The sequence below is a fragment of the Martelella mangrovi genome, from assembly GCF_040545495.1.
GTDB classification, from domain to species: Bacteria; Pseudomonadota; Alphaproteobacteria; order Rhizobiales; family Rhizobiaceae; genus Martelella; species Martelella mangrovi.
The window spans coordinates 115,344-172,064 of sequence record NZ_JBEPLY010000006.1 but is presented as its reverse complement, the minus strand read 5'-3'; the positions used below and the strand labels follow the sequence as shown (position 1 = coordinate 172,064).

The 56,721-nt window shown below is 59.9% G+C and carries 56 protein-coding genes (2 of these 56 running past the window's edge); 24 read left to right on the top strand and 32 right to left on the bottom strand.

Going from position 1 to position 56,721, the window contains the following annotated elements; all coding sequences use genetic code 11:
• Positions 1-633 carry the 5' portion of a LysR family transcriptional regulator gene (locus tag ABID12_RS10975; protein WP_354434230.1) on the bottom strand. The gene continues 297 nt to the left of window position 1, outside the view, so the window shows 633 of its 930 coding nt (coding positions 1-633); it begins with the start codon at positions 631-633; the stop codon falls past the left edge of the window.
• A 97-nt stretch (positions 634-730) separates the two neighbouring features.
• Between ABID12_RS10975 and ABID12_RS10970 the strand changes: the two genes are divergently transcribed.
• From ABID12_RS10970 to deoA, 10 genes are all read left to right on the top strand, one after another.
• Entirely contained in the window at positions 731-1,561 is an 831-nt protein-coding gene (locus ABID12_RS10970; RefSeq protein WP_354434229.1) for an SDR family oxidoreductase, read from the top strand.
• A gap of 204 nt (positions 1,562-1,765) precedes the next feature.
• Positions 1,766-2,569, top strand: coding sequence for an Ivy family c-type lysozyme inhibitor (locus ABID12_RS10965; RefSeq protein ID WP_354434228.1), 804 nt, complete (start codon positions 1,766-1,768; stop codon positions 2,567-2,569).
• Positions 2,570-2,858: 289 nt separating this feature from the next.
• Positions 2,859-3,848, top strand: coding sequence for a BMP family lipoprotein (locus ABID12_RS10960; protein WP_354434227.1), 990 nt, complete (start codon positions 2,859-2,861; stop codon positions 3,846-3,848).
• A 134-nt stretch (positions 3,849-3,982) separates the two neighbouring features.
• The gene (locus tag ABID12_RS10955) at positions 3,983-5,494 is read left to right on the top strand and encodes an ABC transporter ATP-binding protein (protein WP_354434226.1); all 1,512 of its coding nucleotides are present in this window, start codon (positions 3,983-3,985) and stop codon (positions 5,492-5,494) included.
• 7 nt (positions 5,495-5,501) lie between these two features.
• Positions 5,502-6,611 carry an ABC transporter permease gene (locus tag ABID12_RS10950; protein ID WP_106302928.1) on the top strand — a complete coding sequence of 370 codons (1,110 nt, stop codon included), beginning with the start codon at positions 5,502-5,504 and terminating at the stop codon, positions 6,609-6,611.
• A 3-nt stretch (positions 6,612-6,614) separates the two neighbouring features.
• Positions 6,615-7,586 (top strand): ABC transporter permease, encoded by a 972-nt coding sequence (locus ABID12_RS10945; protein WP_354434225.1) that lies wholly within the window; start codon positions 6,615-6,617, stop codon positions 7,584-7,586.
• Positions 7,587-7,590: 4 nt separating this feature from the next.
• Entirely contained in the window at positions 7,591-7,989 is a 399-nt protein-coding gene (cdd, locus tag ABID12_RS10940; protein ID WP_354434224.1) for a cytidine deaminase, read from the top strand.
• Complete coding sequence (locus ABID12_RS10935; protein ID WP_319517857.1) at positions 7,986-8,780, top strand: purine-nucleoside phosphorylase; 795 nt, start codon at positions 7,986-7,988, stop codon at positions 8,778-8,780. Before cdd ends, ABID12_RS10935 begins: the two co-directional genes overlap by 4 nt.
• A gap of 3 nt (positions 8,781-8,783) precedes the next feature.
• A complete protein-coding gene (gene deoC, locus ABID12_RS10930) occupies positions 8,784-9,557 on the top strand; it encodes a deoxyribose-phosphate aldolase (RefSeq protein WP_354434223.1) in 774 nt (257 codons plus the stop codon).
• 8 nt (positions 9,558-9,565) lie between these two features.
• The gene (deoA, locus tag ABID12_RS10925; RefSeq protein WP_354434222.1) at positions 9,566-10,882 is read left to right on the top strand and encodes a thymidine phosphorylase; all 1,317 of its coding nucleotides are present in this window, start codon (positions 9,566-9,568) and stop codon (positions 10,880-10,882) included.
• Between the two features lie 4 nt (positions 10,883-10,886).
• Here deoA and ABID12_RS10920 read toward each other — a convergent pair whose 3' ends face one another.
• From ABID12_RS10920 to purU, 7 genes are all read right to left on the bottom strand, one after another.
• The gene (locus tag ABID12_RS10920) at positions 10,887-11,159 is read right to left on the bottom strand and encodes an usg protein (RefSeq protein WP_319517860.1); all 273 of its coding nucleotides are present in this window, start codon (positions 11,157-11,159) and stop codon (positions 10,887-10,889) included.
• 137 nt (positions 11,160-11,296) lie between these two features.
• Positions 11,297-12,109 (bottom strand): aldo/keto reductase, encoded by an 813-nt coding sequence (locus tag ABID12_RS10915; protein ID WP_354434221.1) that lies wholly within the window; start codon positions 12,107-12,109, stop codon positions 11,297-11,299.
• A 36-nt stretch (positions 12,110-12,145) separates the two neighbouring features.
• A complete protein-coding gene (locus ABID12_RS10910) occupies positions 12,146-13,162 on the bottom strand; it encodes an aldo/keto reductase (protein WP_354434220.1) in 1,017 nt (338 codons plus the stop codon).
• A 113-nt stretch (positions 13,163-13,275) separates the two neighbouring features.
• A complete protein-coding gene (locus ABID12_RS10905) occupies positions 13,276-13,692 on the bottom strand; it encodes a hypothetical protein (RefSeq protein WP_354434219.1) in 417 nt (138 codons plus the stop codon).
• A gap of 3 nt (positions 13,693-13,695) precedes the next feature.
• Positions 13,696-14,031 carry an ElaB/YgaM/YqjD family protein gene (locus tag ABID12_RS10900; protein WP_106302958.1) on the bottom strand — a complete coding sequence of 112 codons (336 nt, stop codon included), beginning with the start codon at positions 14,029-14,031 and terminating at the stop codon, positions 13,696-13,698.
• 197 nt (positions 14,032-14,228) lie between these two features.
• Positions 14,229-14,441, bottom strand: coding sequence for a hypothetical protein (locus ABID12_RS10895; protein ID WP_354434218.1), 213 nt, complete (start codon positions 14,439-14,441; stop codon positions 14,229-14,231).
• A gap of 457 nt (positions 14,442-14,898) precedes the next feature.
• Positions 14,899-15,783 carry a formyltetrahydrofolate deformylase gene (purU, locus tag ABID12_RS10890; RefSeq protein WP_106302961.1) on the bottom strand — a complete coding sequence of 295 codons (885 nt, stop codon included), beginning with the start codon at positions 15,781-15,783 and terminating at the stop codon, positions 14,899-14,901.
• 311 nt (positions 15,784-16,094) lie between these two features.
• Between purU and cel5A the strand changes: the two genes are divergently transcribed.
• A complete protein-coding gene (cel5A, locus tag ABID12_RS10885) occupies positions 16,095-17,201 on the top strand; it encodes an endoglucanase Cel5A (protein ID WP_354434217.1) in 1,107 nt (368 codons plus the stop codon).
• A 9-nt stretch (positions 17,202-17,210) separates the two neighbouring features.
• On the opposite strand, the gene epmA is transcribed toward cel5A, so the two are convergent.
• The gene (epmA, locus tag ABID12_RS10880) at positions 17,211-18,272 is read right to left on the bottom strand and encodes an EF-P lysine aminoacylase EpmA (RefSeq protein WP_354434216.1); all 1,062 of its coding nucleotides are present in this window, start codon (positions 18,270-18,272) and stop codon (positions 17,211-17,213) included.
• Between the two features lie 141 nt (positions 18,273-18,413).
• Here epmA and efp point away from each other — a divergent pair, with 141 nt between their 5' ends.
• Positions 18,414-18,983 carry an elongation factor P gene (gene efp, locus ABID12_RS10875; RefSeq protein WP_106302970.1) on the top strand — a complete coding sequence of 190 codons (570 nt, stop codon included), beginning with the start codon at positions 18,414-18,416 and terminating at the stop codon, positions 18,981-18,983.
• Positions 18,984-19,275: 292 nt separating this feature from the next.
• Here the strand turns inward: efp and ABID12_RS10870 are convergent, their stop codons facing one another.
• Positions 19,276-20,760, bottom strand: a complete 1,485-nt coding sequence (locus ABID12_RS10870; protein WP_354434215.1) for an NAD-dependent succinate-semialdehyde dehydrogenase — start codon at positions 20,758-20,760, stop codon at positions 19,276-19,278.
• A 275-nt stretch (positions 20,761-21,035) separates the two neighbouring features.
• Here ABID12_RS10870 and ABID12_RS10865 point away from each other — a divergent pair, with 275 nt between their 5' ends.
• Positions 21,036-21,278, top strand: coding sequence for an Lrp/AsnC family transcriptional regulator (locus tag ABID12_RS10865; protein WP_106302975.1), 243 nt, complete (start codon positions 21,036-21,038; stop codon positions 21,276-21,278).
• 13 nt (positions 21,279-21,291) lie between these two features.
• Here the strand turns inward: ABID12_RS10865 and folD are convergent, their stop codons facing one another.
• The 7 genes from folD to ABID12_RS10830 form a co-directional block, all read right to left on the bottom strand.
• Complete coding sequence (gene folD, locus ABID12_RS10860; RefSeq protein ID WP_354434214.1) at positions 21,292-22,191, bottom strand: bifunctional methylenetetrahydrofolate dehydrogenase/methenyltetrahydrofolate cyclohydrolase FolD; 900 nt, start codon at positions 22,189-22,191, stop codon at positions 21,292-21,294.
• 114 nt (positions 22,192-22,305) lie between these two features.
• A complete protein-coding gene (locus ABID12_RS10855) occupies positions 22,306-22,791 on the bottom strand; it encodes a F0F1 ATP synthase subunit B (RefSeq protein ID WP_106302981.1) in 486 nt (161 codons plus the stop codon).
• Between the two features lie 2 nt (positions 22,792-22,793).
• A complete protein-coding gene (locus tag ABID12_RS10850; protein ID WP_319517871.1) occupies positions 22,794-23,375 on the bottom strand; it encodes a F0F1 ATP synthase subunit B in 582 nt (193 codons plus the stop codon).
• A gap of 82 nt (positions 23,376-23,457) precedes the next feature.
• Positions 23,458-23,685, bottom strand: coding sequence for a F0F1 ATP synthase subunit C (locus ABID12_RS10845; protein WP_018063478.1), 228 nt, complete (start codon positions 23,683-23,685; stop codon positions 23,458-23,460).
• Between the two features lie 88 nt (positions 23,686-23,773).
• Positions 23,774-24,526 carry a F0F1 ATP synthase subunit A gene (locus ABID12_RS10840; RefSeq protein ID WP_106302987.1) on the bottom strand — a complete coding sequence of 251 codons (753 nt, stop codon included), beginning with the start codon at positions 24,524-24,526 and terminating at the stop codon, positions 23,774-23,776.
• A 63-nt stretch (positions 24,527-24,589) separates the two neighbouring features.
• Entirely contained in the window at positions 24,590-24,934 is a 345-nt protein-coding gene (locus ABID12_RS10835) for an AtpZ/AtpI family protein (RefSeq protein ID WP_106303292.1), read from the bottom strand.
• 450 nt (positions 24,935-25,384) lie between these two features.
• Positions 25,385-26,362, bottom strand: a complete 978-nt coding sequence (locus ABID12_RS10830; RefSeq protein ID WP_319517872.1) for a magnesium transporter CorA family protein — start codon at positions 26,360-26,362, stop codon at positions 25,385-25,387.
• A gap of 162 nt (positions 26,363-26,524) precedes the next feature.
• Here ABID12_RS10830 and ABID12_RS10825 point away from each other — a divergent pair, with 162 nt between their 5' ends.
• Positions 26,525-27,214 (top strand): phosphoribosyltransferase, encoded by a 690-nt coding sequence (locus ABID12_RS10825; protein ID WP_354434213.1) that lies wholly within the window; start codon positions 26,525-26,527, stop codon positions 27,212-27,214.
• A gap of 71 nt (positions 27,215-27,285) precedes the next feature.
• Here the strand turns inward: ABID12_RS10825 and ABID12_RS10820 are convergent, their stop codons facing one another.
• From ABID12_RS10820 to ABID12_RS10805, 4 genes are all read right to left on the bottom strand, one after another.
• Complete coding sequence (locus ABID12_RS10820; RefSeq protein WP_354434212.1) at positions 27,286-28,593, bottom strand: PRC-barrel domain-containing protein; 1,308 nt, start codon at positions 28,591-28,593, stop codon at positions 27,286-27,288.
• Entirely contained in the window at positions 28,587-30,095 is a 1,509-nt protein-coding gene (locus tag ABID12_RS10815; protein WP_354434211.1) for a sensor histidine kinase, read from the bottom strand. The genes ABID12_RS10820 and ABID12_RS10815 overlap by 7 nt, the downstream gene beginning before the upstream one ends.
• A 244-nt stretch (positions 30,096-30,339) precedes the next feature.
• On the bottom strand, positions 30,340-30,915 hold the full coding sequence (locus ABID12_RS10810; RefSeq protein WP_106303002.1) for an RNA polymerase sigma factor: 576 nt from the start codon (positions 30,913-30,915) through the stop codon (positions 30,340-30,342).
• Positions 30,912-31,070 (bottom strand): NepR family anti-sigma factor, encoded by a 159-nt coding sequence (locus tag ABID12_RS10805; RefSeq protein ID WP_181190682.1) that lies wholly within the window; start codon positions 31,068-31,070, stop codon positions 30,912-30,914. The genes ABID12_RS10810 and ABID12_RS10805 overlap by 4 nt, the downstream gene beginning before the upstream one ends.
• A 204-nt stretch (positions 31,071-31,274) precedes the next feature.
• Here ABID12_RS10805 and ABID12_RS10800 point away from each other — a divergent pair, with 204 nt between their 5' ends.
• The gene (locus ABID12_RS10800) at positions 31,275-32,069 is read left to right on the top strand and encodes a response regulator (RefSeq protein ID WP_106303005.1); all 795 of its coding nucleotides are present in this window, start codon (positions 31,275-31,277) and stop codon (positions 32,067-32,069) included.
• A gap of 125 nt (positions 32,070-32,194) precedes the next feature.
• Positions 32,195-32,359, top strand: a complete 165-nt coding sequence (locus ABID12_RS10795; protein ID WP_024710220.1) for a DUF1328 domain-containing protein — start codon at positions 32,195-32,197, stop codon at positions 32,357-32,359.
• Between the two features lie 142 nt (positions 32,360-32,501).
• Here ABID12_RS10795 and ABID12_RS10790 read toward each other — a convergent pair whose 3' ends face one another.
• Positions 32,502-32,702: a CsbD family protein gene (locus tag ABID12_RS10790; RefSeq protein ID WP_106303008.1), complete on the bottom strand. Its 201-nt coding sequence runs from the start codon at positions 32,700-32,702 to the stop codon at positions 32,502-32,504.
• A 314-nt stretch (positions 32,703-33,016) separates the two neighbouring features.
• On the opposite strand from ABID12_RS10790, the gene ABID12_RS10785 reads away from it, so the two are divergent.
• Positions 33,017-34,744: a CHASE domain-containing protein gene (locus tag ABID12_RS10785; RefSeq protein ID WP_354434210.1), complete on the top strand. Its 1,728-nt coding sequence runs from the start codon at positions 33,017-33,019 to the stop codon at positions 34,742-34,744.
• Between the two features lie 21 nt (positions 34,745-34,765).
• On the opposite strand, the gene ABID12_RS10780 is transcribed toward ABID12_RS10785, so the two are convergent.
• The gene (locus tag ABID12_RS10780; RefSeq protein ID WP_354434209.1) at positions 34,766-35,665 is read right to left on the bottom strand and encodes a LysR family transcriptional regulator; all 900 of its coding nucleotides are present in this window, start codon (positions 35,663-35,665) and stop codon (positions 34,766-34,768) included.
• 70 nt (positions 35,666-35,735) lie between these two features.
• On the opposite strand from ABID12_RS10780, the gene ABID12_RS10775 reads away from it, so the two are divergent.
• Together ABID12_RS10775 and ABID12_RS10770 are read left to right on the top strand one after the other, a co-directional pair.
• Positions 35,736-36,443, top strand: coding sequence for an NADPH-dependent F420 reductase (locus ABID12_RS10775; RefSeq protein ID WP_354434291.1), 708 nt, complete (start codon positions 35,736-35,738; stop codon positions 36,441-36,443).
• 122 nt (positions 36,444-36,565) lie between these two features.
• Positions 36,566-37,540, top strand: a complete 975-nt coding sequence (locus ABID12_RS10770; RefSeq protein ID WP_354434208.1) for a glutathione S-transferase family protein — start codon at positions 36,566-36,568, stop codon at positions 37,538-37,540.
• A 75-nt stretch (positions 37,541-37,615) separates the two neighbouring features.
• Here the strand turns inward: ABID12_RS10770 and uxuA are convergent, their stop codons facing one another.
• From uxuA to ABID12_RS10750, 4 genes are all read right to left on the bottom strand, one after another.
• Positions 37,616-38,773 (bottom strand): mannonate dehydratase, encoded by a 1,158-nt coding sequence (gene uxuA / locus ABID12_RS10765; protein ID WP_354434207.1) that lies wholly within the window; start codon positions 38,771-38,773, stop codon positions 37,616-37,618.
• Positions 38,774-38,890: 117 nt separating this feature from the next.
• Positions 38,891-39,658 (bottom strand): FCD domain-containing protein, encoded by a 768-nt coding sequence (locus ABID12_RS10760; RefSeq protein WP_319517880.1) that lies wholly within the window; start codon positions 39,656-39,658, stop codon positions 38,891-38,893.
• On the bottom strand, positions 39,643-41,451 hold the full coding sequence (locus ABID12_RS10755; protein ID WP_354434206.1) for a glycoside hydrolase family 2 protein: 1,809 nt from the start codon (positions 41,449-41,451) through the stop codon (positions 39,643-39,645). Before ABID12_RS10755 ends, ABID12_RS10760 begins: the two co-directional genes overlap by 16 nt.
• A 77-nt stretch (positions 41,452-41,528) precedes the next feature.
• Positions 41,529-42,521, bottom strand: coding sequence for a TRAP transporter substrate-binding protein (locus ABID12_RS10750; RefSeq protein ID WP_354434205.1), 993 nt, complete (start codon positions 42,519-42,521; stop codon positions 41,529-41,531).
• 221 nt (positions 42,522-42,742) lie between these two features.
• On the opposite strand from ABID12_RS10750, the gene ABID12_RS10745 reads away from it, so the two are divergent.
• From ABID12_RS10745 to ABID12_RS10730, 4 genes are all read left to right on the top strand, one after another.
• The gene (locus ABID12_RS10745) at positions 42,743-43,300 is read left to right on the top strand and encodes a TRAP transporter small permease (protein WP_181190679.1); all 558 of its coding nucleotides are present in this window, start codon (positions 42,743-42,745) and stop codon (positions 43,298-43,300) included.
• A gap of 14 nt (positions 43,301-43,314) precedes the next feature.
• Positions 43,315-44,625, top strand: a complete 1,311-nt coding sequence (locus ABID12_RS10740; RefSeq protein ID WP_227023564.1) for a TRAP transporter large permease — start codon at positions 43,315-43,317, stop codon at positions 44,623-44,625.
• 17 nt (positions 44,626-44,642) lie between these two features.
• On the top strand, positions 44,643-47,018 hold the full coding sequence (locus ABID12_RS10735; protein WP_354434204.1) for a glycoside hydrolase family 31 protein: 2,376 nt from the start codon (positions 44,643-44,645) through the stop codon (positions 47,016-47,018).
• 98 nt (positions 47,019-47,116) lie between these two features.
• Entirely contained in the window at positions 47,117-48,577 is a 1,461-nt protein-coding gene (locus ABID12_RS10730) for a mannitol dehydrogenase family protein (protein ID WP_354434203.1), read from the top strand.
• Between the two features lie 81 nt (positions 48,578-48,658).
• Here the strand turns inward: ABID12_RS10730 and ABID12_RS10725 are convergent, their stop codons facing one another.
• The 5 genes from ABID12_RS10725 to ABID12_RS10705 are packed head-to-tail and all read right to left on the bottom strand — an operon-like array spanning position 48,659 to position 54,797.
• On the bottom strand, positions 48,659-49,771 hold the full coding sequence (locus ABID12_RS10725) for an ABC transporter permease (RefSeq protein WP_354434202.1): 1,113 nt from the start codon (positions 49,769-49,771) through the stop codon (positions 48,659-48,661).
• A gap of 1 nt (position 49,772) precedes the next feature.
• Positions 49,773-52,538, bottom strand: a complete 2,766-nt coding sequence (gene rbbA, locus ABID12_RS10720) for a ribosome-associated ATPase/putative transporter RbbA (RefSeq protein WP_435528212.1) — start codon at positions 52,536-52,538, stop codon at positions 49,773-49,775.
• Positions 52,502-53,566 (bottom strand): HlyD family secretion protein, encoded by a 1,065-nt coding sequence (locus tag ABID12_RS10715; protein WP_354434200.1) that lies wholly within the window; start codon positions 53,564-53,566, stop codon positions 52,502-52,504. Before ABID12_RS10715 ends, rbbA begins: the two co-directional genes overlap by 37 nt.
• A 36-nt stretch (positions 53,567-53,602) precedes the next feature.
• Positions 53,603-54,133 (bottom strand): MarR family winged helix-turn-helix transcriptional regulator, encoded by a 531-nt coding sequence (locus tag ABID12_RS10710; RefSeq protein WP_354434199.1) that lies wholly within the window; start codon positions 54,131-54,133, stop codon positions 53,603-53,605.
• 49 nt (positions 54,134-54,182) lie between these two features.
• Positions 54,183-54,797, bottom strand: coding sequence for a TetR/AcrR family transcriptional regulator (locus ABID12_RS10705; RefSeq protein ID WP_354434198.1), 615 nt, complete (start codon positions 54,795-54,797; stop codon positions 54,183-54,185).
• Positions 54,798-54,975: 178 nt separating this feature from the next.
• Between ABID12_RS10705 and ABID12_RS10700 the strand changes: the two genes are divergently transcribed.
• On the top strand, positions 54,976-56,721 hold the 5' portion of the coding sequence (locus tag ABID12_RS10700; protein ID WP_354434197.1) for an acyl-[ACP]--phospholipid O-acyltransferase. 1,635 nt of this gene lie beyond the right edge of the window; the window shows 1,746 of its 3,381 coding nt (coding positions 1-1,746); it begins with the start codon at positions 54,976-54,978; its stop codon lies off the right edge, out of view.

Sequence of the window (56,721 nt, the reverse complement as noted above, 5' to 3'; positions counted from 1 at the left end):
CCCGCGCTTCTCGAATTCCCATCGATAACGCTTTCCGCTCGGCAGACGCTGGCGGATCGAGCGATGGTTTTGCAGATCATCGGGGACAGCAGGCATGCCGAACCGGTTCACATAGTCTGGCGCGGCAACGGCGAGAAACCGGAAACGATCGCTCAGGCGCACCGCGATCATGTCCTGCGGAACCGCTTCGGCGAGCCGGACGCCCGCATCGAACCCCTGTTCGACAATATCGACAAGCCGCCCGTCGCAGACCAGATCGAGCGCAACATCAGGATATCTTTCCAGATAGGTCGGGATGATCCTGTCCAGAATCATCCGGGCGGCTCCCTTGTCCGCGTTGATGCACAACGTTCCGCTGGGCGTGCCGCGCTCATCGGCGAGCGTGTCGATCGCGGCGTTGAGGTTTTGCAGCACCGGTTCGATCCGTTGCAGCAGCCGCAATCCGGCGCCTGTCGGCGAAACGCTGCGGGTGGTTCGGTTCAAAAGCCGCACCCCCATTTGCTGTTCCAGCTTCTTCATGCGGTGACTGAGCGCGGAACGCGAAACCCCCATCAGATCGGCGGCGCGGCGGAAACTCCGCTCGGCGGCAACCAGTGCAAAGGCCTCCAGATCGGCCAGGGATGGCTTTTCCATTCGTGAATTTCCTTCACCTGTTCATACAGAAATGGCGCTCTTATAGCACCAATAATCCCGGACTACATCATGGCCGTTCTCATGAAAGGAGACTGATATGAGCAAGATATGGTTGATTACCGGCGCATCCTCGGGGCTCGGCCGGGAGATGGCGGCACAATTGCTGGCGCGCGGCGATCGCGTAGTAGCCACGGCGCGACGCCTGGACGCGCTTGACGATCTCGCACGACAGCATGGCGAAAACCTCACCGTCCTCACGATGGATGTAACCGATGTCGTTGGGACGCGCCGCGCGATGGAAGAAGCCTTTGCAGAGGCCGGACGGATCGATGTCGTCGTCAGCAATGCCGCCTACGGGCTGTTCGGCGCCGGGGAAGAACTCACCGACGAACAGATCGAGCATCAGATCGCCACCAATCTGACGGGATCGATCCAGGTCATCCGAGCGGCACTGCCGCATCTGCGGAGTCAAGGCGGCGGACGTATCATTCAGATTTCCTCGGAAGGCGGGCAGATCGCCTATCCCAATTTCAGCCTGTATCACGCCACCAAATGGGGCATCGAAGGCTTCATCGAATCCGTGGCCCAGGAGGTCGCCCCTTTCGGGATCGACTTCATCATCGCCGAGCCCGGCCCGACCGGAACCAGCTTCGCCGCCAATCTGGTGCGCCCGGAACCGATGGCAGTATACGAGGACACCCCGGCCGGGGCGGTGCGGCGCGCGGTCGACAGCGGAGACTTCGAGATCAAGGGCGACGCCGTGCACACGGTGGCGGCCATGATTTCCGCTGCCGACGACAAGGCCCCGGCGCTGCGCCTCACACTGGGCAGCATCGCTTACGAGTCCATCTCCAAAGCGCTGGCCGGGCGGCTTGAGACCGTGCGCTCGCAACGCGATATTGCGCTGTCCGCGGACCGGGATGGCTAGGACTGGCCGTTGCCGTTCTCGAAGGCACATTCACGCAGGTGCAAGCCGCCTGCGTTTATGCTGTTTCGCACAAGATCGTGCCGTGCTGGTTTGAACGCTTCAAACAGGTCGGGCGTACTCCAATGTCGGATAACCGCAGCGATTGCTTCGTCCGCGAAATTTTGCCACCAGTTGTTGAACTGAAATTCGATGCTGGGGAGACGCATGAAAACGACGGTCGCATTTGCTTCATTGCTCACGGTTCTTTTGACGGGAAACGCTTTTGCTGACGACAGCCGCACGGTTGAGTTGCCTGCCGGCGCTATCGAGATCGATCTCGACAGGTCAAACTTCGAGGCAATTATTTCTGACGGTGAAACGCGCGTTCGGCTCGATTCCGCTTATCTGCCGGATGTTGTCGAAACCTACGGGGATTCGGCGCTGCTGTTCATGGCAACGGGTGGAAACGCCTGCGCCGGGTTCTTCTCCTGGGTCACGCTTGATGAAGAGGGTCTCAGGGCAACGGAACCTTTCGGCACCTGCGCCGGCGGCGGGCCAATCGAGATGACCGATGAAGGCCCCATGCTTGTTCTTGCCGCCGGCGGCGGTGACGAAATGGGCTATGTCTTTGATGGCGCTGCCGTGCGGGAGGTGCAGCTTGGGCTCAAGGAAGCCGGCGTGTCCGATCCGACAGATGCCGCGGCCTGGGCCGACAAGCCCGCTTATGAGGTTCTGACATCTGCCGAGATGGAGCCGTTCCTGCTGGAGATCATGTCGTGGGAAGACCTGAAGACGGTGCGGTTTTCGTCCGCCGTTGCCAGCGAGGGCATGACCCCGGATGGAGATTGGTATGCGGCCACCGGCTGCAGACCCCATGCCTGCAACATGGAAACGGCCGGCGTGGCAGTCTCGACGAAGGATGGCCGTGTTATCGCTGCGCACTGGGAAGAGGGAGAAGGAGAGATATTCGGCGAGCCTGACAGTGCACTTCCCAACAAGTTTCGCACGATACTGAAGGGGCAATTTTAGGTCGCGCCGACGAGTGCGGCAGACCTCGGCCAAGGATGACCTTTACATGAAGCGCTGAGCAAGCGCTGCTGCATCAGGCCTTGGCCGGAAATAGCGCTGAACAGGCAGGCCTTTGGACAATGCACGCCATTTTTGCCCATCGGGTAAATTTTGTGATGAAATTTTGTCGAAGCCGTGCAACGATATGCGTCAAACCGGCTTTCTGCAGCCGGTCTTATATCAGGAGGGGGCGTCGAGCCTGCCGCTGAACAGGGTCCATGAGCACACTCACAGGGAACAGAGCTGCGTTATGAAAAAAACTATTTTGAGCCTCATTGCCGTTGCCGCGATGTCGACAACCGCGCTGGCCGATTTCAAGCCCGCACTTGTCTACGGCACGGGCGGAAAGTTCGACAAATCCTTCAACGAGTCGGCCTATAACGGCGCGGAAAAGTTCAAGGCCGATACCGGCGTTGATTATCGCGACTTCGAGCCGACCGGTGATGCGCAGGGCGAACAGGCGATTCTGAACTTCGCCTCCATGGGCTTCAGCCCGGTGGTTGCCCTGTCATTCGCGTGGAAATCGGCTGTCGAAAAGATCGCACCGCAGTTTCCCGACACCGAATTCTACATCGTCGATGACGTGATCGAAGCGCCGAATGTCCAGTCGGTCGTCTTCAAGGAAGAACAGGGCTCCTACCTCGTCGGCCTGCTGGCTGCGATGAAATCGGAAACCGGCGCCGTCGGTTTTGTCGGCGGCATGGATATTCCGCTGATCCACAAATTCGGCTGTGGCTATGCCCAGGGCGCGAAGGCTGCCAATGGCGATGTCACCATCCTGCGCAATTTCGTCGGCACCACCGGTGCTGCCTGGAACGACCCGGTCAAGGCCGGCGAGCTGACCAAGAACCAGATGGACCAGGGCGCCGACGTCATCTACGCGGCAGCCGGCGCGTCCGGTCTCGGTGTGCTGCAGGCTGCTGCCGACGCCGAAAAGTTCTCGATCGGCGTCGACAGCAACCAGAACTATGTGCATCCCGGCTCGGTGCTGACCTCCATGGTCAAGCGCGTCGACAACGCCGTCTATGACGCCTTCAAGGCAAGCCAGGACGGCGATTTCGAAGCCGGCATCAACTCGCTCGGCGTTGCCGACAATGGCGTCAGCTGGGCCTATGACGAATACAACAAGGCGCTGATCACCGAGGATATGCTGGCCGCCGTCGAAAAGGCGAAGGAAGGCATCGTCTCCGGTGAGATCGAGGTGCACGACTACGCCGTCGACAACACCTGCCCCTATTGATCCCGTAACCGGTTCGGGCGGACACGTTTTGCCGTGTCCGCCCGTCCTGCGGCATACCGATCTCCTGCCCCCGGCAGTGCCGTTTGAGCGCAATAGCAATTGCGCGTAATCCCCGTTTCGGAGGTTTTAGGCTCTTGAGCACACCGCCCGCAATCGAACTCGTCGGCATCGACAAGAGTTTCGGGCCCGTCCACGCCAACAAGAATATCAATCTGAAGGTCGAGAAGGGCTCCATTCACGGTATTATCGGCGAAAACGGGGCCGGGAAATCGACCCTGATGTCGATCCTGTACGGCTTCTATCAGGCCGATCGCGGCGAAATTCGCGTCAATGGCAAACAGCTCGAAATCACTGACAGCGACGACGCCATTGCTGCCGGCATCGGCATGGTGCATCAGCATTTCATGCTGGTGGAGGACTTTACCGTTCTCGAAAATGTCATGCTCGGGGCAGAGGGCGGCGCGCTCCTCAGGCAGGGCGTGAGCAAGGCCCGCAAGGAACTGAAACGGCTTGAAAGCGAGTACGGGCTGGAGGTCGATCCCGACGCCATTATCGAGCAATTGCCGGTGGGCCTGCAGCAACGTGTCGAAATCCTCAAGGCGATGTTCCGTGGCGCGGAAATCCTGATCCTGGACGAGCCGACCGGCGTTTTGACCCCGGCGGAGGCCGATCACCTGTTTCGCATTCTCGGCATGCTGCGCGATCAGGGGCATACGGTCATTCTGATTACCCACAAGCTGCGCGAGATCATGGCGATTACCGATGAGGTTTCGGTGATGCGCGGCGGCGAGATGGTGGCGACCCGCAAGACCGCCGAAACCACCGTGGAAGAACTGGCCGAACTGATGGTTGGCCGCCGGGTTCTGCTGCGTGTGGACAAGGGCGAGCCGAACCCCGGCGAGGTTGCCCTTTCGGTGCGCAACCTGACCGTTCATGACAATCGTGGCGTGCCGATGGTCAAGAACGTCTCTTTCGATGTCCGCGCCGGCGAGATTGTCGGCATTGCCGGTGTGGCCGGAAACGGACAGTCGGAGCTGCTGGAAGCGCTTTCCGGCATTCGCAAACCGCATTCGGGCGAGATCTACGTGCACGGCAAGAAGATCGTCAACGCCAATCCCGCCACCTATCGCAAGATCGGCATCGCCCATATTCCCGAAGACCGGCACCATATGGGTCTCATCCTGCCGTTCGAGGAACGGGAAAACAGCATTCTCGGCTATCACCAGCTGGAAAAATACGGCCGGGGCGGCGTCCTCAACCGTCAGGCAATCCTGGATGATGCGCGCGACAAGATCGAGAAATACGATATTCGTCCGCCGAACCCGATGTTGAAGACCGCAAATTTCTCCGGCGGCAATCAGCAGAAGATCGTTGTGGCGCGCGAAATCGAGCGCGACCCGGATATCCTGCTCGTCGGCCAGCCGACACGCGGTGTCGATATCGGCGCGATCGAATTCATCCATCGGCGCATCATCGATATGCGCGACAGCGGCAAGGCCGTGCTGCTGGTCTCCGTCGAACTCGACGAGATCCGCGCCCTTGCCGACCGTATCCTGGTGATGTTCGCCGGCGAGAATGTCGGCGAGGCAACGCCTGATGCCGGCGAACAGCAACTCGGCCTGATGATGGCCGGCATAGCGTCTTGAGGTTGATATGAGCACCGCCAACGCGCCCCTGCCCGGCTGGGTCACATTCATCCTGATGCCGCTCCTCAATCTCGTCACGGCCCTTGCCATTTCCGGGCTGGTGATCTGGATGATCGGCCAGAATCCGCTCGATGCGCTCACCGTGCTGATCAACGGCGCGCTCGGCAATGGCATGGGCATCGGCTTCACGCTCTTCTATGCCACCAACTTCATCTTCACCGGATTGTCGGTGGCGATGGCCTATCACGCCGGCCTGTTCAATATCGGCTCGGAAGGACAGGCCTATATCGGCGGTCTTGGCTGTGCGCTGGTGGCACTGGCGCTCGACCAGTATGTGCCGTGGTATGTGACGATGCCGATTGCCGTTCTCGGTGCGGCGATTTTCGGTGCTGCATGGGCGTTCATCCCCGCCTGGCTACAGGCCAAACGCGGCAGCCATATCGTCATCACCACCATCATGTTCAACTTTATCGCCGCCGCGCTAATGGTCTATCTGCTTGTCCACGTGCTCAAGCCCGCAGGCGCGATGTCGCCCGAAACCCGCGGTTTCCTGCCCGGCGGACAATTGCCGAGCCTCAACTGGCTGATGGCGATTTTCGGTTCCAGACTGGGCCCCGCACCGCTCAACGTCTCGTTCATCATCGCGCTCGTCATGTGTGTCGCCGTCTGGTTCCTGATCTGGCGCACCAAGTTCGGTTATTCGGTGCGCGCGCTTGGCATGAATGCCACGGCAGCCACCTATGCCGGCATTCCCTATGCGCGCACGGTCATCATCGCCATGCTGCTTTCGGGCGGGCTTGCCGGCATGATGGCGCTGAATGTGGTGATGGGCTCGGCCGACCGCCTGCAGGTCGAATTTGCCGGCGGCGCGGGCTTTGTCGGCATCGCCGTTTCCCTGATGGGACGCAGTCACCCGCTCGGCATCGTTTTGGCGGCCATCCTGTTCGGTATTCTTTATCAGGGCGGTGCGCAGGTCTCCTTCATGATGCCGGAGATTACCCGCGACATGATCGTGATGATCCAGGGTCTTGTCATCCTGTTTGCCGGTGCGCTGGAGTTTCTCTATCGTCCTGCACTTGTCAGGCTGTTTTCACGGCGACAGATGTTGGAGGCCTGAACCATGCACAGTATCGATATCATCGTCGGCATGCTCGGTTCGACCGTGCGCCTCTCCATTCCGCTGATTTTCACCGCGCTGGCGGGTCTTTTTTCCGAACGTTCCGGCGTCCTGGATATCGGGCTTGAAGGCAAGATGCTGGCTTCGGCCTTTGCCGCAGCGGTGGTCGCCTATTACACCGGCTCGCCATGGCTCGGCCTTCTCGGCGGCATCCTCATCTCCATTGTCTTCAGCATCATCCACGGCTATGCCTCGATTACCGCGCGCGGCAATCAGATCGTCTCCGGGGTGGCGCTCAACTTTGTCGCCGGCGGACTGGCCGCCGTGCTCGGCAATGCCTGGTTCCGCCAGGGCGGACGCACGCCGCAGCTTGAAAACACCGCCCGTTTCACCGGCATTGAATTTCCCGGTGCGGAAGCAGCAAGCCAGATGGGCTTTTTCGGCAAGTTTTATGCCGGTGTGATTTCCGGCCAGAACATCCTCGTCTATCTCGCCTTCATCACCGTGCCGATTGTCTGGTGGGTGGTCTACAAGACCCGTTTCGGCCTGAGGCTGCGCGCCGTTGGTGAAAATCCGGGTGCGGTCGATACCGCCGGCATCTCGGTCACCTGGCTGCGCTATCGCACCGCGATCATCGCCGGCTTTCTCTGCGGTTTTGCCGGGACCTACCTGTCGATCGCCCAGTCGGCGTCGTTCATCAACAACATGTCCGCCGGCAAGGGCTTTATCGCGCTGGCCGCCCTCATCTTCGCCAAGTGGCGGCCGGTCCCGGTCCTGTTCGCCTGCCTGCTGTTCGGTTTCCTCGATGCGTTTTCGAACTTCATGCAGGGCAAGGCAATACCGCTCGTCGGTGAGGTGCCGGTTCAGTTCTTCCAGGCGCTGCCCTATATTCTCACCTGCGTGCTGCTTGCCGGTTTCATCGGCACGGCCCGCCCGCCGAAAGCCGGTGGCATTCCCTATACCAAGGAGCGGTAGAGAAATGGCAACCGCCGATGACCTTTTCGACAGGGCCCGCACGGCCAGTGAGAAGGCCTATGCGCCCTATTCGAAGTTTCCGGTGGGCGCGGCCCTTCTGACCAAAGACGGCCAGGTCTTTACCGGCGCCAATGTCGAAAACCTCGCCTTTCCCGAAGGCATCTGCGCGGAGGGCGTTGCCATCGGCCATATGGTGATGGGTGGCGCGCTGAAGATCAGGGCTGCAGCCGTCTATGCGCCCCGGCTGGCGCTGTGCCCGCCCTGCGGCGGCTGCCGGCAGAAACTGGCCGAATTCTCCGATCCGGACACGAAGGTCTATCTCTGCGACGACGGCGGCGTGCGTGAAACGGTGACGATTGCGGAATTGCTCCCGCATGCCTTTGCCACCGGTGAAATCGGATGAGCGACGCTGCTCTCCTTCTGCGTGAGGCGCTCGGCGACCTTCGGCCCCGCACCGCGCTGGTGCTCGGCTCTGGCCTCGGCGGCGTGACCGATGCCCTTTCCGACAAACAGTATTTTGCCTTTTCCGAGCTGCCGGGCTTTCCGGTCGGCGGCGTCAGCGGCCACGAGGGCTCCGTCGTCATCGGCAAGCTTGCCGAAAAGCCGGTGATCATGCTTTCCGGCCGGGTGCATTACTATGAGCAGGGCGATGCGGCGGCGATGCGGGTGCCACTCGAAACGCTTGCCGCTCTCGGCATCGAGGAACTGCTGCTGACCAATGCCGCCGGATCGCTGAGACAGGACATGCCGCCGGGCGCGGTGATGCTGATCACCGACCATATCAATTATTCCGGCATGAACCCGCTGATCGGGGAAAAATCCGACCGCCGCTTCACCGGAATGAGCCAGGCCTATGATGCCGGTCTGGCCGATGCGATGCGTGAGGCGTCCCGAGATTTGGATATTGACCTTGCCGAAGGCGTCTATATGTGGTTTTCAGGTCCGAGTTTCGAAACTCCGGCGGAAATCCGCATGGCCCGGATACTGGGTGCCGACGCTGTCGGCATGTCCACAGTGCCCGAGGTCATTCTGGCGCGCTTTCTGGGTCTGAAAGTCGTCGCGGCTTCCGTCATCACCAACTTCGGCGCCGGCATGAGCCAGGGTGAACTCGGCCATGAGGAAACCAAGGAAATGGCGCCGATCGGCGGCCGCAAGCTGGCTGCCATTGTCAAACGCATGATTGGCGGGGGGTAGGCCATGAAACATCACACAGAGCAGCAGGCCGCTTCGGTTTCGCTTTCGCTCCTCGACCTGACGAACCTTTCCGATGACTGCACCGACAAGGACATCGAGGCGCTGATCGCGCGCGCCTATACGCCCTACGGCACGCCGGCGGCGATCTGCATCTGGCCGCGCTTTGTCAGCCTTGCCCGGCAGATGCTCGGCACCGACCACATGATCAAGATCGCGACCGTGGTCAACTTCCCGTCGGGCGACATGTCGATCAGTGCCGTGGAAGAAGAAACGGAACAGGCAATCCGCGACGGCGCTGACGAAATCGACCTCGTCATTCCCTACAACAAGCTGAAAGCCGGCAATGATTGGGCGGTGAGCGAGATGGTCCATGCCATCCGCTTCCTGTGCCGCGAGCCGGTGACCCTCAAGGTCATACTGGAAACCGGCGAACTGGCCGATGCCGCGCTGATCCGCAAGGCTGCGACAATCGCTATTGCCGAAGGGGCCGATTTCATCAAGACCTCGACCGGCAAGGTCAGGGTCAACGCCACGCTCGAGGCTGCCGATATCATGCTCGGCGTTATCCGCGAGGCAGACAGGCGCGTCGGGTTCAAACCGGCAGGCGGGATTTCCTCGGTGCGCGATGCGCAGCTTTACCTGAGCCTTGCCGAAACGGTGATGGGCGAAGGCTGGGTCATGCCGACCACCTTCCGCTTCGGCGCTTCCGGGCTTCTCGACGATATTCAGGGCGTGCTCGCGGGCAAGCAGTCGACCGTTTCCGGCAGCGACTATTAGGGCCGCTCATGCTGGCGCAGGAGACGATCCGGAAGAAACGCGACGGGTTTTCACTCCCGGCCGCAGAAATAGCGGATTTCGTCCGCGCGCTTTCCGACGAAACGCTCTCCGAAGCCCAGGCCGCCGCCTTTGCCATGGCCGTCTATTTTCGCGGCATGGATGAGGCGGAAACCGTTGCGCTGACCCTTGCCATGCGCGACAGCGGCACGCTTCTCGCCTGGCCGGGCATCGACAGACCCATAGCTGACAAACACTCCACCGGCGGCATCGGCGACAATGTCTCGCTGATGCTGGCACCGATTGCAGCGGCTTGCGGGCTTGCCGTGCCGATGATTTCCGGCCGTGGGCTCGGCGCCACCGGCGGCACGCTCGACAAGCTGGAATCGATCCCCGGCTATGATGTCAGCCCCGACGAAGCCCGCCTTCGCCGCACAATCGCACAAACCGGCTGCGCCATTGTCGGCCAGACGGCAACGCTCGCGCCCGCCGACAAGCGGCTTTATGCGATCCGCGATGTGACGGCGACGGTGGAATCCATGCCGCTGATCGTCTCTTCGATCCTCTCGAAAAAGCTCGCGGCCGGGCTTCAGACACTTGTGCTAGACGTCAAGTTCGGCGGCGGCGCGTTCATGCAGGACGCCGACGGTGCAATGGAGCTCGCACGGCTTCTGGTCAAGGTTGCCAATGGGGCGGGCCTGCCGACGGCGGCTCTGGTGACGGATATGAACGAGCCGCTGGCTGATGCCGTCGGCAATGCCGTGGAAGTGGAAAACGCACTTGCTTTTCTCAAAGGCGAGAAGACGGGAACACGGCTTGAAAGGATTGTGCTGGCACTTGCCGCCGAGATGATTTTCGGCGCGGGGCTTGCAAGCGACCGGCGCTCGGCAGAAGCGGCCGCTGCCGATGCCCTTGCAAGCGGACGCGCACTGGAAACCTTCGCCCGGATGATTTCCGCACTCGGAGGCGCCGCCGATTTTGTCGAGAACGCCGATACCCGCCTGCCGCAGGCTCCGATCATCCGACCGGTCGCCGCGCCCGTCTCCGGCTATCTGGCGAAGGCCGACGCCCGCGCCATTGGCATGAGCGTCGTCACGCTTGGCGGCGGGCGAAAAAAGCCGGGCGCGCGCATCGACCACCGTGTCGGTTATTCCGGGCTGCAGCCGCTGGGTACCGCGATCGAGGCGGGCGAACCGCTCGGTTTCGTCCATGCCGCAAACGAGGATGACTGCGCGGCCGCAACCCATGCGCTGCGCAACGCATTCACGATCACCGCCGAGGCTCCGCAGGAGCGCCCGCTTGTCATCGAACGGATCGGCGGGGCCTGACCGGTCAGTGTATGGTGATTTCGCCGGAGACCTGGCGCCATTCATTGGGGCCGATCAACCGCTTGTGGGCATACCGCACCGAATGCAGCGGGCCGTCGAGATTCTGCTTCCAGAAATCCAGGAATTTGTGCATTTGCGGAAAATCGGGCGCGAGGTCGTAGTCCTGCCAGAGATAGGTCTGGAGCAGATTGCCAAAATCAGGGAGACGATAAAGGATATGGGCCGTCGTCAGCCCATAGCCGGCAAGCTGCATTTCGAATTCGGACGCAAATCGCATGTTCCACCTCATTGTCGTTGACAATTTCAGAGGCTGACGTATTTTTGCGACCGCTTCAATCCGAAAATTTGCTTTTTGATATATTTTTCAATGACTTGGCAGCACATCACAGCGAGTGCTGCCAAGCTGGGCGACCCTCAATCCCAGTCCGGCGCCCATTCCGGGTTGATCAGGCGTTCGCCCCTGTCGAGGCTCCTGATACGGCCAATCTCGTCATCGCTGAGCACGATGTCGGCAGCGGCGAGATTGGATTTGACCCGCTCCGGCTTGCTTGAAGTCGGGATCACCACATGGCCTTCAGCCATGAGGAAGGCCAGCGCAATCTCGCCTTCGGACACGCCGTGAGCCTCGCCGATCGCCTTCAGCACCAGATCTCCGGCAATCTTGCCCTGGGCAAGCGGCGAATAGGCGGTGAAGGCGATGCCGTTTTTATCGCAATAGTCTGCAACCAGCCGGTTCTGGTGGAAAACGTGGCACTCCACCTGATTGGCGGCGATCTTCCGGTCACCGAGAAGACCGGCGGCCTTGTCCATCAGCGCGCGGGTAAAATTCGAAACGCCGATCTGCGCTGCAAGGCCCGCATCATGGACCTCTGCCAGCCGACCGATATAATCCTCGAATGCCGGACCTCCGGCGCGCCCCGGCCAGTGCAGCAAAAGAAGGTCGACCTTGTCGCGGCGGAGCTTGTCGAGGCTTTCTTCCACGCTTTTGCGGAAAGTCCCCTCATCGTAATTATCGATCCAGACCTTGGTGGTTACGAAAACATCGCCCGGTTTCAGGCCGGAATCGGCAAGTGCGCGGCCCACCTCCGCCTCATTGTCATAGGCCTGCGCCGTATCGATATGGCGATAGCCCGCCTCAAGGGCCGCAAGAACCGTCCGGTAGGCCTCGTCGCCACGCCGGCGCCAGGTGCCGAAACCGATTTGGGGAATACCGTTGATGGTCTTCATGGTCCTGTCTCCGAAATATACTATTGAATCTTGGTATTATGGTCTGACCGGCCCGCTTCCCGCGCCGGTCTTGCCGATCGCCGAAGCGATGGCATCAAGGTCATCGTCGTCGAGCTCCAGCTTTGATGCGGCAATCCAGCCGTCGATCTGATCGGGCTTGCGCGCCCCGACAATGGCGCCCGTGAGCCCCGGCCAGGCCAGAACCCAGGCAATGGCAACAGCGGCCTGGCTGACACCATGACGCTGCGCCACCGGTTTCAGCGCCTCGGCAAGGGCCAGATTGGCCTCAAGCGCCGCGCCGTTGAAATTCGGGTTCCGCCTGCGCCAGTCGTCTTCGGGAAGGGAGGCAGCGCGTTCTTTCGAAAACCGCCCGGTCAAAAGTCCGGCCTGCATCGGACTGTAGCAGATGACGCCGGTTTTATTCTTTCGCGCCCATGGCAACAGTTCGGCCGCCGTATCACGGCGGATTGCGGAAAATGGTGGCTGCAACGTGTCGACATGGCCGATGGCCTCGGCTGCCTCGAGGTCTTCAAGACCGTGATTGGAAAGGCCGATGGAGCGCACCTTGCCTTCCTTCTTCAGGTCGCACATCGCCCCCCAGTATTCGCCAAGCGGCACATCGTTCGACGGCCAGTGGACCTGGAGCAGATCAATGGCTTCGACACCGAGCCTTTTAAGCGACGCTTCGGTCTGCTTCCTGAGGCTATCCGGATTGCCGATCCTTTGCGGCGTTTCCATCGGCTTGTCGTCGTTCCAGACCATGCCGCATTTGGTAAAGATGAAGGGGCGTTCCGACCGGGCCATACCGGCAATTGCCCGGCCAACCACGTCCTCGGAATGCCCGAGACCATAAACCGCAGCGGTATCGATCCAGTTGATGCCGGCATCAACGGCCCTGTGGATCGCGGCAACGGAATCGCGGTCATCCTGCGCGCCCCAGCCGGCCGCCCAGCCACCGCCGCCAATTGCCCAGGCCCCGAACCCGGTGCGCGTGATTGCGAGATCCGTCACACCAAGCTGGTTTTTGGGTAAATCTGCGGATGAAATTGTCATGAAAATTCCCCGGAAACCGCACCTGAAAAGAAGGCACGTCAGTCTCGTTCCGGCTTGACGCCGGCCGCGTTCCGGCGGGCGACGTCAAGGCCGCAGCCAGCCGGAAGCCGGCTTTACTTTTTCTGGTAGGCCCGCGCCAGAACGAAGGCGAGGCCGGCAACAGCGGCCAGACCGGAAATCGGTTTTTCCCGCATCATCGTCGGAACGACGCCGACAAGCCCCTGCAACATATCCTCGGTCGCGTATTTTGCCGCACGATAGCGCCGGCGCTCGGCGCGGTTCATCAGCAAGGCATAGGCAAGCACGAAGACCGCCAGGGTCAGGGAGGCGATTGCAATGGTCAGTGCCGCGCCAAGCGGACCGAAAATCTCTGCCAGCCAGATCGCAACCGCGATCACCCCGCTCACATAGGCCGACATGAACAGGAACAGAAGAATGACAACAATGATGGAGTTGCGTCTGGCAGACCGCGCCATGACGCGGCCATCGACCGCCATCATGGCCGCCACCAGAGAGACGAAACGATCCATGCCTTAACGCCGCGTCAGAAGCGCCGCAAGAAAACCGACGCCCGCAGCCACCAGAACGGACTGCAGCGGACGGCTGCGGATATGGTCCTCGAAATCCTCTTCGAGAGACAACGCTTCCTCGCGCGCCCGGTCATAGGCTTCCTGGCCTCTCCTGGTCGCATCATCGCGGAATTTCTCGGCTCTCTCCCGGGCTTCGGAAGCCTTCTCGCCACCCAGCGAACCGATCAATTTCGTCAGCCCGGCGATATCATCGCGCAACTGGTCGATCTGGGCCTGAATATCGGCCTCGGTCGTTTTGCCTGCAGAACCCTGTCCGCCGGTGCTTTTGCTTTCTGCCATGTTGGATCTCCCAATGCTTAATCGGTTACTGATCCCATCAACGCATCAGTTCCGCTATTGTTCCAGCCGCCATCCGCTGCGCTTCGGGTTGCGGTTTCGGCCTGCGAACGGCCAAAACGGCTGCTATCAATATCAAGCCTACGCCGGGGAACCATCGCACACAATAGCGAAGAATAATGCAGACGGTTCGGGAAGGATCAGCTCGCAGCCGCGATCTGCTCATCTGGACCGTCGCCGGACCACTGCGCGATATGATCGCGGATTGCGCGGCGCAGTTCCTCCATCGAGCTGTAGAGGCCGCCATCCAGCGCATGAACGTGAAACTTGACGGCAACAAATCTGAGCCGTCCGTTTTCGGGAACAACGATCCCCACCGGCTGGCCGCCGAATTCAACCATCTGCTTTTTCATGATAACCAACTCCGGTCAGAAAACATGACCGGCCAATTTGTTTCAACCCAAGTGTGTGGTCGCGGTGACCATATCGCCCATGTGACAGCAACGCAGCATGCGATACATGCGGCCGGCTTCCGTCAGGACTTTTGTTTTCAGCGTCTCAAAAGACATTGAACGTCTCCCACATTGCCAAGGGTTGGGCACCATGGCTATGGACCCGTTTTACACGAAATCCCGAATCAATACCCAGGTTGCATTTTGTGTATACCGACGAAATTCTTCAAAAACATGTCAAAACATGCCCGATGAAGAAAACTTAATTTTCCGGCCGGTTCACACGTCCCCGCGGGCGCGGGTCCTCCACACACTAGATAGAAAAACAATTCCGACAGACAAGAGGGGCCGCCAACAAATATGGCCGCCCCTCAAAAATACAATCCCTGGATGTAACCAGCTACGAAAAAATCGGGGATCACCCCATGCGTTCGGAGGCGTAGGACCCGGCAGAGGGCGGGAAGACAACCGTGCGGTTGCCATTGATGAAGACGCGGTGGTGAATATGGGCATGGATGGCGCGGGCCAGCACCAGCGCCTCCACATCGCGCCCGAGGGCAACATAGTCATCCGGGCTTTGCGAATGGGTGATGCGCACCGTCTCCTGCTCGATGATCGGCCCTTCATCGAGGTCCGGCGTGACATAATGCGCCGTTGCCCCGATCAGTTTGACGCCGCGCTGATAGGCCTGCTTGTAGGGGTTGGCGCCCTTGAAGCTCGGCAGGAAGGAGTGGTGAATATTGATGACCTGCCCGATCATCTTGCGGCACAGCGCATCGGAAAGCACCTGCATGTAGCGCGCCAGCACCACAAGTTCGGCATCCGTCTGGTCGATCAGCTCGGCCAGACGCGCCTCGGCGGCCGGCTTCGTCTCTTTCGTAACCGGGATATGATAAAATGGGATGTCGTGATTGACGACAAGCTTCTGGTAATCGAGATGGTTCGAGACCACGCCAACGATATCGATCGGAAGCGCGCCGATGCGCCAGCGGTAGAGCAGGTCGTTCAGGCAATGACCGAAACGGGAAACCATGATCACCGTCTTCAGCCGGTAGGAGCCGTCATGGAACTTGTAGTCCATGTCGAAGGGCGCGGCGATCGCGTCGAAGCCTTCACGCAGCGCATCCAGCTTTGCTCCCGTCTCGGGAATGAAGCTGATCCGAATGAAGAAGCGGCCAGTCTCCAGGTCATCGAACTGGGAACTGTCGATGATATTACAGCCTTGTTCCGCCAGATAGCTGGAAATCGCCGCAACGATCCCGCGCGTGGAAGGACATGTCACCGTAAGCACGAAGTCTTTCATGGTCTTTTCCCGTTCGTTGAGCGCTGGTTGCCCTTTTCGAGCAGCCGATCGGTCATAGAGGCTAGCGGACGCGCTTTCAACTGCTCGAAGCGCATCTGACTATGAGGCGCGTCGCGGCGCTGTAACATCCACGACCTAAAGATGCGCATTGCCGCCATAAGCGCTCCGGCATCTGCCTGTAAACGGCCGATGCCATTGCATCGTCAAACGTCTGACTTGACTTGAAAGGGTTCCGCCGCGCTATAGTTTCAATAATTATCACCTGTCATGATGGGGCCGAGCCACCCGCAGGCGGAATGGAGTCACAGTATATGCGTCGTTCTAGGGGATATTCGCGGGACCGGTCATTTTCCGCGAGACTGAAGAGGCCGTTTCATGTTGCCGCGCTTGCAACCGCGTCCCTTTCCATGGTGCTGTCGTCGACGGCAGCTTCTGCGCAGGGCTGTGAAATGACGCTCCACGGCATCAATGTTGCCGGCGCCGAATTCGGCCAGCCGGGCCAGCCCTATGGACAGGGCTATATCTACCCGTCGAAGGAAACGATCGATTCCCTTGCCTCCGACAAGTTCAACGCGATCCGCCTGCCATTCCTCTGGGAACGGCTTCAGCCGTCGCTGAACGGTGTTCTCGATTCGACCGAACTGTCGCGCATACAGGAAACCGTCGAAGACGCCCGCGACAATAATATGGTCGTCATTCTCGACCCGCATAACTATGCGCGGTACCACGGAAAGGTCATCGGAAGCCCCGATGTGCCGGTCGATGCCTTTGCCGATTTCTGGAAGCGGCTTTCCGCGGTCTTCGCCAATGACGAAGACATCATCTTCGGGCTGATGAACGAGCCGCACGACATCGAAGCCCCGGAATGGCTCACCGCCGCCAATGCCGCGATTGCCGCAATCCGCAATATCGGCGCGGGAAACCTGATCTTCGTTCCGGGCACGGCCTGGACCGGCGCCCACAGCTGGGACCAGAATTTTTACGGCCCCTCGAATGCGTCCGTCATGACCGGCGTTGTCGACCCGCAGGACAATTTCGCCTTCGAAGTGCACCAATATGCCGATGCCGACTATTCCGGCAAGGCCGACGACTGCAGCCATATCAAAGGCGCTGTCGACGCGATCAGGAGCTTTACGGACTGGCTGAATGCCAATGACTATCAGGGCTTCCTCGGCGAGTTCGGCACTTCGGACCAGTTCAACTGTCTGCGGGGCCTGAAACAGATGGCCGACATCATCCAGAACGATCAGAAGGCCTGGATTGGCTGGGCCTACTGGGCCAGTGGCGACTGGTGGCCCAAGAATGCGCCGATGATCATCCAGCCGGACCTCAGGAACGGTGGCGGCGCGCAACTGCGCACCCTGCAGCCGATCCTCGCCAATAACGACCTTTCCCGCAACGCCTGCAATGGTCGTTGACGGGGTCTTTCACCCGGCAACCGGCGCCCAGAGCACATCCTCGATACGGCGCGCGCCGGTGGCCAGCATGACCAGCCTGTCGAAACCCAGAGCGATGCCGCTTGCCGGCGGCATATGCTGAAGCGCTTTCAGGAAATCCTCGTCAATCGGGTAGGTTTCGCCGTAGATGCGCTGTTTTTCCGCCATATCGGCCTCGAAACGTACCCGCTGCTCTGCGGCATCGGTCAGTTCGCCGAAGCCATTGGCAAGCTCAACGCCACAGACATAAAGCTCAAACCGTTCGGCTGTCCGCGGGTCCGCCCCGCTTCTGCGGGCAAGGGCTGCCTCGGGGGCCGGATAGCAATCCAGAAACGTCGCCCGGCCATGACCGAGATTGGCTTCGATCTTTTCCACCAGCACACGCGAAAACAGATCCGACCAGCTGTCGTCCTCGCTGTATTGCAGCCCCTGCCCTTTCATCTGCGCGGCCAGTCCGTCACGTTCGGTCTTGCCGTCCGGTCCGATGGTTGAAAGAAGGTCAATCCCCGCATGGCGTTCGAAAGCCTCGGCAACACTCAGACGTTCGATTTCGGCAAAGGGATCGCAGGTGCTTTCACCCCGGGCAAAACGGTCCGTCCCGGCCGCTTCGGCCGCAAGCGACAGAAGCGCCGCACAATCGGCAAACAGCCGGTGATAGGGTTCCCGGGCACGATACCACTCCACCATGGTGAATTCGGGATGATGCAGCGGCCCGCGCTCTCGGTTGCGGTAGACATGGGAAAAGCTCACCAGCCGTTCTTCGCCGGCCGCCAGCAGTTTCTTGGCGGTAAATTCCGGCGAGGTGTGCAGATACATGGTCTGCGCACCGCCGTCATTGCCGATCATCGCCGTTGAAAAGCCGTGCAGATGGGTTTCGTTTCCCGGCGAAACCTGCAGCGCCGGCAGGTCGGCCTCGACAAAGTCTTCGCCGGCAAACCAGTTGCGCATCGCTGTCATGACCCGGTTGCGCGCCATCAGCGCCGGACGGCGGTCCTGGTGTCGGTCGGCGCGCCACCACTGCGATAATCCGGCGGGGTCGTTTTTGTCCGGCATTTTTCCGCCTTTGCGTCAGCTTGCGCCCAATCAGGCGTTTGGCACTGGAATTCGGGGCGATTTTACGTTAGTCCCGCTCTCACGAATTCAAGGGAATGCGCGGTCTATAGATAGTCCCGGCCGCCAAAGCAAGGAAGTCTCATGGTCAAGGTCATTGCCTCATCGCTGCGCAAGGGCAATGTCGTCGATGTCGACGGCAAGCTCTATGTCGTTCTTACCGCCCAGAATTTTCACCCCGGCAAGGGCACGCCCGTCACCCAGGTCGACATGCGCCGCATTGCCGATGGCACCAAGGTTTCGGAACGGTGGAAAACAACGGAGCAGGTCGAGCGGGCCTTCGTTGAGGATACCGACCACACCTTCCTCTACAGCGACGGCGAAGGGTTCCACTTCATGAACCCGGAATCCTACGATCAGCTGACGATGAGCGCCGAGGACGTCGGTGACGCCGCCAACTACCTTTCCGAAGGCATGAATGTCATCCTCTCCATTCATGAGGGGATCGCCATCTCGCTGGAACTGCCGCGCCACGTCACGCTCGAAATTACCGAGACGGAACCCGTGGTCAAAGGCCAGACGGCCTCCTCATCCTACAAGCCGGCGATGCTGTCGAACGGCGTGCGCACCATGGTGCCCCCGCACATCAACGCCGGCACCCGCGTGGTGATCCTGACCGAGGACGGCTCCTACGTCGAGCGCGCCAAGGACTGATTTTCCGCCGTTGCGGACAATGAAAAAGGCGGGCCTGACGGACCGCCTTTTTTTCATTCTCCAAGCCGCCGCCCCTCCTCTGCGTCATCCTCCGGCTTGACCGGAGGATCCAGGGCAACACGACATGTGGTCGTGAAGGCGTGTTTACATTCGAGAATTCGAGTAAAATGGATGCTCGGATCAGGTCCGAGCATGACACCTGTGGGAAAGCTGGCGGACAGGCTCTTCTCTGTCACGGACTTTTGTCAGCGTCCTGAAACGCCCTGACGGTCCGCCTTTTTTCGTCCAGCACCTATTCGATACCGCCGAGGCAGATATATTTCAGCTCGGTATAATCCTCGAGGCCGTATTTCGAACCCTCGCGGCCGGTTCCCGACTGCTTGATGCCGCCGAAGGGGGCCACTTCGGTGGAGATCAGGCCGGTGTTGACGCCGACAATTCCATATTCCAGCGCCTCGGCGACCCGGAAAACCTTCGCCAGATCGCGGGAGAAGAAATAGGAGGCAAGGCCGAATTCGGTATCGTTGGCCATCGCGATCACGTCTTCCTCGCTCTCGAAGCGAAACAGCGGCGCGACGGGGCCGAAGGTCTCCTCACGTGCGCATTTCATCTCCGGCGTGACGCCCGTCAGCACGGTCGGCTGGAAGAACAGACCACCCTTCTCGTGGTGTTCACCGCCAAGCCTGATTTCAGCGCCTTTCGAGACGGCATCCTCAATGTGGTCTTTCACCTTTTCGACCGCCGCTTCATCAACCAGCGGGCCGATATCCGTGCCCTCGGCCATGCCGTCCCCGACAGTCAACTCCGCGACCCGGCGAGCAAGCTTTTCGGCAAACTCGTCATAGACGCCGGACTGAACATAAAGCCGGTTGGCGCACACGCATGTCTGGCCGGCATTGCGGTATTTGGATGCAATCGCGCCTTCGACTGCGGCATCCAGATCGGCGTCGTCAAACACCATGAACGGCGCATTGCCGCCAAGTTCGAGACTCATCTTCTTGATCTGGTCAGCCCCCTGCCGCATCAGGATACGGCCGACCTCGGTCGATCCGGTAAAGGTGATCTTGCGAACACGGTCATCCTCGCTGAACGCCTTGCCGACCATCGAGGAACTGGTTGCGGTGACAACCGATAAAAGCCCCGCCGGCAATCCGGCTCTTTCTGCAAGGCAGGCGATGGCAAGCGCAGAAAGCGGCGTCATCTGTGCCGGTTTGCACACCATCGCACAGCCGGAGGCCAGCGCCGGGGCCATCTTGCGGGCAAGCATGGCATTGGGAAAGTTCCAGGGCGTGATGGCGCCGACCACGCCGACAGGCTGGCGAATGACCATGATGCGCTTGTCGGTCTGGTGGCCGGGGATCATGTCGCCATACATACGCTTGGCCTCTTCGCCAAACCATTCGACGAACGACGCGCCGTAGAGGATCTCGCCGCGCGCCTCTGCCCAGGGCTTGCCCATTTCCATGGTGAGGATGGTGGCAAGGTCGTCGGCATTCTCCACCATCAGGTCATAGAGCGCGCGCAGGATGGAGGCGCGTTCCTTGGCCGTCTTTTTTGCCCAGGATTTCTGCGCTTCGTGGGCGGCCGCAATAGCCTGATCGACCTCCGTCCGGCCGCAATTCGGCAGTGTCGCAATCACTGCGCCGTTGGCGGGATTGGTGACATCGAAGGTCTTGCCGTCGGCAGATTGTTCACGCCACGTCCCCGCAACAAAGGCTCCCGCTCCGGCCAGTGTCTTGTCCTTGAGATGATCAGCGAGTTTATCGGTAATGGCCATGATTGGTCTCCCTCTTGTCTTTATCCTTAACGCCATGCCCGGCAGGCTTTGTTCCGTACCGATCCGCAAAAGCGCACCGAAGCCTGCCCTCCACTTGAGATATGCAGGTAAAACACCTGCACAGCATATCAAGGTGGAGATTTGAGATCACCGGGTCATTTCAGGCAAGTCGGAAAATGGCATGATTTGCGATGGTCCCGGTTTTCCGATAGGTGGAATCCATATCAATCGGCGCGGACCGCAGGCTCCGCCCCATGAGCGCGTCAGGATAAACCATGCAGACCATTTTCGTGCAGTTCAAATGCCACCCCGGACAGGCCTATGATGTCGCAGATGTCGTGGTGCGCACGCTTGAGGAGACGTCGGAAATCTATTCGACCTCGGGACATTACGACCTTCTGGCGAAATTCTACCTGCCGGCCGAAACCGATATCGGCCATTTCGTCACCAGCCGTCTGCAGACGATCGACGGGGTGAAAGACACCTTCACCCTCGTCACCTTCAAGGCCTTCAGCTAGCAAGGCGCCGCTTTCAAAAACGCGGCGCTTCGAGGCCGGCCGCGCGATAGGCGGCGATCAGCGTATTGGCCATCAGCATGGTGATCGTCATCGGCCCGACACCGCCGGGCACCGGCGTAATCGCCCCGGCCACGGGTTCGCAGGCGGCAAAATCAACGTCGCCCAAAAGCCGGGTCCTGCCTTCGCCGCGCTCGGGTGCGGGAACACGGGTAATTCCGACATCGATCACGGTAGCACCCGGTTTCACCCAGTCGGCCTTGACCATCTCCGCCCGGCCGGTGGCTGCGACCAGGATATCGGCATTGCGGCACACCGACGCGAGATCAGCGGTGCGCGAATGGGCCATGGTGACCGTGGCGTTGGCTTGCAGAAGCAACCGGCCCATGGGTTTTCCGAACAGGTTGGAACGGCCGACGACAACAGCGTTCAACCCGGAAAGATCGTCGCCATGGATCGAGCGGACGAGGATCATCGCGCCGGCCGGCGTACAGGAGATCAGGCCGGTCTTCAGGTCGCCGACAGCAAGCTTGCCCGCATTGACGATCGAAAGCCCGTCGACATCCTTCTCCGGGCGGATCATCTGGATGACCGGAAATTCGTCAAGATGAACGGGTAGCGGCAGTTGAACCAGAACGCCGTGAATGGCCGGATCGGCATTCAGCTCGCCAACGACCTTTTCCAGATCGGCCTGGCTGGTGTCGGCATCGAGCGTCACCTGAACGGAATGAAAGCCGCATTCCTTGGCGCGCTTGCCCTTGGCGGCCACATAGGTGTGGCTTGCGGCATCGTCGCCCACGATCACGACCGCCAGGCCGGGGACGACGCCTTTTGCGGTATTGAGTTCTGCCGTGGCCGTCTTGATCTTCTCGATGACCCCGGCGGCAATTGCCTTGCCGTCAATGCGTTCTGCCATGTAGAAACTCCCGAAATCTTTCTGCTGTCGCCCTGTTCAGGCGCCGGAAACGAAAAACGGCAAGCGCCGGAGCGCTTGCCGAAATATTCTGAAAAGCACGACCTGCCGGTCCACTCAGTTGAGACGCTTTTTGACCGAATCAACAGATTTGGAAAACAGCTTCGACTGAACTGCCGGGGTTGCTTTCTTTTCCAGAACGATGCGCGCCGCATCCACGGCGACATCAACGGCAGCGCTGCGCACCGCCTCGATGGCATCCTGCTCGGCCTGGCGAATCTTCTGCTCGGAAAAGGCCGTGCGACGCTCGACATATTCCTGCGTCTTGCGGTGTGCCTCTTCCTTGATCGCCTGCGCCTCGCGCTCGGCAGCGGCAACGATATCCTTGGCTTCGTCCTCGGCTTCGCGACGCTTGCGCTGGTAATCGGCCAGCACATGCTGGGCTTCTTCGCGCAGACGTTTGGCTTCGGCCAGTTCATCGCGAATTTCGTCCGCGCGCGAATCAAGCGAGCGAAGCAGAATTCCGGGAACCTTGAAATAGGCCACGACGATGAAGAACAGAACCAGGCCTACAAAGGCATAAAATGTCGCATCAAGTGACATGATCAGCCCTCCTTGACCGATGAAACGGCCGCTTCGACATCGCCCTTGGCCACGCGCCCGCCGATCAGCTGGGTCACGATCTGGGCGGCAGTCTCTTCGGCAATGGAGCCGACTTCCTGCAACGCTTCAGAGCGAACCTTTTCGATCCGGGCATTGGCCTCGGTCAGCTTCTTGCCAAGCTCGCCTTCGACCTGGGCCCGTTCGGCCTCGGCCTCGGCACGGGCCTTATCGGCGGCAGCCGCCGATATCGACCGCGCTTCATCGCGCGCCCGGGCCAGTTCCTTTTCATAAGCGGCAATCGCGGCATCGGCCTCGTTACGCAGCCTTTCGGCCTCGTCGAGATCCTGAGCAATCCGGTCATGCCGGTCTTCCAGAATGGAGCCGACGCGCGGAATGATCATCCTCTTCATCATCAGATAGAAGAGTCCGAACGTGATGGCCAACCACAGGATCTGCGACGGGAAAGTCGCAAAATCAAATGGCGGGAACACCTGTTCTTCGTGATGCTCTATTTCGGCCAGCGTCGTCTCGGTATGCGCTTCTGCGCCTTCCGAGGTCTGCGCCAGAGCCGGTGTCACAATCATGCTCGCCTCCAAAGGTCTTCGACAACAGTGGACACGGCGCCGAAAACGGACGCCGTGACCTAAACGTCAGACCGCTTAAAACTTAAACGGCGAAGAGCAGGAGAAGAGCGACGAGCAGCGAGAAGATGCCGAGCGCTTCGGTCACGGCAAAGCCGAAGACCAGACGGCCGAACTGGCTGTCAGCTGCAGAGGGGTTGCGCAGTGCGCCGGTGAGGTAGTCACCGAAGATACGGCCCAGACCCATGGAGGTTGCGCCCATGCCGAGGCATGCAATACCGGCACCAATGAACTTTGCTGCTTCCGCTTCCATAAAAGAACTCCTTCGAAAGAATGGGTTGTTGCGGCTTAATAGCGATGCCGGCCCCTGCTGTCCAGCAGGAACCGACAGAGTTTATTCCCTAGTGTTCGCCTGCGTTGACGGCATCATTGAGATACATGCAGGTCAGGACTGCAAACACATAGGCCTGCAGGAAGGCGACCAGGAATTCCAGCGCCGTCAGAGCGACGGTCATGGCCAGAGGCAGGATCGCGCCGCCGGTTCCGATCGTGCCGATCGCGCTGAGCGAAACGACAAAGCCGGCGAAAACCTTGAGCGTGATGTGGCCGGCCAGCATGTTGGCAAACAAACGAACCGACAGGCTGATGGGACGCGAGAGAAACGAAACGATCTCGATCAGCGTCACCAGCGGCAGGAGCGCCGCGGGAACGCCCGACGGCACGAAAACCTTGAAGAAACCGAAGCCGTGCTTGTAAACGCCGTAGCCGACGACGACACACATGACCATGATTGCTAGAGCGAAGGTGACGACGATTTGGCTCGTCACCGAGAAGAAATAGGGGAACATGCCAATCAGATTAGCTGTCAGCAGGAACAGGAACAGCGTCAACACGAAGGGGAAGAACACCATGCCCTTTGTCCCCGCGCCCTCCCGCAGCATCGAGGCGACAAACTCGTAAAGCAGTTCCGCGATCGACTGCGTGCGCGACGGAATCAGGCCGCGTTTCGATGTTGCCAGAAACATGAAGCCGGCTGCGGCACCGACCGTAATCGCCATGAACAGCGATGCGTTGGTGAAGGAAAAGTCCAGTCCGCCGACATTGATCGGAACGATACTGTGGATCTGAAACTGATGGGTCGGATCGTTTGACACCTGAGCTCTCTCTTCTCACCTTGCGCGCGACCAACCCTTAAGGTCATGCGCGCAGAACCAAATTTACTTCCCGTCCTTCTTCAGACGGTCTTCCGGCTCAGCCACATAACCGACGGAGCGCAATACATTCAATACCCCGGCACCAAATCCGAGGAGAAGAAAGCCGATCATGCCCCAGGGGCTGGTCCCGGCGAACTTGTCGAGGAGATAGCCGAGCATGAAACCGACGAAGATGGCGGCCATAAATTCGCTCGAAAGCTTCAGCCCCTTCGACATTTCACGCCGGTCATTGGCAGACGATCCTGCCGCCTTCCGGCTCTCTCCGTCCTGGCTCTTCCGCCGCGCGCCAAGTTCACTGGCAAGCCGCTTGCGGCGCTCTTCCAAGTCCTCCTGCCCGTCCTCTGCCATACTTTCCGCTTTCTCAAAAATCCGCCATGGCCGTTACCGACCATACGTGGACATTTCAGCAATGCGATAAAGCCTTTGGGACCCCCCGGTCAAGTCGCGCGCACCATAGTTTTCCTCCTTATGCTAGTCAAGCTGCAGGAGAACGGCAATCGGACGACGAAAATTGTTCATGACAGCGCCTAGAGCATTTCAGACTGAGATGGAAACAGTTCTGTTTGCCCAAACCGGTCATTCCACGCGAAGAAGCCCGCGCGGCATAGCCATAGCTATGTCGAAGGGCTTCGACAAAGTGGAGGGCCGGTTTCGGCAAACCCTGAAGGGCGGCATGAATTTGCGCCATTCCCGGCGGTCTTCGGCTTGGACATAGCTTCGGCTATGCCCTGCGCCAAAGTCCTTGGTTCTGGCGCAAATTCCTTGCCGCAGAACGATTCCATCTCAGTCTGAAACGCTCTAGAACCAGCCGCGCGAACGCAACCAGTAGATGGCGAGCACGCCCGTCAACAGCATGGCGGCAAGGGACGCCGGGTAACCGTAGGTCCAGTGCAGATCGGGCATGCGGTCGAAGTTCATGCCGTAAATACCGGCAATCAGCATCGGCGGCGCGAACACCACGGAAACCACCGAAAACAGCTTCATGATGTTGTTTTGTTCGAGATTGACGAGGCCAAGCGAAGAATCAAGCAGGAAAGAGATGTTCGAGGACACGAAACTGGCATGCTCGGCAAGCGACTGGATATCGTGGGCGACGATACGACACACATCCTTGGCGGGTTTGTCGCCGTGCACCTGCTCGAGCGCCTGCACATAGGTTGACAGACGCGCCAGCGTAATCAGGCTGTCGCGGGTCTTGCTCACCAGCCGGTGACAGGCCGAAATCTCGATCAGCCGTTCCTCGAGTTCGGCAGGTGGGCGGCGGCGACCGCGCGCGCCCTCCCCGAAAACGGCAATCGATATGTTGTCGATCCTGGCCACCGCAAGCTCCAGAATTTCCGCGGTGCGATCAACGATCGTATCGAGGAGATTGGCCAGCACACGCACGCCTTGCCCCGGACCGAGATCGAGACGCTTCATGTCGGCGGCAAACAGAAAAAACGGCTTCGGCTCGGCATGGCGGATGGTGATCAGCCGGCCTTCGGCGAGGATGAAGCCGACATCGGTGAGCTGGGCAAGGCCGAAATCCACATTCATCACGATCGACGCCGTCATGTAGACAGCGTTGCCCTCGGTGTAATAGCGGCTCGAAGGCTCGATATTCTTCAGGGTCTCGCGGGTCGGCAGCATCACCCCCAGAAGCGTTTCCATTTGGCGCATATCCGCCTCGGTCGGATCGAGCATGTCGATCCAGACGACATCGTCACCAAGGGGTTCGGATGCGTCACCTGACGGCAAGGCCGTCTTGACGCCGCCTGCCTTGTAAAGATGGATCATTCGAACCCCGTCCTTTCCCCGCACACTTGCCTCTATTGGCTACCCAAGCATAAAAGGCAGGGCAAGTGTGTTTTTCACGCTTATACGCCCTGTGTCAGGCATAAAGCGCTCTAAACACCGTCGCCCGCACCGCCCGTTCGCCGCAACATGGACATCGCCCTCATGCAACCTCATGATTTCTGGCAGGATTTTCTGCCGCCGCACTCAATCGACGCGCATGCGCCGCTGACAAAGGCCTACCCGGCAACGCTTGCAGACGGTCGCCAGTTGCTGTTGCCGATCCGGACGCTGGACGGCGGCGAGCGGGGCCTTGCCTCGCTGATCATCAACCAGGCGTCGTTCGCAGTGACCGAGGCGCTTGCCGCCGATCTGGCCGCGCGCCTGGCGCAGGCAAAACCGGATATTGTCGTCGGCCTGCCGACACTCGGGCTGACACTGGCTGCAAGCGTGGCAAGAGCGCTCGGACATGAGCGCTTCGTGCCGCTCGGAAATTCCCGCAAATTCTGGTACGAGGACGCCCTTTCAATGCCGGTCAGCTCGGTCACCACGCCCGATCAGGACAAGCGGCTGTTCATCGATCCGCGCATGCTGCCGCTTCTTTCGGGAAAGCGCGTGGCACTCATCGACGACGTGATCTCGTCCGGTCGGTCGATCCTTGCCGGACTGTCTCTGCTTGAAAAATGCGGCATCCGCCCGGTGGCGATCGGCACGGCCATGCTGCAGACGCACAAACACCGCAAGATGCTTCAAGATTACGACCCCGCACTGGCCGAGACCATTGAGGCCTGTTTTTCGACCCCCGAACTGCAACGCGGTGAAGGCGGCAAATGGCATGAAAGGCCTGCCGGCTGACACTCGCCCTGAACACAGAAAAAACCCGTGGTCCGAAGACCACGGGCTTCCGCAACGAACTGCTTCCTTTATCAGTTCAGAAGAACTGCATCAGGGTTTTCATTCAACGCTTCCTCGGAAAACTCCGGCTGATTTTCCAGCGTTTCCCGATCAAAACGGGTCTCTACGATGTAGACATCCCCGTCACTCATGATCGTGACCGCATCGGCAGAAATTGCAACCGGTTTTTCACCGAGCCCCAGAAAACCACCGACATCGACAATCAGAATATTCTGGCTCTGATCGCCATGGGTCATGACATTCGACACTTCACCAACGCTGTCACCTTCGGAACTCAGAACGGATGCGCCCTCAAGCTCATCGAAGGAAACCGAGGCCATGTCGACTTCCGACATACCTTCCAGCATCGGGTTTTCCGCATTCATGTTTTCAGCGGCGTCGTCACCCATGCTGTCCACGCCGGCAACCATTTCATCCATGGCGTTGCCTGCCGCCTCACCGGCCTCGTTCATGGCGTTACCCGCCGTGTTGGCCAGATCCTGCGTTTCATTGGCAACGTTATTGGCGGCGTCACCGGTTGCCGTCTTCAGCTGATCCGCTTCCTGCTGAACAGCGGCCGTGCCGCCCTCAATCAGGTTAGCATCATCATATTCGAAGGCCGGAGCGTTTTCGAGCTCTTCGCTCGTGGCATCAATGGTCAGCCAGTTGCCCTGCTCACCCTGCTGCCAGCTCAGACGGTCGAATGAAACGGCGACTTCTTTCTCACCAATTCCGAGAAAACCGCCAACGCCGATCACGGCAGCAGTCGCACTGCCGTCGGAGTCCATCACGATATCGTTGATATCGCCGACCTGCTCGCGCTCCTGTTCACCGGCATTCTGCCCGTAAACGGGCCAGCCGAGAAGCGAACTTGCCAGAACCTGCTGGTCGGTCGCGCCGAAAAAGCCCTTGGCGTCTTCCGCAGCAGCCTGGCGCTCGGGGAATACCGGCGTCGCGCCGGTTTCCATACCGGCATCCATGCCGGAGGTCGCCGCAGGTTCACTGTTCATCGTATCGGTATTGGTAGAATCCTGCGCGTAAGCCGCGCCAGTGGAAACAATCGCAACAATTGCCGTAGTCGAAAGAATCTTGCGAAGCATTTTAATACTCCTCTCTTCTTGGGTGTTTCGTTGCAGGATTTGTTTATTACTATATTTTATCGTTTTTCTTCTCACCTGCATCACACCAACAAAACGTACTGGCTGGAATCTTGTTCCTGCACCGATCACTTTTTTTCGCCGGTACGACGAAAAAAAACAAACCCGCCCTGATGTGTCAGGACGGGAACGGCATGCTTCAGAGGCTGTCAGGCGGAACGTCTTTTTCAGACCGCTCAGCAAAAGCGCAGCGGCATCCTGATGTGAACCCTCAGACCGGTATCGGCAAAATCGACATCGACATTGCTGCCGATAATCTTGTCGAGGCTGCGCTCGATCAGCACGCTGCCGAAACCACGCTGCTCCGGCGGCATAACCGGCGGCCCCCCGACCTCCACCCAGTCGAGTTCGAGATGCGGCGTGCCATTGCCGTCAGTGCTGCAGGCAACGGTGATATCGACAACACCGACTCGCGTTGAAAGCGCACCGAACTTGGCGGCATTGCTCGCCAGCTCGTGGATCACAAGGCCGAGCGCCAGCGCTTCATCGGGGTCGAGATAGACAGCACTTCCATGAATATCGACCTGGCGGCTGCCGCTGTCGATATAGGGCGCGATCTGTGAGCGCATCAGGCGGTCGAGCGCGATTGCCCCCCACTGCTCATCCGAAAGCAGTGTATGGGCTGCCGAAAGCGCCTGCAGCCGGCCGGAAAACGCCATGTTGAATTCAGCCGACGTGCGCGATCTGCGCAATGTCTGCCCGGCAATCGACTGGACGATCGCCAGCGTGTTCTTGACCCGATGATTGAGTTCACGCAGGAGCAGCCGTGTCTTCTGCTCGGATTCCTTGGTGACGGAGATATCCACCACGACACCGAAGACCGACCCGCTCTCTTCCGGAGACAGAACGCTCTCATAAGCGCCGCCCAGCGACAGCAGCCATTTTCCCGTGTTTGCAGCCTTGAATTCGCACTGATATTCCTCACCGCGCTCAAGCGCCGCCCTGAACCGGCGCAACAGAGGAATGCGCGTTTCCGGCGCAATGGCGCGCAGAACGCGGCGCCAGGTCAACACCTCCCCGACCGGCAGACCGAGCATTTCGCGCAACACGTTGTCGCACTCCACCGTGTTGCTTTTCCGGTCCCAGCTCCAGGCGGCGATATTACCGGCCCGCAATGCCATGGAGTGGCGCTTCTGGGCACGTGACAGCGCAAGGTCCGCCGAGACCTTGCCGCGCGCAGCATCCTTCAGCTCGTAAAGCGAGCCGGCCAGATTGGCGAGCCGGCGCAGCGCCGCGGCATCTTCAGAGGAAATATCGTGATGGTTCTTGCTATCGATCACGCAGAGCGAACCGGCATTGACGCCGTGAACCTTGATCGGCGCGCCTGCAAAAAACCGGACGGGCTTGCCCTCAAACGAGGGGACGGACGGTGTGAGATGGCTCTGATCGGCCGGATCGTTGAGGATCAGCGCCGGATCCGTTTTCAGCACCAGCGGATAAACGAAAAGGCCCGAGCGCGTCGGGACCACCTCGGGCGCCATGCCATGAACCGCCTGCACCCAATTTTCGTCATAATCGGCAATCAGGATAAGGGCTGCGGGGCATGAAAAACGCAACGCCGCCGCCTCGACAATGGCGACGAAGTCCTCATCGGTTTCGGCGGCGCGCATGATTGTCTGCGAAAGCGTGTTGAGTCGGTCCTGATCCTTGATCGCGTCGACAATGTCGGTGGGCAAATGTTCCACTGGTTCAAAAGCTCTTTATTTTCATGGCGTAAAGAGCGCGCTCTCCCGCCGAATGTCGGATCACCGTGACGACCAAAGAAAACCGGTCACCCTCATGAACGCCCGATCCTGGCTTAGGTTCCCTTGCAAACTGAATTTAATCAAATCCGTTCGGGCATACGCAAATGGGGCACTGCGATCGCAATGACCGCAGCACCCCGGATTTATCAATCTGTGGACAGGTCAGCGACCGTTCCGCATGTCCTCATGCCGGCCGCGACACGAATGCACTACCGACCACCGAGGCGGAATTGGCATCCGGCCCGAAGTCGAGTTCTCCATCAATGTCCAGAAGCTCCTGAAGCTTGCCGCGCGCCCGCGCAATCCGGCTCTTGATCGTGCCGATCGCGCATTCGCAGATTTCAGCGGCCTCTTCATAGGAAAAGCCGGAAGCGCCGACCAGAATGATCGCCTCGCGCTGATCATCGGGCAAACGGTTCAGCGCCTTGCGGAAATCGCGCAGATCCATCGCGCCATACTGGGCCGGATGGGTCGACAGGCGTTCGGTAAAGACGTTGTCGGAATCCTGTATCTCGCGACCGCTCTTGCGCATCTGGCTATAGAATTCATTACGCAGGATCGTGAACAGCCACGCCTTGATATTCGTACCCTCGGCAAAGCTGTCCTGCTTGGCCCAGGCTTTCATGATCGTATCCTGCACCAGATCGTCGGCGAGGTCCTGATGCCCGCTCAGCGACACCGCAAAGGCGCGCAGGCTCGGCACGGTTTTCAGCATATCGCGCTTGAAGCTCGTATCGTCATCCCTGACCAAGGCTGTCATCCTTTCGCGCTGCGCGTCGATTCGGACTCGGCCGCATCAAGGCGTTCGAGCAAATCAAGAAAACGATCCGGAATTTCTTCCTGCTCGACGGCATGATAGAGCGCCTTGAGGCGTCGGCTGATTGCCTCTTCCGGGCTTTTGGCCGTGCCAGGCATGGCCTGCCCCTTTCCCAGGCTGCTGTTGCTTTTCACCAGTTTTATCCCGTTAGTACTCAATTGCGTGTTCTGATCGAAAACGCCGGCCGTTATAAAAAGTTCCACCGATGCCGGAACTTTTTTTACGCCCGCGCATTGCAGTTAACTGAAAGTGCTCTTTGAGCCTTCCCAAACAGACCTACCGAGGCAGGAGACTGAATAATTATGTCGCTTTCAACCCGTATCGCTGCCCATTTGCCATACCTCAGACGCTATGCCCGCGCCGTGACCGGATCGCAAACTTCTGGCGATGCCTATGTTGCCGCCGTACTCGAAACGCTGATCGAGGACGTCTCTCTCTTCCCGGAGGACGGAGATGACAAGGTTGCACTTTATAAACTCTTTTCACGCCTTTTCGGTTCCACGACAATCGAGATCGAAAATATTGACTCGCCCTACTCCTGGGAAAAGCGCGCCGCCGCCAATCTGATGGCGCTGCCGGCCAAGCCGCGGCAGGCCTTCCTGCTGATCTCGCTGGAAAATTTCTCACATGAGGAAACGGCTGCAATTCTGGAAGTCGATCCCGATGTCGTACCGGGCCTGATCGATGAAGCCTCGTCGGAAATCTCCCGTCAGGTTGCCACCGATATCATGATCATCGAGGATGAACCGCTGATCGCCATGGATATCGAACAGATGGTCGAGAGCCTTGGACACCGGGTGACGGGGATAGCGCGCACCCACAAGGAAGCCGTCGCGCTTTACAACAGCTCCAAGCCCCGCATGGTTCTGGCCGATATTCAGCTGGCAGACGGCAGCTCCGGCATCGACGCGGTGAACGACATTCTGGAACATGATTCCATTCCGGTGATCTTCATCACCGCCTTCCCAGAACGTCTTTTGACCGGCGAACGTCCCGAACCGACATTCCTCGTCACCAAGCCGTTCAATCCGGACATGGTCAAGGCGCTGATCAGCCAGGCCCTGTTCTTCCAGGAAACGCACGAAGAAGCGGCCTGAAGACCGGTTTCCAACCGGAAAACCACACGTTCCCATGAAAGGCGGCTCCGGCCGCCTTTTTTGTTTTGTTTCGGAACCCGGCCCACGGTGATGCGTTCTACTTTCACGAAACAAAGGAGCGTATCATGCTTTACTATGCTGCTGTTTTTCTGGTCATAGCCCTTGTAGCCGCCGCCCTCGGCTTCGGCGGTATTGCCGGTGCATCCGCGGGTATTGCCCAGATCCTTTTCTTCCTGTTCCTGCTGTTCTTCGCGGTCGCCGTCATCGTCAACTTTGCGCGCAGCAGATAACAACACGGATATCGGAAAACAAAAAAAACGGCCTCCTCTTCGGGGCCGTTTTTTTTGTTGCTTCAACAACAGCATCGGTCTGCAAACCATAAAAAAGCAGCGGTTTTTCACCGCTGCTCTTTCACACATCGCGCTTTGGCGATCAGTTCATGCGAGACATCCAGCTGTCGACATCGCGCTCGGCTTCATCACGTTCCTTGCCGTAGCGCTCCTGGATCTTGCCGATGAGTTTTTCGCGTTTACCGGCAACGACATCCAGATCGTCATTGGTCAGCTTGCCCCACTGGGCCTGTGCTTCTCCCGTAAACTGTTTCCAGTTGCCTTCAATACGATCCCAGTTCATAAGCTCGCTCCTTTCAGCTTGCTTTGTTATTGAGTGGGTAGAACGCACAGGACAACGCTGCGGTTCCGTAAGACCGGTCAGTTCAAACGCTTGTATTGATGAGGCGAAAGGTTGATTGACAATATATCGAAAAAAAGGAATGTACACGGTAGCGCTTTGTGTTCCGGTAAGCGCTGACACATCCACGGTGCCAGACAACTGCGCGCAAAACGTTTAGCCTGCTTGATCATCACCGAAAACCAAACACCTCATTTCCACCCATGGAATGAAACAGAATAGGCTTTCAAGCCTGCAGATTGGGCGTCCGCGAAAATATGCGAAAGGTTCTCGATAACGTTAGGGCAAACTGGCTTCCCCTGCTGACCCGCTTTTTGCCGGCTCTGGTCTTTCTGGTCGTAACGATCATCGGTCTCGGCATGTCGTTTTCGATCTACCGTGCCTCCGAAGTGGAACGCCGCGCCAAATTCGAAATCGTCGCCGGGGACGCAGTTGACCGGATTGTCAGCCGTTTCCATCAGCACATGTCGCTGCTGGAAGCCACCAAGGCCTTTTTCGAGGCAACTGACGGCATGGTGGATCGCGATGCCTTCCGCACCTATGTCGACGGACTGGATACCGAGGGCCGTTATGACGGGATCCAGGGCATCGGCTTTGCCCGCATGATCTATACCGGCAACGAAGCCAATGCCGAGAACATGATCGCCCGGTTTTATGGCGAAAACATCGAAATCTGGCCGGAAACCGATCAGGATTTCCGCGCAGCCATCGTGCTTCTGGAGCCGGAAGACGAACGCAACCGGGCGGCCATCGGCTACGACATGTACAGCGACCCGGCCCGCCGTGAGGCCATGGCCGTCGCCTTTGCCAATGACACGCCGCGCGCCAGTGGACCGGTTCAACTCGTTCAGGAAATCACCTCGCAAAAGCAGACCGGGTTTCTGCTTTATCTGCCATTCAAGATCGACGGCGGGCCCAATGATGCCGAAGGCAACCTGCCGCTTTCCGGTTTCATCTACGCTCCGTTCCGCGCCGGGGACCTTTACGCCGCCGTCATGGACGATGAGCCGGCATCGCCTGTAGCGATCGAAGCCTATGACCAGGATGTCCCCGATACGCTGCTGTTCAAATCGGCAAGTTTTGACAGAGAGCTGGCAGACAACACCCTGGCGATCACCAGCGAAGTCGATATCGCCGGACGCACCTGGGTTATGAAGATGACGCCGAGCGCCGCCTTCAAAAAGGCCGCCTTCGATATCACGCCCTTTGTCGTCGGCTCCGTCGCCCTGCTTCTCGCCGTGGCGCTGTCTCTTGCCGCACAGTGGCAGATCAGGGCGCTTGCCGCCGCAAGGGAAGTCCAGCGCGTCACCCAGAAATCGCTTCAGGAACGCGAACTGATGCTTCAGGAGATGAAGCACCGGATCAAGAACTCGATTGCCCGCATGCTCGCGATCGCCCGGCAGACCGCTCACCACGCCGACACCCTCGACCAGTTCATGGAATCATACGCTGCCCGCCTTCAGGCAATGTCGACGGCACAGGATGTCCTGACCCGCTCGCGCTGGCAGCGGGCCGACCTTCGGGAACTGCTTTCGAAGGAACTCGATCAGGTCTTCGGTGATGCCGACACCCATTACCAGGTTTCAGGTCCCGCCGTCGAACTTGAAGAAAAGGCCACCCAGGCCTTTAGCCTGACCTTCCATGAGCTGGCGACCAATGCGCTGAAATATGGCGGCATGGCGGACAATGGCGGAAGCCTTGATGTTTCATGGTTTTACGACGGCACGGGTTCGCAGCGTAAACTCAGACTTTTCTGGCGGGAGCATGGCCCCGCCCCCGTTTCCAAACCCGAACGCAAGGGTTTTGGAACACGGCTGATCGATGCCAACATCATCGGGGAGCTGCAGGGAACCATCGAGCGGCACTATCGCGAAAACGGCCTCACCGTCGAAATCAAGGTTCCAAATCCCGCCGATCCCCAGACCCGGCGCACACGCTGGCGGCGCAGACGGCGCGCAAAGGACGGAACCGTGTATAACGGGTAAGCCCCGCCTTCGTCCGCCGGTTCAGACTTTGGTAAAACGCAGCGGCTCCGTCTTCAGGAAGTCAAGGAAGGCGCGCAGCCGGCGCGGCATGCGCCTGCCTTCAAGATAGACCGCGTGAATATCGAGCGGCGCAGGTTGGTGAGGCTTGAGCACCTGCACCAGTTGGCCTGACGCAATGTCGTCTCCCACAACATAATCGGGACAAAGGGCAATGCCCTGCCCCTCAAGGCAGATATCACGGGCGACACGCGCTGAATTGACAAGATAATGCCCGTGAACCGGAATGCGGACAGGTTCATCATTGTCCACCAGCGGCCAGCCGCCCCCTGGGGTCCTCAGATTGGTATCGCGGATGCATTCGTGCTGTTGAAGGTATTCAGGGCGTTGCGGGTTGCCGCAGCGCTCCAGATAGGCCGGCGTTGCCACCATCACCATCGCCGTTTCTCCGAGCTTGCGGGCGATCAGCGCGGAATTTGCCAGATTGCCGATGCGGATGGCCGTATCAATGCCTTCGGCAGCCAGATCCACGTAACTGTCCGACAGGCGCAGGTCGACGATCAAATCTGGGTGGCGTTCCTGAAACCGGCGCAGCATCTGCTGGACGAGAAGTTCGCCGAAGGTCAGCGGCGCGGAAACCCTGAGCGTTCCCGAGAGGCCGGAGCCGCTCTCCTTCAGGTCACTGCGGATTTCGTCCAGTTCATCCAGCCAGTGCGGCAGACGGCCGTAGAGATTTTCACCGGCCACCGTCATGCCCAGACGGCGGGTGGTGCGCTGAAGCAGGCGTACACCGAGCCGGTCTTCCAGTTCACCCAGATATTTGGAGGCCAGCTTTCCCGAAATGCCAAGCCGCTCGCCCGCTGCGGCAAAGGAGCCGCTTTCGACTGCGGCAACGAAAACCCGAAAACCGTCGATCAGATCCATATTTTATTCCGAACAATACGAGGAATATCATTCTTCATATTCGCCCTTTTAAAGATTGTAAGCAAGGCGCATCTTCTGGTCATCGAACAACGCAGGGCGCAAACGCCCAAGGACAGCGCGCTTCAGAAAAAGCGCCAAGGAGATGAAAATGAACATTGCAATTCTCGGTACCGGTAATATCGGCTCTGGCCTCGCCCGCACTTTTGCAAAGACACAGCACGGCGTTGTCGTCGCCGACCGCAATGGTGGTGAAGCGGCCGCAGCCAAGCTTGCCGAAGACGGTCTCACCGTTCAGGCTGCCGGCATTGCCGCCGCCGTCGCGCAGGCCGACATCGTGATCCTCGCTTTGCCTTACGGCGCTATTGCAGGTCTGGCCGATCAGGCGGATTTCGCCGGCAAGATCGTGGTCGACCTGACCAACCCGATCAAGGGCGACTTTTCCGGCCTGGTCGTTTCCGGCGAGAATTCGGCAGCAGAGGAAATCGCCAGGGCACTTCCCGGCGCCCGCGTGGTCAAGGCGTTCAACACCGTCTTTGCCGACCTTTATGCTGAGGGCCTGAGCTTCAACGGCACGCCGGTGCAGACCTTCGTTGCCTCCGATGACGATGAAGCCAAGCAGACCGTGATCTCGGTTTCCGGTGAAGCCGGCTTTGATGCCCGCAATGCCGGCGGCCTCGCCAATGCCCGCTATCTGGAACCGCTCGGTTTCATGAACATCCAGTTCGGCTACATGCTCGGTCAGGGCACGCAGATCGCGCCCTTCTGGCTGACCCGCTGATACGCGTCGGCACTGCGCGGCGGCGGCAGCCTGCTCTGATGCCGCCGTGCTATCTTAGGTAAAACAGCCGTCGTCATGGTTTCAAACGGGACCCATGACGGCGCGCATCAAGGAGAGAACCCATGCTTGTAGACGGAAAATGGAGCGCTGACTGGCAGCCCGTGCAGAAAAAGGATGAAAAAGGCCGCTTCGTGCGCCAGACATCATCCTTCCGCAACTGGATCACGCCAGATGGCGCGCCCGGCCCGACCGGCGAGGGCGGGTTTGAGGCCGAGGCCGGGCGCTACCGGCTCTATGTCGCCTATATCTGCCCCTGGGCATCGCGCACGCTGATCGCCCGCAAGCTTAAAGGGCTTTCCGACCTGATCCCGATCACCGTGGTCAACCCCGTCATGTCGGATCAGGGCTGGCAGTTCGGCGGTTATCCGGGGGCTGACGAGGACCCGCTTTTCGGTTCGCGCTATATCCATGAGCTCTACACCCGCGCCGACCCGCATTTTACCGGCCGCGCGACGGTTCCCGCCCTCTGGGACATGAAGCGCAATGTGATGGTGAACAATGAAAGCGCGGATATCGTGCGCATGCTCAACACCGCGTTCGAGCATCTGGTGCCGTCCGACTATGATTTTTACCCGGAAGCCCTGCGGGAAGAGATCGACGCATTGAACCCGCGTATCTACGACCTTCTCAACAACGGCGTCTACAAGGCGGGATTTGCCTCCACGCAGGAAGCCTATGACGAGGCTGTGGCCGGTGTCTTTTCGATGCTGGACGAGCTGGAAGAACGTCTGGATGGAGGATTTTTGTTCGGCGATCAGTTGACCGAAACTGATATCCGCCTGTTCGTAACGCTGATCCGTTTCGATGCGGCCTATCACGGCATCTTCAAGACCAACCGCCGGCAGATTGCCGACTATCCAAGGCTCTCGGCCTATATGGAAAAGGTGCTCCGCCTTCCCGGCGTCCGCGAAACGGTGAATATGGACCATATCACCCGTGGCTATTATTCGATCAAGGCGCTCAACCCGACACGCATACGCCCGGTCGGCCCGGCGCATGTCGAAGCCTTGCTGAAGGCGGTCGGGCAAGCAGGCTGACGCCTTCACTTTCCCTGCGATCCGGACCTGCAAGGCAGACAACGCCTTGCAGGTCCGCACCGGACAGGAGGTCTCTTATACTTCGGCAAGCGCCCGGGCGATGCCGCGGACTTCCGACAGGCCGCGCAGGCGGCCAATCAGCGGATAGCCCGGATTGGTCTTGCGCGACTGGTCGTCAAGGATGGCGTGACCGTGGTCGGGACGGAAGGGAAGCTGGACGCCTCTGGCCTTTTCGACCTCAAGCGCTGCCCGGACGACCGCCACCATATCGACATCACCTTCCAGATGCGGGGCTTCGTGGAAGCTCATGCCATCTTCTTCACGCTTGGTGGCACGCAGGTGCAGGAAGTGCACCCGGTCTCCATGCTTTTTCAGCATCGCAGGCAGATCGTTTTCGGGCCGGATACCGTAGGAACCGGTGCAGAAGGTGAAGCCATTGGCAGGGCTCGGCACGCGGGCGGCAATCCGGTCCATATCCTCAACCGTCGAGACCACGCGCGGCAGGCCGAACAGCGGACGCGGTGGGTCATCGGGATGGATCGCCATGACGCCACCGGCTTCTTCCACCATCGGCACGACGATTTCCAGAAAACGCGAAAGCTGTTCCGCAAGGGCTGCGGCATCGATCGCATCATAACGGGCGAGTTGCCCCCGGAAATCTTCAAGCGTGTAGCTTTCCTCGGCGCCGGGCAGACCGGCCAGCACGGTGCTGATGAGCTTGGCAATGGCATCTTCGTTCAGCGTCTTGAAGCGGGCTTCGGCCTTTTCGACGACGTCTGCCGGATAATCGGCTTCCGCGCCCTTGCGCTGCAGGATGAAAAGATCGAACACGACATAGAGCAGATAATCGAAGCGGAGCGCCAGCGCGCCGTCTTCCAGCGGATAGGTGAGGTCCGTGCGCGTCCAGTCGAGTACCGGCATGAAATTGTAGCAGATCGTCTTCACGCCCTCGCGCGCCAGGTTCTGCGCGGAGCGGCCCCAGGTTTCGGCCAGTTCTTCCCAACCGGGTTCAGCCGTCTTGATCTTCTCGTGAACGGGAATGCTTTCAACGACGGACCAGGTAAGGCCGGCTTCGGCAATCAGGTCACGCCGGGCGGCAATCGCCTCGCGTTCCCACAGCACGCCGTTCGGCAATTCGTGAAGCGCGGTCACGATATCGGTCGCGCCGGTCTGGCGCACCTCTGCAAGTGAAATCGGATCATTGGGTCCGAACCAGCGCCAGCTTTCCTTCATGGTATTCTCCTGTCATTATTCTCTGAAACAGTCGGGAGCAGCGCGCGCTCGAAGCGCCGGAAGGGGTCCGCTCCTGACTGAAAACCGGGTTTGGCGATCTTGCCGTTTGCCCGTTGCCTATCCCACGATCCGCCCCAGTTCATGCGAGCCAAAGACATAGCCGTCAAAGGCCGGATCATCGACATCCGACAGCTCCATCAGGGTCTCACGCACATTCTGGAGATGCGTCCACATGGCCTGCCGGGCGCGGGCCGGGTCTTTCATCTGCAGGGCCTGCAATATCTCCTGATGATCCTGCAGCCAGCGGCGGCGGTAATCCGTGTCGAAAACGCGGGTGTGAAGCTGCGCCCACATCCGGCTTTTCTTGCGCTTGCCCCACAGTTCATCCAGCAGATCGACCAGCACGGCATTCTGGGTGGCAACCGCAATCAACCGGTGAAACAACTCGTCGGCCTCATAGCCGTCGTCGGTTCCCTTTTCGATGGCCTCGCGCTCCATGTCGAGCGCCTCACGCATTCTGCGGATATCCGCCATGGAGACCATCTCGGCGGCAAAGGCGGCAATCGTCGATTCCAGAAGCTGACGGGCCTGCAGCAGTTCGAACGGGCCGAAATCATCCGGCAGATCCTCGATGCGCGGCTCATCCGGCTCCACGGCTTCCTGCGGGACGGCAAGATAAATGCCCGATCCCTTGCGCACATCGACCAGACCTTCAAGTTCAAGCGTAATGACGGCCTCACGCACCAGCGAGCGGCTGACCCCAAGCTCCTCGGCCATCTGGCGCTCGGTCTTGAGGCGATCGCCGGGCTTGTAGTCCGAGCGCGCGATCAGGCCACGGATTTCGTCAGCGACTTCCTGATAGCGGCGCTTTACGATCTCTCCCATTCTTCAACCTCCCCTGCGGCAACCATATGATAGAATGATCGCAGTATAGCGAAGGATTTCTTTCTGGTTACCTTATCTGCGGCGATAAGCCCCTTACGGTTAAAACCACGCTGGAATATCCCCTGCCGGCGTTCAGTCCGGAAATCATAGAGGATCCAGGGCGACATGCCCTTGACGAAATCGAGGTCCTTCAGCGTAGCGATCTGCTTTTCGTAGACGCTTGCCTGGTAATCCTCCGAGAACAGGCCATCCTTCGGCCCCTGCTCGGTGATGTCGGCATCCGCGCCGGTTTCCGAAATGACAACGGGGCGGTCCGGCTGGGAATTGGCGAGGATTTTCGGCAGTTCGGAAAAATCCTCGTCATACCAGCCGTAATATTCGTTGATCCCGATGATATCGAGATAGGCGGCAAGCCGGTCCTCGATCTTCAACTTGGTGTGGTTCACAAGGCAGGCGGCCGCAATCAGCCGCGTCGGGTCTTCCGCGCGCGCGGTTTCGGCAAGACCCTTCATGAAGGCGAGCCGGGCGTCGGTATCGGCATTTTCATTGCCGACTGACCAGATCGCCACACATGCACGATTGCGGTCGCGGCGGATCAGTTCAAGCAACTGGTTCTGCGCATCCCGTTCGGTTGCCGGATTGGCGAAATCGATGGCCCAGTAGACCGGGATTTCCGCCCAGACGAGCAGACCGATCTCGTCGGCCAGTTCGACGGCGCGTTCGTGATGGGGATAATGCGCAAGCCGCACGAAATTGCAGCCCATCTCCTTGGCATCGGCGTAACGCCGGCGCAGATCGTCCTCGGTGATGACCTTGCCGCGCTTGTCGTCATCCTCATGCACCGAAATGCCGCGCAGCCACAGCGGGCGTCCGTTCAGGTAAAGCTCCCGGCCCTTGCGCTCGATCGTACGGAAGCCGACGCGATCCGACACGCGGTCGTCACCGGCGCTGACATGGACATCGTACAGCTTCGGCCGATCGGGCCGCCACAGCAGCGGACCGGCGGCGATATCGATACTGCCCTTGCCGTCGACAAGCTGCACCGTCTCGCGAATGCCGAGTTCGGGGATCGAAATTTCAGCCGTTTCGGCGCCCTCGGCCACGACGCTCGCCGTCAGACAGGCAAAATGGCTGTCAGGCTTGAGATGGATGAAGAAATCGCGGATCAGGCTTTCCGGCGTTTCGACCAGCGAGACTTCGCGATAGACGCCGCCATAGTTGAACCAGTCGGTGTTGCGCATCGGCACGCGGTCAAGGGTGCGCACATTGTTGACGCACAACATCAACCAGTTGCGGCCATCCTTCAGGCGGTCGGTCATTTCGGCAAAAAAGGGTGTCGAGCCACCATAATGATTGCCGACGAATTCGCCGTTCAGGAAAACCTTGCAGTCATATTGCGCCGCGCCGACGCGCAGGAAGGTGCGCTTGCCGGGCTTCGGCGAAAAATCGACGGGACGGGTATACCATGCGCTGCCTTCGAAGAAGTACCACTTCTCCTTCAGCATCTGCCAGCAGGAGGGCACGGGCACGGTCTCGCCCATATAAGGGTCGTAGTCCCAGGGTTCTTCCCGGTCGCGCGGGGCGGCCGGCTCCATGGCGAACCACTTCTGGCGCAGGCCGGTATCAAGCAGGTCGACACAGAAATTCCAGTCGCCGTCCAGCGAAACCTGTTCGCGATCGCCCATGAAAATCATGGTTGTGTGGTTGAGGTTCTGCGTATTGAAAGGACGGTCATAGTCCTCGTCATGCAGCGCCTGCAGCGCATTTTCCGCCAATACCGATCGCTCAAGCATGATGAGCCTCCACCGAACCTATCACATTGTCTCAGTTGGCCGGCCGCCCAAGGCGGCCGACCAATTTTTCGCGCGACTTAGTTGTCGCTGTAGTCTGCACCGGCGGCCTGGATGCGGTCGACCAGGTCGGCAACAGCCGGGGAGCTGCCCTTGACTTCCTCATACATCGGCTGAACCGCTTCGATGAAGGGGGCCTTGTCGACGGTATTGACCGTGACGCCCATTTCCTCGATCTCGTCCATGGTCTTGGAAACGATCTCGTCCCACTGTTCGCGGTGGAACTTCATGGCTTCCTGAGCGGCCTGCTGGAAAGCGGCCTTATCCTCATCGGACATGGAGTCCCAGGCGCAGTTCGAAATCACCACGACGGAGGGGATCATTGTGTGTTCGTCGAGGGAGAAGTAGTCGGCCACTTCACCGTGACGCACGGTGGTAAGCGCGGTCGGGTTGTTTTCCGCGGCATCGACGACACCCTGCTGCAGGGCGCTGTAGAGTTCGCCATAGGCGAGCGGCGTCGGGCTGCCGCCAAGCAATTCAACCATGCGGATCGCCGACGGGCTCGGCTGAACGCGAACCTTCATGCCCTGAAGGTCTGCCGGGGTGTTGATCGGCTTGTTACCGTAGAAGGAACGTGCGCCCTCGAGCAGGAATGCAACACCCTGGAACCCCTTATCATGGGAGGCATCAAGGATTTCCTGGCCGATATCACCGGTCAGAACGTCAAACTGATGGTCTTCGCTGAGGAAGAGGTACGGCAGGTTCAACGCCGAATAGGTCGGCTCGAAGGCCTCCAGTTCGCTGGCATTGCTCTTGGCCATGTCGAGCACGCAGCTCTGCACCAGTTCCATCGATTCGCGCTGGTTGCCAAGCTGGCCGTTGGGGAAGACCTGGATATCCCAGGCGCCATCCGTCAGCTCCGACAGGCGCTCACCCATGAATTCCATGGAGATATGCAGCGGATGGTCCGGCGGGTTGTTGTGGTTGAGGCGAAGCGTGCGCGCTTCGGCAGTTGCAGCAAAGGCGACGGCAGCAACGCCCGTCATCAAAGCGATTTTGGAAAAGATCTTCATATCTTCCTCCCGGCACCCGATCGTTTGAGGATAGGTTAATTGGGCCGCCACTGAGTGCCCTTTCGCGGCGGATGTCGTCATGGTTGACCAAATAAATATTGATGTCAACCAAAATAGATAAATTGGTTGACCAATTTTTTATTTTGGTCCATGGTCCGGTCATCGGCCCGAAGGCACCGCCCGAAAGGCTGCATAAAAGAACTCGCTCAAGGGAGGGTCGGATGTCCGAAACAGGAAAACCCGACACGATCAGCCGTCTGACCGACGGCCTTGCCAACGTGATCGACGCCATTTTGCGCGTCATTATCGTCGCCGGCTTCTCCGGCATGGTCATTTGTGTGGTGTGGCAGGTGATGAGCCGCTACATCCTGCGCGCACCTTCGATCTACACTGACGAAATCGCACGCTTTCTGTTCATCTGGATGGCGCTGATCGGCGGCGCCTACACCTTTGGCAAGGGCCGCCACCTCGCCATCGAAATCCTGGCGCCCGCGCTGAAGGGCTGGCGCAAGCAGCTTGCGCAGCTGGCCGTTGTTGCGGTCATTGCCTTTTTCGCAATCGCCGTGATGATCAATGGCGGCAGCGCGCTGGTGGCCCGCACGCTGGCAAACGGCCAGGTTTCGCCGGCTCTGCAAATGCCCATGGGCTACGTCTACTTCGCCATCCCGGCCTCCGGCGCCTTCATTCTCATCTACTGCATTCAGATGGCCGTCCGCCTTTTCCATGGCATGACGCCTGTTGAAGCCCCGCCCGCCGAAGCCGGCGGACCTCTGGACTAAGGGAGATTTTTTTCATGCTTATGTCTTACGCTCCACTGGTTCTGTTCGGCAGTTTCATCCTGCTGATGGTTCTCGGCGTTCCGATCGCCTTTTCAATCGGCGTTTCGGCCGTCCTCACCTTCGCGCTCTTCGTCGGCATCGACCAGTCATTCTTCATCGTCGCCCAGCAGATGTCTTCGGGCCTCGACTCATTCACTCTTCTGGCGATCCCCTTCTTCATCCTGGCGGGCAACATCATGAACCGCGGCGGCATTGCCCGGCGGCTGATCGATTTTGCCAAGGTTCTGGGGTTCGCGCTGCCCGGCTCGCTGGCCCATGTAAACGTGCTTGCCAACATGATGTTCGGCGCGCTTTCAGGCTCTGCCGTGGCTTCGGCCGCCGCTGTCGGCGGCGTCATGGCGCCGCTTGAAAAGAAGGAAGGCTATGACCCGGCCTATTCGGCCGCCGTTAACATCTCCTCCTGCACCACCGGCCTTTTGATCCCCCCGAGCTCGACCTTCATCGTCTACTCGCTGATTTCGGGCGGCACCTCGGTCGCGGCACTGTTCGTTGCCGGCTATGTGCCCGGCATCCTGATGGGTCTCGGCATCATGATCGTCGCCGGCGTCATCGCCAAGAAGCGCGGCTACCCGACCCAGCCGCGCCCGAGCGTCATCGAATTCGTCAAGAAGGGTCTCGACGCCATCCTGCCTCTGGGCCTGATCGTCGTCGTCATGGGCGGCATCATCCTCGGTGTGTTCACGGCAACGGAAGCCTCGGCGATTGCTGTCGTCTACACCATGCTGCTCGCCTTTGTCTGGTATCGTGAAACCTCGCTCAAGCAGCTTCCCTCGATCATCCTTGAATCGGCGATCACCACTGCCGTCGTTCTCCTGATGATCGGCTGCTCGATTGCGATGTCGCGCGCCATGGCCTTCGGCAACATCCCGAACATGATCTCCGACTTCATGCTCGGCCTGTCCGATAACCCGATCATGATCCTGCTGATCCTGAACCTCGTTCTTCTGGTTGTCGGCACCTTCATGGACATGACCCCGGCGCTGTTGATCTTCACCCCGATCCTGATGCCCGTGGTTCAGCAGCTTGGCATGGACCCGGTTCAGTTCGGCGTGATGATGACCCTCAACCTGTGCGTCGGCATCTGCACCCCGCCTGTCGGCTCGGCCCTCTTCATCGGCTGCTCGGTCGGCGGAACCACGATCCCGAAGGTGATCAAGCCTCTGATCCCCTTCTTCCTGACCCTGATTGCGGTCCTGCTGCTCGTCACTTATGTCCCTGCAATCAGCCTTGCCCTGCCCCGCATGCTTCTGGGTTATGGCGGCTAACATAACGGGAAAAGACTATGCGTACCCTCAAATCCTGGGCGCTTGACGCGCGTGACGCCAATGGCGTCACGCTCACCGTCGACGGCTCCCATTCGCTTCGGATCACCGTTCTCGAAGAGGCCCTGTTCCGGGTCTCGCTGAAGAAGGCGGGCACATGGCGGCTGGACCGCACATGGTCGATCGCCCCAACCGAAGACGTTCCCTTCGAAGGCCGGCCCCGCGACGACGTTTCCGGTTTTTCCCTGCCGGATTTCATCTGCACTGAAGGCGAAACGCTGGTGATCGAGACGGCAAGTCTCAGGCTCACCATCGAAAACCCGCTGACCATGCGCTGGGAAGCAAAACAGGCTGACGGCAGTTGGAAACTCGTGGCCGAAGAACGGCCCACCGGCGCCTACATGCTCGGCATTCGCGACCACCGCAACAGCCATTTCCTGCTCAGAAAACCCGGCGAGAAGGTCTACGGCCTCGGCGAAAAGGCGGGCGATCTCGAACGCTCCGGCCGCCGCTACGAGATGCGCAATCTCGACGCCATGGGCTATAATGCCAAGACCACCGACCCGCTTTACAAGCACCTGCCCGTCACCTTCACGGTGACGCCGGATGCCGGTGCCTTCTCGGTGTTTTACGACAATCTGGCCTCGTGCTGGTTCGACCTCGGCAACGAGTTCGACAATTATCACAAGCCCTTCCGCGCCTATCGCGCGCTCGATGGCGATCTCGACTACTATTTCGCCTGGGCGCCGGACATGCTGGATCTGGTGAAGGGCCACACACGCCTGACCGGCGGAACCGCTTTCATGCCGCGCTGGGCGCTCGGCTATTCCGGCTCGACCATGGCCTATACCGACCGGCCGAATGCGCAGGAAGAGCTCGAAGGCTTTCTGTCGAAGCTGTCGGAACACGACATTCCCTGCGACAGTTTCCAGATGTCGTCCGGCTACACCTCGATCGGCGCGAAGCGTTACGTCTTCAACTGGAATGACGAAAAATTCCCGGACGTCGAGGGCATGTCGAAAAAATTCGCCGATGCCGGGCTGACGCTGATCGCCAACATCAAGCCGGCATTGCTGCAGGACCATCCCCGTTTCAACGAGGCGCTCGATGCCGGCCTGTTCGTCACCGACAGCGAGACCAATTCCTATGCGGACGCGGTCTACTGGGATGACAGCGGCGCCCATCTCGATTTCACCAACCCGGCATCCGTCGCCTGGTGGCAGAAGGGCGTGACGGAGCAGCTGCTGAAAAAAGGCATTGCCTGCACCTGGAACGACAACAACGAATACGAAATCTGGGACGATGAAGCCCGCTGCAACGGTTTCGGCAACGAAATCCCCGTCGCGCTGATCCGCCCCCTGCATTCGCTGCTGATGAGCCGCGCCTCGAAGGAAGCGCAGGAGGCCTTCGATCCCGATCACCGGCAATATCTGATCTCGCGCGCCGGGTGCCCCGGCATCCAGCGCTATGTCCAGACCTGGTCGGGCGACAATTACACCCGCTGGGAAACCGTGCGCTACAACATCCGCATGGGCCTCTCCATGTCGCTGTCGGGCATTTACAATGTCGGCCATGATGTCGGCGGCTTTTCCGGCCCGAAACCGGAGCCGGAACTGTTCGTGCGCTGGGTCCAGAACGGCATTTTCCACCCGCGCTTCACCATTCACTCATGGAATGATGACGGCACGGCCAATGAAGCCTGGATGTATCCGGAGGTTCTGCCGCTGATCCGCGACGCGCTGAAGCTGCGCTACCGGTTGACGCCCTATCTCTACACGCTGACATGGCTTGCCACCACGGCCGACGAACCGATGCTGCGCCCGACTTTCCTCGATCATCCGCTTGACGCCCGCACGTTCGAGGAAACCGACGACTTCATGCTGGGCCGCGATCTTCTGGTCGCCAATGTGGTCGATAGCGGCGCGACCGCGCGGACGGTCTACCTGCCGGAGAATGACACCGGCTGGTGGAATTTCTGGTCCGGCGAATATCACGCCCCCGGCACGGAAGTGACGCTGCCGGTGGACCTTGCCAGCATGCCGCTGTTTGTCCGCGCCGGTGCGGTGATCCCGCTTTCCGACGGAGCAAACCGCGCCAATGCCGGGGCCGACAAAGCCCGTACGCTCGCGGTCTTCCCGGTTCCAGGGGCGTTTTCATCCGAAACGGTCGAATATGAAGATGATGGCGACACCGTGCACTGGCGCGATCCATCCGCCCATGCCGTGACGCGCTATGCGCTGTCCGGCGACGAGACCGGCCTGACGCTGAACTGGCAGCGCGAAGGCCGCTACACACCGGCCTACGAAAATGTCCGGATCCTCCTGCCTGAAGGTGAAAGCCGAAAAATTGCCGTCAATGGCATGGCCGACGCCAACGGCAAGACTGTCGGCCGCTGACCGACTTTTTGGGAGAGCTTCGGCTCTCCCCTTTTTCTTCACAAGCCCCATCGGCGACCGTGCCAGCCCGCACACGCCGTTTTACGGAAGGAACCACCATGTCCTCCAACCCTCTCCTCGATAACGCTGCCGCCGATGTTCTGCGCCCGGATTACGACCGCTCCAAGGTCGAAGCGCGCATGTGCCATATCGGTTTCGGCGCGTTTCACCGCGCCCATCAGGCCGTTTATACCGACGACGTTCTGCGCGCCGGCGGCAACTGGGGTTATCGCGAAATCGAACTCAGAGGCCCGTCCGCGCCGCTGAGAGCGCTTGCCGAACGCGACTACCTCTACAGTGTCGTCGAAAATGCCGCCGACGGGCAGAAAGCCCGGATTTCCGGTGCTGTCGTCGATCATCGCCATATGGAAGACTGCGGACCGCAAGGCATTGTCAACGCCATTGCCGACGAAAACATCGCGCTGGTGTCCATCACGGTGACGGAAAAGGGTTATACGCTCGGCTCCGATGGCGGCCTCGACTTCGACAATCCGGACGTGAAAGCCGACCTTGCAAACCCGGATCAGCCGCGATCGGTTGTCGGCATTCTGGTGGCTGCCCTTGAGGCCCGCAGAAAGGCGGGGCTGCCGCCCTTTACGGTTCTCTCCTGTGACAACCTGCCCTCGAACGGCCATCTGGCGCGCCGCGCCGTCATCGATTTCGCCCGCGCCCGCGACAAGGCGCTGGCCGACTGGATCGAGGAGAATGGCCGTTTCCCCTCGACCATGGTCGACCGCATCGTTCCGGCAATGACCGAGGAAAGCTATCGTCTGCTTGCCGAACGGATCGACACGGAAGACCCTGCCGGCATTGTCTGCGAGCCTTTCCGCCAATGGGTGATCGAGGATGATTTCGTCGCCGGTCGGCCGGACTGGGATCGCGCCGGCGCCACGTTTACCAATGACGTCGTGCCCTACGAGAACATGAAGCTCAGAATGCTGAACGGCTCGCATTCCTTCCTGGCCTATCTCGGCTATTTGGGCGGCTATGAAACCATTGCCGAGACCATGGAAGACGAAGCCTATCGCAAGGCGGCCCGCGACCTGATGGGCAAGGAACAGATCCCCACCCTCGAGGCTCCCGAAGGTATCGACCTTGATGACTACGCCGATGCGCTGATTGCCCGTTTCCAGAACCCCGCGATCCGTCACCGCACATGGCAGATCGCCATGGACGGCAGCCAGAAACTGCCGCAGCGCGCCCTCCAGTCGATCGCCCATCACCTGAAGAACGGCACCCCCTGCCCGCGGCTGACACTGCTGGTCGCCGGCTGGATCCGCTATGTTTCGGGAACCGACGAAAACGGAGAAGCCATCGACGTCCGTGACCCGCTGGCGGACAAGCTGAAAACGCTCGCCAATGGCGGCACCGCTGCCGAACGCGTGGAACGCGTCGTTACCGGTTCCGGCATTTTCCCCGCAGCGCTCGCACAAGACGCCGCCTTCAAGGCCAGCCTTTCGGAAAACCTTCAGGGCCTTGTTGAAAAAGGCGCACGCAGAATGGTTGCCGAACTGTCCTGAGGCCCGGCCTGCAAGGCCCTTGTTGCGCGCCGTGGCCATCCCGGTGCGCAACATATGCGCCCCGGTCACCGGTTTCCGGTACTACTGGAGAAACCTGCGGAAATAGCGCAGGGAGACGGCAAACAGAATGGCCGCGATGGCCGCAAGCCACAGCATTTGCGGCCATACCACATCCAGCCCCGCACCGCGAAACAGGATCGACTGCGCAAGAATGACGTAGTGCGTGTTGGGCGCAGCCAGCATGATGTTCTGCACGATGTCCGGCATCGATTCACGCGGGGTCTGGGAGCCTGAAAGGATCTGGAGCGGCAGCAGCACCAGGATCATCATGATCCCGAATTGCGGCATCGTTTTTGCAAACGTCGCCAGCAATATCCCGAGCGATGCGGTGGCAAACAAATGCAGGGCCGTGCCGACCAGAAACAGCGTCAGCGATCCCTGAAGCGGGATGCCCAGCACCCAGCCGCACATGACCACGGTCGCAAAGAGCGTGCCGAGCAGAACCACAAGGCTCATCGACCATAATTTGCTGACCATGATTTCCAGTGCCGTCACCGGCATGACCAGAAGATGCTCGATCGTGCCGTGTTCGCGCTCGCGGATCAGCGCAGCGCCGGGCAGAATCAGCGCCAGCAGCGTCACGCTGTTGGAAACACCCATCACGGCCTGGAACCAGCCGCTGTTGAGAACCGGATTGAACCGCGCGCGCAGCACCAGTTCAGCCGGCGGAGGCTGGCCGCTCCCGCCGGGATCGACAAACGCCGCCACCTCGTCGGAAACGATGGTCTGCACATAGCCCGCGCCGGAAAACGCCTGTGTCATCTGCGTGGCATCGACATTGAGCTGAATTTCCGGGCGCTTGCCCGCCAGAACATCGCTCTGGAAATTCGGCGGAATGTCGAGGGCGAAGGTGTCCAGCCCCTCATCCATGCGCCGGTCCATTTCATCCCACCCGATGATCGAAGGCTCGGAAAAATAGGGCGGCTGAAAGGCATGAATGATCCGCGTCGACAGCGGCGAGCCGTCTTCATCGACAATGGCGATCGGTGCGTGGTTCAGCACTTCGCTTTCCATCTGTGCCGATGACTGAATTTGAAAGGTGAAGGAAAACAGGATCAGAAACATCATGATCGGATCGCGCAGAAGTCCGCGGATTTCCTTGATGCCCAGTTGCAGCACATTGCCGAAATCCATCCTATTTCTCCTGCTTTCGCATCAGCAGCACGCCAATGCCGATCAGGACGGGAATTGACAGCGCCAGTGGCATCAGCGTTCCCGAAAGCTCGGCAAATCCAAGCCCCTTGGAAAAGGCGCCACGGGAAATCGTCATGAAATGCGTCGTCGGATATATTTTCGAGATCACGGCGCTGATGCCGGTGAGCGACGAAACGGGTGAAATCATGCCCGAAAACTGCACGGCCGGCAGCAGCGTCCCAAGCGCCGTTGCAAAAATGGCGGCAAGCTGGCTTTTCACGAATGCCGAGATCACCAGCCCCATGGCAGTCGCCGCCGATACGTAAAGAACACCGGCGGCAAAGAAGAAAACGCGGTCTCCGGTAAACGGCACCCTGAACAGCAGGATCGCCATCGCCGTCAGCAGTGCAAAATTGAGGATGGCGATCACCGTATAGGGGATCAGCTTTCCAAGCAGGAATTCCAGCCGGGTCACCGGCGTCACATAAAGATTGGTGATCGACCCCAGTTCCCGTTCCCGCACCACCGACAGCGTCGAAAGCATTGCCGGGATCAGCAGCAAGAGCAGTGGAATGACGGCAGGCACCATGGCGACAAGACTTTTGACATCAGGATTGTAGCGATAGCGCAATTGCAGGGTGAAGTCCCCGGCCACGGCATCGGCGCCGAACTCGCTGCGCATCCGGTCGGCCAGCCAGCTCTGATACATGCCCTGCACATAGCCCCTGACCGTCTCGGCGCGCGTCGGGTTCGAACCGTCAAACCAGCCTCCGATCCCCACAGGTCCGCCGCGCAGCAGATCGCGACCGAACCCCGGCGGGATTTCCAGCGCAAGATCCAGACCGCCCGCGCGCATCCGGTGATCCATCTGCGCATAGTCCGTCAGCGGCTCCTGTTCGATGAAATAGCGCGATCCGGCGATCTGGTCGGTAAAGTCGCGGCTGATGGAGGAATCGTCATAGTCGAGAACGGCGAAGGTCAGATCCTCGACATCCATGTTGATGCCATAGCCGATCACCAGCATCAGGATCAGCGATCCGAGGATCGCCAGCGCGCTGCGGATCGGGTCGCGCCGCAATTCCAGGGATTCGCGCATCGCATAGCTGAACATGCGGCGCGGGTCGAACCGGGGCGCCTTGGCCGTGGCGGCCTCCGGCTGCGCTTCAACCGGCGCTTCTTCGGCGACGGAAACGTCTTCTCCGGTCGCCTCTTCGAGATAGCTGATGAATGCTTCTTCCAGCGATGCCGCCCCGCAGGCGCTGATGATATCGTCCGGCCGGTCCGAAACCAGAACCTGACCGGCATGCATCAGCGAAATCCGGTCGCAAAGTGCCGCCTCGTTCATGAAATGCGTCGACACGAAAATCGTCACGCCCTCACCACGCGACAGTTCCGCAAGATGGCGCCAGAACACATCGCGGGCCACCGGATCGACCCCGGATGTCGGTTCGTCGAGGATCAGAATATCCGGTGCATGGATCATCGCGACAGCGAGAGACAGGCGCTGGCGGATGCCGAGAGGAAGCGCGTCGGGCCGGGCGTCCATCACGCTCGACAGTTCGAAGCGGTCGGCCATTTCGGCAATGCGCGCAGGGATCGCCGCCGCATCCAGCCTGAAAAGCCGCGCATGCATGTCGAGGTTCTGCGCGACCGTCAGTTCGCCGTAGAGCGAAAACGACTGGCTCATATAGCCGATGCGCCGGCGGACAGCGAGGTCGTGGGGATCGACCGGCGAACCGAACAGTTTTGCTGTGCCTTCGCTGACCGGAAGAAGGCCGGTCAGCATTTTCATCGTCGTGGTCTTGCCGCAGCCATTGGAGCCGAGAAATCCGAAAATCTCACCCTTGGCGATCTGGAAACTGACATGGTCAACAGCCGTAAAATCCCCGAAACGCTTGGTCAGGCCTTCGGCTTCTATGGCAAAACCGCCGCCGTCATGTTCGGCCATCGGCGGTATCGTCACGCCTTCATGGCCCCGGCGGTTTTCCTCGGGCAGGAGCGCGATAAAGGCTGTGTCGAGGTCGCGCGTACCCGTCTGTGCCATAAGATCGGCAGGCGTGCCGGTGGCAAGCACACGGCCCGCATTCATCGCCACCAGCCAGTCAAAACGGGTCGCTTCCTCCATATAAGCGGTCGCGACGATCACGCTCATGCCCGGCCGGCCGGCGCGAATATGATCGATCAGCTCCCAGAACTGACGGCGGGAAAGCGGATCGACACCGGTGGTCGGCTCATCGAGGATCAGAAGGTCGGGATCGTGGATCAGCGCGCAGCACAGGCCCAGCTTCTGCTTCATGCCGCCTGAGAGATTGCCCGCCGGGCGGTCGCGGAAGGCTTCCAGCCCGGTTGCGGTGAGCAGTTGCGCGATACGCGCCTCGCGTTCGGCGCGGGCGTGGCCGAAAAGACGGCCGAAGAAATCGACATTCTCGAAAACCGACAGCGTGTGGTAGAGATTTTTCCCCAGCCCCTGCGGCATATAGGCAATGCGCGGGCAAACGGCCTGACGGTGGCCGGCCGAGCGCATATCGCCGCCCAGAACATGCAGCCCGCCCGCCTGCAATGCCCGCGCTCCGGAGATCAGCGCCAGAAGAGAAGACTTGCCGACGCCATCGGGGCCGATCAGGCCAACCATCTTTCCGGCCGGAACGACAAGCGAAACATCGTCCAGCGCCTGAACCCTGCGATAGGACAGGCTCACGCCTTCAACTGTTACGACCGGATAGGTATCAGTCATTGGATCAGGTTCTGCTGCAGGAAGTCCGGCCATTCGGCATCGGGGTCCAGCTTGACATAGGCCATGCCGGGCAGGCCGGTTTTCACCTGCGTCATATATTGCTCCAGCAATTCAGGTGCGATCCGCGCCCTGACTCGGAAGGCCAGCTTCAGTCGTTCCTCCTCGGTCTCCACCGTTCGCGGGGTGAACTGGGCGGTGTCGGAAACGAACGAGACGGTCGCCGGAATGACAATATCAGGCGCGGCATCCATGATGAGGCGCACTTCGGAGCCAAGCGCCACGCGCCCGGCTTCTGCCGTCGGCAGGAATATATTCATATAGACGTCCGACACGTCGATCATGTTGATGACGCGGCCGCCCGATCCGATGACCTCTCCGGGCTCGGCCAGCCGGTACTGAACCCGCCCGTCGCGCGGGGCCACGAGGGTGGCATCGGCAATCTGCACGTCGATGCGCGCCACCGAGGCTTTGGCCGCCGTCACGGCAGCCTGGGCATCGACCACCTGCGCCCGAGCCGAGGTGATAGCCGCTTTTGCAGCGGCAACCGATGCCCGCGCAGAGGCAAGCGCCGCGTTGGCGCGACGTTCGGCGGAGCGGTCATCATCAAGAACCTGCCGGGAAATCGTTTCGCGCGCAGCAAGCTGCTCCGAGCGCTCAAGCCGTGCGGCGGCGGCATCCAGCTCGGCCTGCCGGACATCGACATTCGCCTGCGCGGCGTCCAGTTCCGCATTGCGCTGTTCGACGATGCTTTCGGCGGTTTCAATCGCGATTTCCGCACGGCGCTGCTGGGCCTGCGCTTCGGCTTTCTGCGCTTCCAGCTCGGCGGTATCCATCCGGGCCAGCATCTCGCCTGCCACGACAAAATCGCCTTCCCGTGGGAAAACGGCTTCGATACGGCCGCCGGTCTTGGCGGCGACATCGATATCGACGGCTTCCAGACGTCCGTTGCCGCGGGCAATGCCCTCCGGCATGTCGCTCGTACTGGCCTGCTGCCAGATGAACCAGCCGGCGCCGCCGACCACCAATATTGCAACAACGAACCATTTAAGACGTGTCTTCATCTCACTCCCCACACAGCGCCCGGCGCCAGTCTCGTATCAGCCGCCCGAACCGGACTGAAGTTTCAAATCGTCGGCTGGCGGTGTCCCGGAAGCAGGCACGGGTGCGATTTCCGCCCCGCAGAATTGCGCTGTTGCCTCTTGAATTTTCCGCAGATATTGCCGGATGGCCTCAAGCTCTCTGTCGCTCAGCCCTTTCGTCGCCTCGGTATGATGCTCATGCAGGATACGGTAGAGCCTGAGCGGTTCGGCAACAGCGGCCTCATTCAGCGTCACCAGAACGCCGCGCCGGTCTGAGGGATTGGGCACCCTGGCAATGAAACCGCCATTTTCCAGCCGGGTCAGCAAGGCCGAAACCGCGCCGGATGTCAGCCCCAGAAAACCCGACAGATCCTTCGGGCTCATCGGTTTTCCGGCATCGCTCAGCACGCAGACCGCCCTGAAATCCGTGGCATGCATTCCGCTCGAACTTGCCGAGCGAGCATAGCAAATCTCGATCTGCTGGATCAGGCCCAGAAGCGCAATTCCGGTTTCACGGACGCCGGCATTCCTGTCATCGAAACTCTTCATAATTTTATTTAATCATAAAGTATCTTGACAGTGAAGCTAAATACGACCGTCACGAAACCATGCGTGGCCCCTGCGCCTGGCCATGCGTCAGAATGCCGGTCAGCGCGACAATTTCGCGTTCGAGCGTTTCCATCGGCACACCGACGAACCGGTTTTCAACGCTGATGGCGATGACGCCGTGAACCGCACCGAAAAAGGTGCGGGCGCGATCGGTGACCTCTTCCGGGCTGGCCTCGGGCATCAGCCGGGCAAGCGGCGCGTCAATCTTTGCCATGAGCGCGGCGACTTCCTCGTCCAGCCAGACCGGAACCGTTGCACCTTCCGGCATGTGATGCTCGAACAGCGCGGCCCAGAGATTGCGGTTTGCGGCGACAAAACGCAGATAGGCCAGCCCGAGCGCCTCGAAGGCGCGGTCATCGGCCACACCTGCAAGAGCCGTATCCATCTCCGCCTCGATTGCCTGCAATGTCTGGAAATTGACATGCAGGATCAGCGTGTCGATATCATCGAAAATCGTGTAGAGGCTGCCGAGCGCGCATCCCGTCTTCGCAGCGATGTCGCGGGCACGCAATCCTTTCAGCCCGCCCTCGGCAATCAGCGACCGCGTTGCTGCGATCAGCGCCGATTTGAGTGCATCGCGTTTGGCTTCCCGCTTTCCGGCCATCGCCTCGATCTCCAAAAAAGAACAATGTTCATTTTTATCTTGAACAATGTTCATAAATTCCATATACAGATTTCTGAACAATGTTCATACAATGACCTGTGACGATGTTCAAGCCGGCAGCCAAAACCGTGAATACGGGAACGGCCATTCATCGCACCGCCATTTCGAAAGAGGAACCATGACGGATCATCTGATGACATCGCGGCGGTTTGCGCCGCTGTTCTGGACGCAGTTTCTGTCGGCGTTCAACGACAACTTCCTGAAAAACACCCTCGTGCTTTTCGTGCTGTTCAAGTTGACCGAAGATGCCGCAGCGCCGCTGATTTCACTGGCAGGCGCGCTGTTCGTTCTGCCGTTTCTGGCGCTTTCGGCCACCGGCGGCGAAATGGCCGACCGCTTCGACAAGGCGGTGATGGCCGAACGGCTGAAGCTGGCCGAGATCGGCGCGGCGGCCGTCGCTGTTGCCGGCCTTGCCCTTTCCTCCGTTGCGGTGCTGATGCTGGCACTGGTTCTGTTCGGCATCGTCTCGGCGCTGTTTGGGCCGGTGAAATACGGCATCCTGCCGGATCATCTGGAAAAAAGCGCCCTGCCGCGCGCCAATGCCTGGATCGAGGGGGCGACCTTCATCGCGATCCTGGGCGGCACCATCATTGCCGGCATCGCGGCCGCCGACGGTGTCCGCCTCTGGCTTTTCGCCCCGATGATGATGACGCTGGCCGTCGGCTGCTGGTTGGCCAGCCGTTTCATCCCGAAAACCGGGGCCAAAGCGCCGGATCTGGCGCTGGACAGGAATATATTCCGGGTAAGCTGGCGGCTTGTCGGAGAGCTGAAGGCGGATAGCCGGATCTGGCGCGCCGCACTGATGGCGTCCTGGTTCTGGTTTGTCGGCGCCGTCATTCTTTCGCTGCTGCCGCCCGTCGTCAAGAATACGCTCGGCGGCGACCAGATTGCGATTACCGCCTATCTCGCCGTCTTCGCCGTTTCCATCGGCATCGGGTCGGCAATGGCCGCATGGATGTCTTCGGGCCGCATCGTCTTGCTGCCCGCACCTTTCGGCACGGCCCTGGTTGCGCTTTTCGGCCTGCATCTGGCCTGGAATATCGCAAGCGCGGGGACATTGCCGCCTTCGACCACGCTTGCCGGCTTTTTTGCCCACCCGGTCAATCTCGTCATTGCAGTCGACCTTGCCGGCATGGCCATTGCCGGGGCCTTTCTGGTGGTCCCCACCTTTGCCGCACTTCAGGCATGGTCGCATGAAGACCATCGCGCCCGGGTCATCGGCGCCACCAATGTGCTGACGGCGGCCTTCACCACGGTTGGCGGCACGCTTGTCGCAGCACTTCAGGCGGCAGGCGTTGCAATTCCCGTCCTGCTTGTCGGCCTTGCGGTCCTCAACGGCGTTGCGGCCTGGCTGATGCTGCGAACCCTGCCGACCAATGCGTTTCGCGATTTCGTCTCGATCCTGTTTCGCGCCTTCCTTCGCCTCGAGGTGAAGGGGCTTGAAAACCTCGACAAGGCCGGGGCTAATCCCATTCTGGCGCTCAACCACGTATCGCTGCTCGACGGGCCGCTGGCGCTGACGCTGCTGGACCGCGATCCGGTGTTTGCGGTCGACTACAAGACCGCGCGGATCTGGTGGATCCGCCCCTTCCTGAAAATGTGCAATTTCATGCCGCTCGACCCGTCGCGGCCGATGGCAGCCCGCACACTGATCCGCTCCGTCAACGACGGCAATCCGCTGGTGATCTTTCCCGAAGGCCGCCTGACGGTCACCGGCAGCCTGATGAAGGTGTATGACGGTGCGGCCATGGTGGCCGACAAGACCGGCTCCATGGTGGTTCCGGTCCGCATCGACGGGCTGGAAAAGAGCTATTTTTCGCGCCTGACCGGCCGCAATGTCCGCCCTCGCCTGTTTCCCAAGGTG

Excerpts from the sequence above, each read along its gene's own strand:
- ABID12_RS10900 (WP_106302958.1), bottom strand. The coding sequence starts at position 14,031 with ATGGCAGAAAGCAAAAGCACCGGCGGACAGGGTTCTGCAGGCAAAACG.
- ABID12_RS10770 (WP_354434208.1), top strand. The coding sequence starts at position 36,566 with ATGCTTGTAGACGGAAAATGGAGCGCTGACTGGCAGCCCGTGCAGAAA.
- ABID12_RS10710 (WP_354434199.1), bottom strand. The coding sequence starts at position 54,133 with ATGAAGAGTTTCGATGACAGGAATGCCGGCGTCCGTGAAACCGGAATT.
- ABID12_RS10740 (WP_227023564.1), top strand. The coding sequence starts at position 43,315 with ATGCTTATGTCTTACGCTCCACTGGTTCTGTTCGGCAGTTTCATCCTG.
- ABID12_RS10850 (WP_319517871.1), bottom strand. The coding sequence starts at position 23,375 with ATGATTGTGACACCGGCTCTGGCGCAGACCTCGGAAGGCGCAGAAGCG.
- ABID12_RS10785 (WP_354434210.1), top strand. The coding sequence starts at position 33,017 with ATGCGAAAGGTTCTCGATAACGTTAGGGCAAACTGGCTTCCCCTGCTG.
- ABID12_RS10915 (WP_354434221.1), bottom strand. The coding sequence starts at position 12,109 with ATGAAGACCATCAACGGTATTCCCCAAATCGGTTTCGGCACCTGGCGC.
- ABID12_RS10800 (WP_106303005.1), top strand. The coding sequence starts at position 31,275 with ATGTCGCTTTCAACCCGTATCGCTGCCCATTTGCCATACCTCAGACGC.
- ABID12_RS10870 (WP_354434215.1), bottom strand. The coding sequence starts at position 20,760 with ATGGCCATTACCGATAAACTCGCTGATCATCTCAAGGACAAGACACTG.
- ABID12_RS10830 (WP_319517872.1), bottom strand. The coding sequence starts at position 26,362 with ATGATCCATCTTTACAAGGCAGGCGGCGTCAAGACGGCCTTGCCGTCA.
- ABID12_RS10965 (WP_354434228.1), top strand. The coding sequence starts at position 1,766 with ATGAAAACGACGGTCGCATTTGCTTCATTGCTCACGGTTCTTTTGACG.
- ABID12_RS10715 (WP_354434200.1), bottom strand. The coding sequence starts at position 53,566 with ATGAAGACACGTCTTAAATGGTTCGTTGTTGCAATATTGGTGGTCGGC.
- ABID12_RS10735 (WP_354434204.1), top strand. The coding sequence starts at position 44,643 with ATGCGTACCCTCAAATCCTGGGCGCTTGACGCGCGTGACGCCAATGGC.
- cdd (WP_354434224.1), top strand. The coding sequence starts at position 7,591 with ATGGCAACCGCCGATGACCTTTTCGACAGGGCCCGCACGGCCAGTGAG.
- ABID12_RS10935 (WP_319517857.1), top strand. The coding sequence starts at position 7,986 with ATGAGCGACGCTGCTCTCCTTCTGCGTGAGGCGCTCGGCGACCTTCGG.
- ABID12_RS10805 (WP_181190682.1), bottom strand. The coding sequence starts at position 31,070 with ATGCCTGGCACGGCCAAAAGCCCGGAAGAGGCAATCAGCCGACGCCTC.
- ABID12_RS10950 (WP_106302928.1), top strand. The coding sequence starts at position 5,502 with ATGAGCACCGCCAACGCGCCCCTGCCCGGCTGGGTCACATTCATCCTG.
- ABID12_RS10905 (WP_354434219.1), bottom strand. The coding sequence starts at position 13,692 with ATGGATCGTTTCGTCTCTCTGGTGGCGGCCATGATGGCGGTCGATGGC.
- ABID12_RS10790 (WP_106303008.1), bottom strand. The coding sequence starts at position 32,702 with ATGAACTGGGATCGTATTGAAGGCAACTGGAAACAGTTTACGGGAGAA.
- ABID12_RS10855 (WP_106302981.1), bottom strand. The coding sequence starts at position 22,791 with ATGTCACTTGATGCGACATTTTATGCCTTTGTAGGCCTGGTTCTGTTC.
- ABID12_RS10865 (WP_106302975.1), top strand. The coding sequence starts at position 21,036 with ATGCAGACCATTTTCGTGCAGTTCAAATGCCACCCCGGACAGGCCTAT.
- ABID12_RS10750 (WP_354434205.1), bottom strand. The coding sequence starts at position 42,521 with ATGAAGATCTTTTCCAAAATCGCTTTGATGACGGGCGTTGCTGCCGTC.
- rbbA (WP_435528212.1), bottom strand. The coding sequence starts at position 52,538 with ATGGCCGGACTTCCTGCAGCAGAACCTGATCCAATGACTGATACCTAT.
- ABID12_RS10705 (WP_354434198.1), bottom strand. The coding sequence starts at position 54,797 with ATGGCCGGAAAGCGGGAAGCCAAACGCGATGCACTCAAATCGGCGCTG.
- ABID12_RS10755 (WP_354434206.1), bottom strand. The coding sequence starts at position 41,451 with ATGCTTGAGCGATCGGTATTGGCGGAAAATGCGCTGCAGGCGCTGCAT.
- ABID12_RS10960 (WP_354434227.1), top strand. The coding sequence starts at position 2,859 with ATGAAAAAAACTATTTTGAGCCTCATTGCCGTTGCCGCGATGTCGACA.
- ABID12_RS10920 (WP_319517860.1), bottom strand. The coding sequence starts at position 11,159 with ATGCGATTTGCGTCCGAATTCGAAATGCAGCTTGCCGGCTATGGGCTG.
- ABID12_RS10730 (WP_354434203.1), top strand. The coding sequence starts at position 47,117 with ATGTCCTCCAACCCTCTCCTCGATAACGCTGCCGCCGATGTTCTGCGC.
- epmA (WP_354434216.1), bottom strand. The coding sequence starts at position 18,272 with ATGCCGGACAAAAACGACCCCGCCGGATTATCGCAGTGGTGGCGCGCC.
- ABID12_RS10795 (WP_024710220.1), top strand. The coding sequence starts at position 32,195 with ATGCTTTACTATGCTGCTGTTTTTCTGGTCATAGCCCTTGTAGCCGCC.
- ABID12_RS10810 (WP_106303002.1), bottom strand. The coding sequence starts at position 30,915 with ATGACAGCCTTGGTCAGGGATGACGATACGAGCTTCAAGCGCGATATG.
- deoC (WP_354434223.1), top strand. The coding sequence starts at position 8,784 with ATGAAACATCACACAGAGCAGCAGGCCGCTTCGGTTTCGCTTTCGCTC.
- ABID12_RS10945 (WP_354434225.1), top strand. The coding sequence starts at position 6,615 with ATGCACAGTATCGATATCATCGTCGGCATGCTCGGTTCGACCGTGCGC.
- ABID12_RS10745 (WP_181190679.1), top strand. The coding sequence starts at position 42,743 with ATGTCCGAAACAGGAAAACCCGACACGATCAGCCGTCTGACCGACGGC.
- ABID12_RS10970 (WP_354434229.1), top strand. The coding sequence starts at position 731 with ATGAGCAAGATATGGTTGATTACCGGCGCATCCTCGGGGCTCGGCCGG.
- ABID12_RS10760 (WP_319517880.1), bottom strand. The coding sequence starts at position 39,658 with ATGGGAGAGATCGTAAAGCGCCGCTATCAGGAAGTCGCTGACGAAATC.
- ABID12_RS10825 (WP_354434213.1), top strand. The coding sequence starts at position 26,525 with ATGCAACCTCATGATTTCTGGCAGGATTTTCTGCCGCCGCACTCAATC.
- folD (WP_354434214.1), bottom strand. The coding sequence starts at position 22,191 with ATGGCAGAACGCATTGACGGCAAGGCAATTGCCGCCGGGGTCATCGAG.
- ABID12_RS10845 (WP_018063478.1), bottom strand. The coding sequence starts at position 23,685 with ATGGAAGCGGAAGCAGCAAAGTTCATTGGTGCCGGTATTGCATGCCTC.
- ABID12_RS10895 (WP_354434218.1), bottom strand. The coding sequence starts at position 14,441 with ATGAAAAAGCAGATGGTTGAATTCGGCGGCCAGCCGGTGGGGATCGTT.
- purU (WP_106302961.1), bottom strand. The coding sequence starts at position 15,783 with ATGAAAGACTTCGTGCTTACGGTGACATGTCCTTCCACGCGCGGGATC.
- deoA (WP_354434222.1), top strand. The coding sequence starts at position 9,566 with ATGCTGGCGCAGGAGACGATCCGGAAGAAACGCGACGGGTTTTCACTC.
- ABID12_RS10910 (WP_354434220.1), bottom strand. The coding sequence starts at position 13,162 with ATGACAATTTCATCCGCAGATTTACCCAAAAACCAGCTTGGTGTGACG.
- cel5A (WP_354434217.1), top strand. The coding sequence starts at position 16,095 with ATGCGTCGTTCTAGGGGATATTCGCGGGACCGGTCATTTTCCGCGAGA.
- ABID12_RS10835 (WP_106303292.1), bottom strand. The coding sequence starts at position 24,934 with ATGGCAGAGGACGGGCAGGAGGACTTGGAAGAGCGCCGCAAGCGGCTT.
- efp (WP_106302970.1), top strand. The coding sequence starts at position 18,414 with ATGGTCAAGGTCATTGCCTCATCGCTGCGCAAGGGCAATGTCGTCGAT.
- ABID12_RS10725 (WP_354434202.1), bottom strand. The coding sequence starts at position 49,771 with ATGGATTTCGGCAATGTGCTGCAACTGGGCATCAAGGAAATCCGCGGA.
- uxuA (WP_354434207.1), bottom strand. The coding sequence starts at position 38,773 with ATGAAGGAAAGCTGGCGCTGGTTCGGACCCAATGATCCGATTTCACTT.
- ABID12_RS10780 (WP_354434209.1), bottom strand. The coding sequence starts at position 35,665 with ATGGATCTGATCGACGGTTTTCGGGTTTTCGTTGCCGCAGTCGAAAGC.